This is a genomic window from Gordonia crocea (assembly GCF_009932435.1).
Lineage (GTDB): Bacteria > Actinomycetota > Actinomycetes > Mycobacteriales > Mycobacteriaceae > Gordonia > Gordonia crocea.
This window is the reverse complement of the sequence record NZ_BJOU01000011.1, coordinates 54,198-108,620: the sequence shown is the minus strand read 5'-3', so window position 1 is coordinate 108,620 and position 54,423 is coordinate 54,198. Positions and strand designations below refer to the sequence as shown.

63 protein-coding genes, 2 tRNA genes, 1 other RNA gene and 2 pseudogenes (2 of these 68 running past the window's edge) are annotated in these 54,423 nt (G+C 67.3%); 49 read left to right on the top strand and 19 right to left on the bottom strand.

Annotated elements, in window-relative coordinates:
• The 3 genes in view from nbrcactino_RS14760 to nbrcactino_RS14750 are tightly spaced (at most 43 nt apart) and all read left to right on the top strand, a layout consistent with a single transcriptional unit that may run on beyond the window.
• On the top strand, positions 1 to 137 hold the 3' portion of the coding sequence (locus nbrcactino_RS14760; protein WP_371864586.1) for a hypothetical protein. It extends 7 nt beyond the left edge of the window; 137 of the gene's 144 nt are visible here — the last part of the coding sequence; its start codon lies beyond the left edge, outside the window; its stop codon occupies positions 135 to 137.
• Between the two features lie 29 nt (positions 138 to 166).
• Entirely contained in the window at positions 167 to 952 is a 786-nt protein-coding gene (locus tag nbrcactino_RS14755) for an SGNH/GDSL hydrolase family protein (protein WP_161928269.1), read from the top strand.
• 43 nt (positions 953 to 995) lie between these two features.
• On the top strand, positions 996 to 1,724 hold the full coding sequence (locus tag nbrcactino_RS14750) for a hypothetical protein (RefSeq protein WP_161928268.1): 729 nt from the start codon (positions 996 to 998) through the stop codon (positions 1,722 to 1,724).
• A 105-nt stretch (positions 1,725 to 1,829) separates the two neighbouring features.
• Here nbrcactino_RS14750 and nbrcactino_RS14745 read toward each other — a convergent pair.
• Positions 1,830 to 1,903: transfer RNA gene (locus nbrcactino_RS14745), tRNA-Met, on the bottom strand.
• Between the two features lie 130 nt (positions 1,904 to 2,033).
• The gene (locus nbrcactino_RS14740; protein ID WP_161928267.1) at positions 2,034 to 2,501 is read right to left on the bottom strand and encodes an SRPBCC family protein; all 468 of its coding nucleotides are present in this window, start codon (positions 2,499 to 2,501) and stop codon (positions 2,034 to 2,036) included.
• A 121-nt stretch (positions 2,502 to 2,622) separates the two neighbouring features.
• Between nbrcactino_RS14740 and nbrcactino_RS14735 the strand changes: the two genes are divergently transcribed.
• Positions 2,623 to 3,279, top strand: coding sequence for a hypothetical protein (locus nbrcactino_RS14735; RefSeq protein WP_161928266.1), 657 nt, complete (start codon positions 2,623 to 2,625; stop codon positions 3,277 to 3,279).
• A 106-nt stretch (positions 3,280 to 3,385) separates the two neighbouring features.
• Here the strand turns inward: nbrcactino_RS14735 and nbrcactino_RS14730 are convergent, their stop codons facing one another.
• Complete coding sequence (locus nbrcactino_RS14730; protein WP_161928265.1) at positions 3,386 to 4,603, bottom strand: acyl-CoA dehydrogenase family protein; 1,218 nt, start codon at positions 4,601 to 4,603, stop codon at positions 3,386 to 3,388.
• A gap of 32 nt (positions 4,604 to 4,635) precedes the next feature.
• Complete coding sequence (locus nbrcactino_RS14725; protein WP_161928264.1) at positions 4,636 to 6,000, bottom strand: acyl-CoA dehydrogenase family protein; 1,365 nt, start codon at positions 5,998 to 6,000, stop codon at positions 4,636 to 4,638.
• Between the two features lie 146 nt (positions 6,001 to 6,146).
• Here nbrcactino_RS14725 and nbrcactino_RS14720 point away from each other — a divergent pair, with 146 nt between their 5' ends.
• A complete protein-coding gene (locus nbrcactino_RS14720; RefSeq protein ID WP_161928263.1) occupies positions 6,147 to 6,626 on the top strand; it encodes a DUF2752 domain-containing protein in 480 nt (159 codons plus the stop codon).
• Positions 6,627 to 6,647: 21 nt separating this feature from the next.
• Here the strand turns inward: nbrcactino_RS14720 and nbrcactino_RS14715 are convergent, their stop codons facing one another.
• The gene (locus nbrcactino_RS14715) at positions 6,648 to 7,334 is read right to left on the bottom strand and encodes a DUF6319 family protein (protein ID WP_161928262.1); all 687 of its coding nucleotides are present in this window, start codon (positions 7,332 to 7,334) and stop codon (positions 6,648 to 6,650) included.
• 111 nt (positions 7,335 to 7,445) lie between these two features.
• Between nbrcactino_RS14715 and nbrcactino_RS14710 the strand changes: the two genes are divergently transcribed.
• Positions 7,446 to 8,108, top strand: a complete 663-nt coding sequence (locus nbrcactino_RS14710; protein ID WP_161928261.1) for an MBL fold metallo-hydrolase — start codon at positions 7,446 to 7,448, stop codon at positions 8,106 to 8,108.
• Between the two features lie 17 nt (positions 8,109 to 8,125).
• Here the strand turns inward: nbrcactino_RS14710 and nbrcactino_RS14705 are convergent, their stop codons facing one another.
• From nbrcactino_RS14705 to hisN, 6 genes and pseudogenes are all read right to left on the bottom strand, one after another.
• Positions 8,126 to 9,706 (bottom strand): HNH endonuclease signature motif containing protein, encoded by a 1,581-nt coding sequence (locus tag nbrcactino_RS14705; protein WP_161928260.1) that lies wholly within the window; start codon positions 9,704 to 9,706, stop codon positions 8,126 to 8,128.
• A gap of 66 nt (positions 9,707 to 9,772) precedes the next feature.
• Positions 9,773 to 10,303: a hypothetical protein gene (locus nbrcactino_RS18270; protein WP_228460936.1), complete on the bottom strand. Its 531-nt coding sequence runs from the start codon at positions 10,301 to 10,303 to the stop codon at positions 9,773 to 9,775.
• Positions 10,304 to 10,417: 114 nt separating this feature from the next.
• Positions 10,418 to 10,498: pseudogene (locus nbrcactino_RS18530) on the bottom strand (hypothetical protein); the annotation flags it as partial.
• A complete protein-coding gene (locus nbrcactino_RS18265; RefSeq protein ID WP_228460934.1) occupies positions 10,483 to 10,782 on the bottom strand; it encodes a hypothetical protein in 300 nt (99 codons plus the stop codon). The gene nbrcactino_RS18265 and the pseudogene nbrcactino_RS18530, both read right to left, overlap by 16 nt.
• A 73-nt stretch (positions 10,783 to 10,855) precedes the next feature.
• Entirely contained in the window at positions 10,856 to 11,635 is a 780-nt protein-coding gene (locus tag nbrcactino_RS14695; protein WP_161928258.1) for an SIR2 family NAD-dependent protein deacylase, read from the bottom strand.
• Positions 11,636 to 11,676: 41 nt separating this feature from the next.
• Positions 11,677 to 12,456, bottom strand: a complete 780-nt coding sequence (hisN, locus tag nbrcactino_RS14690) for a histidinol-phosphatase (protein WP_161928257.1) — start codon at positions 12,454 to 12,456, stop codon at positions 11,677 to 11,679.
• Positions 12,457 to 12,476: 20 nt separating this feature from the next.
• Here hisN and nbrcactino_RS14685 point away from each other — a divergent pair, with 20 nt between their 5' ends.
• The 9 genes from nbrcactino_RS14685 (at position 12,477) to ssrA (ending at position 18,463) form a co-directional block, all read left to right on the top strand.
• On the top strand, positions 12,477 to 12,851 hold the full coding sequence (locus nbrcactino_RS14685; RefSeq protein WP_161928256.1) for a hypothetical protein: 375 nt from the start codon (positions 12,477 to 12,479) through the stop codon (positions 12,849 to 12,851).
• Positions 12,852 to 12,884: 33 nt separating this feature from the next.
• A complete protein-coding gene (gene prfB / locus nbrcactino_RS14680) occupies positions 12,885 to 14,009 on the top strand; it encodes a peptide chain release factor 2 (protein ID WP_161928255.1) in 1,125 nt (374 codons plus the stop codon).
• A 16-nt stretch (positions 14,010 to 14,025) separates the two neighbouring features.
• Positions 14,026 to 14,895, top strand: a complete 870-nt coding sequence (locus nbrcactino_RS14675; protein WP_228460933.1) for a mechanosensitive ion channel family protein — start codon at positions 14,026 to 14,028, stop codon at positions 14,893 to 14,895.
• A 5-nt stretch (positions 14,896 to 14,900) separates the two neighbouring features.
• A complete protein-coding gene (locus tag nbrcactino_RS14670; protein WP_161928254.1) occupies positions 14,901 to 15,053 on the top strand; it encodes a hypothetical protein in 153 nt (50 codons plus the stop codon).
• Between the two features lie 79 nt (positions 15,054 to 15,132).
• Positions 15,133 to 15,819 (top strand): cell division ATP-binding protein FtsE, encoded by a 687-nt coding sequence (gene ftsE / locus nbrcactino_RS14665; protein ID WP_161928253.1) that lies wholly within the window; start codon positions 15,133 to 15,135, stop codon positions 15,817 to 15,819.
• 26 nt (positions 15,820 to 15,845) lie between these two features.
• A complete protein-coding gene (gene ftsX / locus nbrcactino_RS14660) occupies positions 15,846 to 16,751 on the top strand; it encodes a permease-like cell division protein FtsX (protein ID WP_161928252.1) in 906 nt (301 codons plus the stop codon).
• A 37-nt stretch (positions 16,752 to 16,788) separates the two neighbouring features.
• On the top strand, positions 16,789 to 17,259 hold the full coding sequence (gene smpB / locus nbrcactino_RS14655; protein WP_161928251.1) for an SsrA-binding protein SmpB: 471 nt from the start codon (positions 16,789 to 16,791) through the stop codon (positions 17,257 to 17,259).
• Positions 17,260 to 17,266: 7 nt separating this feature from the next.
• A complete protein-coding gene (locus nbrcactino_RS14650) occupies positions 17,267 to 17,992 on the top strand; it encodes a hypothetical protein (protein ID WP_161928250.1) in 726 nt (241 codons plus the stop codon).
• A gap of 97 nt (positions 17,993 to 18,089) precedes the next feature.
• Positions 18,090 to 18,463, top strand: a transfer-messenger RNA (tmRNA) gene (ssrA, locus tag nbrcactino_RS14645).
• Positions 18,464 to 18,615: 152 nt separating this feature from the next.
• On the opposite strand, the gene nbrcactino_RS14640 is transcribed toward ssrA, so the two are convergent.
• The gene (locus nbrcactino_RS14640) at positions 18,616 to 19,626 is read right to left on the bottom strand and encodes an AraC family transcriptional regulator (protein WP_161928249.1); all 1,011 of its coding nucleotides are present in this window, start codon (positions 19,624 to 19,626) and stop codon (positions 18,616 to 18,618) included.
• 95 nt (positions 19,627 to 19,721) lie between these two features.
• On the opposite strand from nbrcactino_RS14640, the gene nbrcactino_RS14635 reads away from it, so the two are divergent.
• From nbrcactino_RS14635 to nbrcactino_RS18050, 12 genes are all read left to right on the top strand, one after another.
• Positions 19,722 to 22,061: an arylsulfatase gene (locus tag nbrcactino_RS14635; RefSeq protein ID WP_228460931.1), complete on the top strand. Its 2,340-nt coding sequence runs from the start codon at positions 19,722 to 19,724 to the stop codon at positions 22,059 to 22,061.
• Positions 22,062 to 22,113: 52 nt separating this feature from the next.
• Complete coding sequence (locus nbrcactino_RS14630; protein WP_161928248.1) at positions 22,114 to 23,073, top strand: MFS transporter; 960 nt, start codon at positions 22,114 to 22,116, stop codon at positions 23,071 to 23,073.
• Positions 23,070 to 23,459, top strand: a complete 390-nt coding sequence (locus nbrcactino_RS14625) for a YidH family protein (protein ID WP_161928247.1) — start codon at positions 23,070 to 23,072, stop codon at positions 23,457 to 23,459. The genes nbrcactino_RS14630 and nbrcactino_RS14625 overlap by 4 nt, the downstream gene beginning before the upstream one ends.
• Before the next feature lie 259 nt (positions 23,460 to 23,718).
• Positions 23,719 to 24,045, top strand: a complete 327-nt coding sequence (locus nbrcactino_RS14620) for a transglycosylase family protein (RefSeq protein ID WP_161928246.1) — start codon at positions 23,719 to 23,721, stop codon at positions 24,043 to 24,045.
• A 123-nt stretch (positions 24,046 to 24,168) separates the two neighbouring features.
• A complete protein-coding gene (locus nbrcactino_RS14615; RefSeq protein ID WP_161928245.1) occupies positions 24,169 to 25,269 on the top strand; it encodes a 3-hydroxyisobutyryl-CoA hydrolase in 1,101 nt (366 codons plus the stop codon).
• Positions 25,266 to 26,048, top strand: coding sequence for an enoyl-CoA hydratase-related protein (locus tag nbrcactino_RS14610; RefSeq protein ID WP_161928244.1), 783 nt, complete (start codon positions 25,266 to 25,268; stop codon positions 26,046 to 26,048). Before nbrcactino_RS14615 ends, nbrcactino_RS14610 begins: the two co-directional genes overlap by 4 nt.
• A gap of 184 nt (positions 26,049 to 26,232) precedes the next feature.
• A complete protein-coding gene (locus nbrcactino_RS14605) occupies positions 26,233 to 27,750 on the top strand; it encodes a CoA-acylating methylmalonate-semialdehyde dehydrogenase (protein ID WP_161928243.1) in 1,518 nt (505 codons plus the stop codon).
• Between the two features lie 10 nt (positions 27,751 to 27,760).
• A complete protein-coding gene (locus nbrcactino_RS14600) occupies positions 27,761 to 28,921 on the top strand; it encodes an acyl-CoA dehydrogenase family protein (RefSeq protein ID WP_161928242.1) in 1,161 nt (386 codons plus the stop codon).
• Between the two features lie 12 nt (positions 28,922 to 28,933).
• The gene (mmsB, locus tag nbrcactino_RS14595) at positions 28,934 to 29,803 is read left to right on the top strand and encodes a 3-hydroxyisobutyrate dehydrogenase (RefSeq protein ID WP_161928241.1); all 870 of its coding nucleotides are present in this window, start codon (positions 28,934 to 28,936) and stop codon (positions 29,801 to 29,803) included.
• 491 nt (positions 29,804 to 30,294) lie between these two features.
• Positions 30,295 to 30,927 carry an MspA family porin gene (locus nbrcactino_RS14590; RefSeq protein WP_161928240.1) on the top strand — a complete coding sequence of 211 codons (633 nt, stop codon included), beginning with the start codon at positions 30,295 to 30,297 and terminating at the stop codon, positions 30,925 to 30,927.
• Between the two features lie 20 nt (positions 30,928 to 30,947).
• Complete coding sequence (locus tag nbrcactino_RS14585; RefSeq protein WP_161928239.1) at positions 30,948 to 31,217, top strand: hypothetical protein; 270 nt, start codon at positions 30,948 to 30,950, stop codon at positions 31,215 to 31,217.
• Positions 31,214 to 31,777: a hypothetical protein gene (locus nbrcactino_RS18050; RefSeq protein ID WP_186343402.1), complete on the top strand. Its 564-nt coding sequence runs from the start codon at positions 31,214 to 31,216 to the stop codon at positions 31,775 to 31,777. Before nbrcactino_RS14585 ends, nbrcactino_RS18050 begins: the two co-directional genes overlap by 4 nt.
• A 43-nt stretch (positions 31,778 to 31,820) precedes the next feature.
• On the opposite strand, the gene nbrcactino_RS14580 is transcribed toward nbrcactino_RS18050, so the two are convergent.
• A complete protein-coding gene (locus tag nbrcactino_RS14580; protein ID WP_267130401.1) occupies positions 31,821 to 32,684 on the bottom strand; it encodes an IS3 family transposase in 864 nt (287 codons plus the stop codon).
• Positions 32,685 to 32,698: 14 nt separating this feature from the next.
• Positions 32,699 to 32,983 carry a transposase gene (locus tag nbrcactino_RS14575; RefSeq protein WP_161926047.1) on the bottom strand — a complete coding sequence of 95 codons (285 nt, stop codon included), beginning with the start codon at positions 32,981 to 32,983 and terminating at the stop codon, positions 32,699 to 32,701.
• Between the two features lie 570 nt (positions 32,984 to 33,553).
• Between nbrcactino_RS14575 and nbrcactino_RS14570 the strand changes: the two genes are divergently transcribed.
• Positions 33,554 to 33,814, top strand: coding sequence for a hypothetical protein (locus nbrcactino_RS14570; RefSeq protein WP_161928238.1), 261 nt, complete (start codon positions 33,554 to 33,556; stop codon positions 33,812 to 33,814).
• 2 nt (positions 33,815 to 33,816) lie between these two features.
• On the opposite strand, the gene nbrcactino_RS14565 is transcribed toward nbrcactino_RS14570, so the two are convergent.
• Positions 33,817 to 34,680 (bottom strand): IS3 family transposase, encoded by an 864-nt coding sequence (locus nbrcactino_RS14565; protein WP_267130401.1) that lies wholly within the window; start codon positions 34,678 to 34,680, stop codon positions 33,817 to 33,819.
• Positions 34,681 to 34,694: 14 nt separating this feature from the next.
• Entirely contained in the window at positions 34,695 to 34,979 is a 285-nt protein-coding gene (locus tag nbrcactino_RS14560; protein ID WP_161926047.1) for a transposase, read from the bottom strand.
• A gap of 203 nt (positions 34,980 to 35,182) precedes the next feature.
• On the opposite strand from nbrcactino_RS14560, the gene nbrcactino_RS14555 reads away from it, so the two are divergent.
• From nbrcactino_RS14555 to nbrcactino_RS14535, 5 genes are all read left to right on the top strand, one after another.
• Positions 35,183 to 36,106 carry a hypothetical protein gene (locus tag nbrcactino_RS14555; protein ID WP_161928237.1) on the top strand — a complete coding sequence of 308 codons (924 nt, stop codon included), beginning with the start codon at positions 35,183 to 35,185 and terminating at the stop codon, positions 36,104 to 36,106.
• A gap of 10 nt (positions 36,107 to 36,116) precedes the next feature.
• A complete protein-coding gene (locus nbrcactino_RS14550) occupies positions 36,117 to 36,917 on the top strand; it encodes a hypothetical protein (protein ID WP_161928236.1) in 801 nt (266 codons plus the stop codon).
• Entirely contained in the window at positions 36,914 to 37,468 is a 555-nt protein-coding gene (locus nbrcactino_RS14545) for a hypothetical protein (protein WP_161928235.1), read from the top strand. The genes nbrcactino_RS14550 and nbrcactino_RS14545 overlap by 4 nt, the downstream gene beginning before the upstream one ends.
• Before the next feature lie 213 nt (positions 37,469 to 37,681).
• Entirely contained in the window at positions 37,682 to 38,632 is a 951-nt protein-coding gene (locus nbrcactino_RS14540; RefSeq protein ID WP_161928234.1) for a LysR family transcriptional regulator, read from the top strand.
• 187 nt (positions 38,633 to 38,819) lie between these two features.
• Positions 38,820 to 39,461, top strand: coding sequence for a hypothetical protein (locus nbrcactino_RS14535; protein ID WP_161928295.1), 642 nt, complete (start codon positions 38,820 to 38,822; stop codon positions 39,459 to 39,461).
• Here the strand turns inward: nbrcactino_RS14535 and nbrcactino_RS14530 are convergent, their stop codons facing one another.
• The gene (locus tag nbrcactino_RS14530) at positions 39,462 to 40,049 is read right to left on the bottom strand and encodes an alpha/beta hydrolase (RefSeq protein ID WP_161928233.1); all 588 of its coding nucleotides are present in this window, start codon (positions 40,047 to 40,049) and stop codon (positions 39,462 to 39,464) included.
• A 27-nt stretch (positions 40,050 to 40,076) separates the two neighbouring features.
• Between nbrcactino_RS14530 and pgm the strand changes: the two genes are divergently transcribed.
• The 13 genes and pseudogenes from pgm to nbrcactino_RS14470 all read left to right on the top strand — a co-directional run bounded on the left by pgm (position 40,077) and on the right by nbrcactino_RS14470 (position 50,169).
• Entirely contained in the window at positions 40,077 to 41,714 is a 1,638-nt protein-coding gene (gene pgm / locus nbrcactino_RS14525; protein WP_161928232.1) for a phosphoglucomutase (alpha-D-glucose-1,6-bisphosphate-dependent), read from the top strand.
• A gap of 79 nt (positions 41,715 to 41,793) precedes the next feature.
• Positions 41,794 to 42,543 carry a thioredoxin domain-containing protein gene (locus tag nbrcactino_RS14520; RefSeq protein ID WP_161928231.1) on the top strand — a complete coding sequence of 250 codons (750 nt, stop codon included), beginning with the start codon at positions 41,794 to 41,796 and terminating at the stop codon, positions 42,541 to 42,543.
• A gap of 110 nt (positions 42,544 to 42,653) precedes the next feature.
• Positions 42,654 to 42,726 (top strand) — tRNA-Ala (locus nbrcactino_RS14515).
• A 101-nt stretch (positions 42,727 to 42,827) separates the two neighbouring features.
• Positions 42,828 to 43,460 (top strand): LysE family translocator, encoded by a 633-nt coding sequence (locus nbrcactino_RS14510; RefSeq protein ID WP_161928230.1) that lies wholly within the window; start codon positions 42,828 to 42,830, stop codon positions 43,458 to 43,460.
• Between the two features lie 212 nt (positions 43,461 to 43,672).
• Positions 43,673 to 44,353 (top strand): annotated as a pseudogene (locus tag nbrcactino_RS18525) (MFS transporter); the annotation flags it as partial.
• Positions 44,263 to 44,619 (top strand): MFS transporter, encoded by a 357-nt coding sequence (locus nbrcactino_RS18380; protein WP_161928229.1) that lies wholly within the window; start codon positions 44,263 to 44,265, stop codon positions 44,617 to 44,619. The pseudogene nbrcactino_RS18525 and the gene nbrcactino_RS18380, both read left to right, overlap by 91 nt.
• Entirely contained in the window at positions 44,562 to 45,341 is a 780-nt protein-coding gene (locus nbrcactino_RS18375; protein WP_161928228.1) for an MFS transporter, read from the top strand. Before nbrcactino_RS18380 ends, nbrcactino_RS18375 begins: the two co-directional genes overlap by 58 nt.
• 55 nt (positions 45,342 to 45,396) lie before the next feature.
• On the top strand, positions 45,397 to 46,032 hold the full coding sequence (locus nbrcactino_RS14495) for a TetR/AcrR family transcriptional regulator (protein ID WP_161928227.1): 636 nt from the start codon (positions 45,397 to 45,399) through the stop codon (positions 46,030 to 46,032).
• Positions 46,029 to 47,684, top strand: a complete 1,656-nt coding sequence (locus nbrcactino_RS14490) for an ABC-F family ATP-binding cassette domain-containing protein (protein ID WP_161928226.1) — start codon at positions 46,029 to 46,031, stop codon at positions 47,682 to 47,684. Before nbrcactino_RS14495 ends, nbrcactino_RS14490 begins: the two co-directional genes overlap by 4 nt.
• A 9-nt stretch (positions 47,685 to 47,693) precedes the next feature.
• Positions 47,694 to 48,083, top strand: a complete 390-nt coding sequence (locus nbrcactino_RS14485) for a YbaN family protein (protein ID WP_161928225.1) — start codon at positions 47,694 to 47,696, stop codon at positions 48,081 to 48,083.
• Positions 48,084 to 48,096: 13 nt separating this feature from the next.
• Positions 48,097 to 48,999, top strand: a complete 903-nt coding sequence (gene bla, locus nbrcactino_RS14480) for a class A beta-lactamase (RefSeq protein WP_228460929.1) — start codon at positions 48,097 to 48,099, stop codon at positions 48,997 to 48,999.
• Positions 49,000 to 49,048: 49 nt separating this feature from the next.
• Complete coding sequence (locus tag nbrcactino_RS14475) at positions 49,049 to 49,702, top strand: trimeric intracellular cation channel family protein (RefSeq protein ID WP_228460928.1); 654 nt, start codon at positions 49,049 to 49,051, stop codon at positions 49,700 to 49,702.
• Positions 49,699 to 50,169, top strand: coding sequence for an HAD family hydrolase (locus tag nbrcactino_RS14470; RefSeq protein ID WP_228460926.1), 471 nt, complete (start codon positions 49,699 to 49,701; stop codon positions 50,167 to 50,169). Before nbrcactino_RS14475 ends, nbrcactino_RS14470 begins: the two co-directional genes overlap by 4 nt.
• A gap of 69 nt (positions 50,170 to 50,238) precedes the next feature.
• On the opposite strand, the gene nbrcactino_RS14465 is transcribed toward nbrcactino_RS14470, so the two are convergent.
• A complete protein-coding gene (locus tag nbrcactino_RS14465; RefSeq protein WP_161928222.1) occupies positions 50,239 to 50,562 on the bottom strand; it encodes a histone-like nucleoid-structuring protein Lsr2 in 324 nt (107 codons plus the stop codon).
• Positions 50,563 to 50,665: 103 nt separating this feature from the next.
• A complete protein-coding gene (locus nbrcactino_RS14460) occupies positions 50,666 to 51,466 on the bottom strand; it encodes a hypothetical protein (protein ID WP_161928221.1) in 801 nt (266 codons plus the stop codon).
• A gap of 1 nt (position 51,467) precedes the next feature.
• Here nbrcactino_RS14460 and trhO point away from each other — a divergent pair, with 1 nt between their 5' ends.
• The 3 genes from trhO to nbrcactino_RS14445 all read left to right on the top strand — a co-directional run.
• Complete coding sequence (trhO, locus tag nbrcactino_RS14455) at positions 51,468 to 52,316, top strand: oxygen-dependent tRNA uridine(34) hydroxylase TrhO (protein WP_161928220.1); 849 nt, start codon at positions 51,468 to 51,470, stop codon at positions 52,314 to 52,316.
• Positions 52,309 to 53,355, top strand: a complete 1,047-nt coding sequence (locus tag nbrcactino_RS14450; protein ID WP_228460924.1) for a CobW family GTP-binding protein — start codon at positions 52,309 to 52,311, stop codon at positions 53,353 to 53,355. The genes trhO and nbrcactino_RS14450 overlap by 8 nt, the downstream gene beginning before the upstream one ends.
• 137 nt (positions 53,356 to 53,492) lie before the next feature.
• Positions 53,493 to 54,423, top strand: the 5' portion of a protein-coding gene (locus nbrcactino_RS14445) for an N-acetylmuramoyl-L-alanine amidase family protein (protein WP_228460922.1). 125 nt of this gene lie beyond the right edge of the window; the window shows 931 of its 1,056 coding nt (coding positions 1–931); the start codon lies at positions 53,493 to 53,495; its stop codon lies beyond the right edge, outside the window.

Genomic DNA, 54,423 nt, shown 5'->3' with positions numbered 1-54,423 from the left:
TTCCCGACTTCGCGGCCAGTACGGGTTGTCGGGCGTTGGGGCCGCAGGTGGTCAAGGCGTATCGCGGGTACGCGGCCTACCAGCACAACACCGACCGGCAGATCCCGCTGTTGATCCTGGAGCGTCGCCCGCGCTGAACGGCCGATTCGGTTCTAGTATCGGATTCGTGCGGTACTCGCGGTTCGTCGCGATCGGCGACAGTCAGACCGAGGGGATGGGCGACCCCCATCCGCTGTACGAGTGCCGCGGCTGGGCCGACCGGCTGGCCGAACAAATGGCCGCACTCAACCCGGACCTGCGCTACGCGAATCTCGCCGTCCGCGGAAAGAATGCCCGACAGTCCCTCGACGAGCAGTTGGACGTGGCGTTGAGCCTGGAGCCCGACCTCGTCGCGGCGCCGCTGGGGATGAACGACGTGATCGGACGGGCCGATCTGCGTGTCGCGGTGCGGCCGGTACTGGACCAGATTTACGCCCGGCTGGCCGATTCCGGTGCGACGGTGGTGGTGTCTACCTTCCCCAACGTGGCGCGCACCATTCCGTTCGTCCGCGGCGTGGAGGCGCGGCTGCTGACACTGAACGACATGATGCGCGAGTTCGCCGACGAGTACGGGTTCATCCTCGTCGATCTATATGCGGCGCCGGTGCTCACCGATCTGCGGGCGTGGTCGGCCGACCGCCTGCATGCCTCGCCGATCGGCCACCAGCGTTTCGCGGCCGGTGCCGCCCATGCCCTCGGACTGCCCGGCAGTTCCGCCGACTGGGGTGCACCGCTCGACCCGCTGCCGCAGCCGCGACGCGTGGTCCGTGCGGCACGTGACGCGAACTGGGCCGTGCAGTTCTTCACCCCGTGGCTGATCCGGAAGGTCCGCGGGGTTTCGCTCGGCGACGGCCGCATGCCTAAACGCCCTGATCTGACACCGGTCGTCGTGCCCGGGCAGCGCACGGCCTAGGAGAGGACAGGTCGGGCCGATCTGCCCACGTAGGCTTCTGGCCATGGATGAACGGCTGTGGCGTGAGCACCTGAAAGCGCACCGGAGACGAATGCTCTGGATTTCGCTGGGTCTGGGTGTGCTGGGTGGTGCCCTTATTGCCGTCTCTGCCTACGACACCGACTGGGAGTTCAGCTTCTTCGGATTCGCCAGTGGCGGGCTGGTTCTCTCGATCGCGCTCATCCCGGTGGCGACCCGACTATTTCCCATCCGTCAGCCGCGGGCCGATCGGACCGAGGCGACACTGACGCTCGTGGCGCTTCCACGTGGCCGTTTCGCGGTTTCCGCTATGCCCATCGCGGTGGCTATTGCGCTCACCGCCTTTGCGGCGTTGATGCTGGATCATTGGCGGGCTCCGTTGATCGTGATCGTCGGGTTTCCGCTGTCCATAGTTCTGGTACTCGCCTCGTTCGCGGAGTCGCGGTATGAGGTGTCCGGCAGGAGCTTCGCCCACATCGTCGACTACGGCGTGCTGGTCTGGGTCCGTGAAGTCGACCAACCCACGATTGTCTGGCTGGACTCCCGCTTGATCCTCGACCTGGCCGGCGATGTCACAGTGACCCGCCGTTTTCGCCATAGCAGCAGCAGTCGAACGTTGACGGGCAGTGTCCCGTTCGGGCTCAGCCCCCTGCCTGATCAGTTGGCCACCGAGTTCGCAGCCGAGGTAGTGCGTCGAACCGGCGTCGAGATCAGTTACGGCGTGATGCCGATCGAGCTGTGGGACATGCGGTAGAGCCTCGTCTCGACCGTAGTTTACGTCGTAGTTGCAAGACCGCGGCACCCGGAAAGGAAAGAGACCCTGACCAGCATTTCTGCTGGTCAGGGTCTCTTTTTCTCGTAGCGGGGACAGGATTTGAACCTGCGACCTCTGGGTTATGAGCCCAGCGAGCTACCGAGCTGCTCCACCCCGCGTCGGTAAACACCACGTTACCGGCGAGTCGTACGTCCGTGCAAATCGGTTGCCGGTGAACACCCTCACAATCGGCGTTCGTGCTGGTAGATGCACCGATATTCGTCCGTCGGGCGTGGCTGCGCCGGCACCTCAGACGGTTTCGGCGCGAGTCTTCAGGCGCGCCAACGTGGTTCGCATATGCCCGTCGTTGGCCGCCACGCGGTCGCGGACGCCGGTGAAGAGGTGGGCGGTGGCCTTGAACGGCTCAAGGCGGCGGTCCCACATGCGTTCGGTGACCCGGCAGCCGCCGTTGTCGTCGGGCGTGACGTCATAGCGCCACCGGGCGATGGGGAAGCCGAAGTACGAGACATCAAAGGCGAAGGTCGCCCCGTCGGCGTCGGTGACCGTGCAGGTGGTCGTCCAGCGGTGCCATCCGTTGCGGTTGCGGCCGCGGAACACGTTGCCCACGGCGGCCGTTTCGCCCTTCGCCCACCGCATGTCGACGACCTCCTCGCCGAGTTCGGCAAGCGTGGGGAGATCGGTGAGGAGTCGGTAGATGGTATCGGCGGGGGCGCTGACGGTGGTGTCGACGGTGATCGTCGCGGATTCCGGTGGCATAGGTGCAGCGTATCGATCCTGTGTGTGCGATGTGTGACTCTGTGCGTCTGATGTGGATTGTGTGCACGGCCCCTGTTTGGGGGGCATTGTGGAAAGTGCACTCAACCGAGAGGAACAGCAAATGACCGACAAGCCCGAGGATTCCGCGGCCGACAACGCCGCCGCCGACGCGGCCTCGAGCGCCGCGGCCGAAACCCCGAGCGAGGCGCAGACCGGCGCGATCCCGCCGCCTCCGCCGACCGAGCCCATCGCGGACGCGCAGCCGGCCGCCGCACAGCCGACGGCCGCCCAGCCAGCAGTCGCCCAGCCAGCAGTCGCCGAGCCGGTCGCCGTCGCCGTGTCCGAGCCCAAACAGAGCTGGTGGCGCGAGCACCTGTGGACGACGGTCATTGGTGTGGGGCTGCTGACCGGTGTCCTGGGTCTCCTCGCCGGTTTCCTGATCGGGTTCTGCGGCGCCGGTGGATCCCACGACGGCGATCACCACGGGCCGCGACACCACCACGGCAAGCACTGGCACGACCACGACCGGTACGACCGCTACCACGACCGTGGCGGCGATCGGTACGACCGGTGGGATGACGATCGCCGCGGCCGCCGTGACAGCGAGTACGGCCCGCGTCGGGGCGACTCCGGTCGCGACTCGTGGCAGGGCGGCGGTCCGCACAGCCGTGGGGACTGGGGGCCGCGCGACCAGCGTCCGACCACCCCGGCCCCGGGCATACCCACTCCGGGTGTACCTGCGCCGGGCGCACCCGCGCAGCCCCAGCCGACCAGGTAAGCCGGCCGACTGGTTAACACGGCCGGTGGGATAGCACCGACAAACATCGAGGGGCCGGGAGAAATTCTCCCGGCCCCTCGTCGACCCCTCGTTTATCGGTGGATGATCACCGAAGTTCGGCGCTGCTCTTGTCGAGCACGCGGCGCGCAATGATCAACTGCTGGATCTGCTGCGTGCCCTCGAAGATGTCGAGGATCTTCGAGTCGCGGGCCCACTTCTCCAGCAGGGTGCGCTCGGAGTAGCCGTAGGTCGAGGCGAGCTCGACCGCCTTGTTGGTCACGTCGGTGACGGTGCGGCCGGCCTTGGCCTTCGACATCGACGCCTCCAGCGAGTTCGGCTCCTTGTTGTCGGCCATCCAGCCGGCCCGCATGGTCAGCAGGTACGACGCCTCGAAATCCGACTCGAGCCGGATGAACTCGGCGGCCGCGGCGTGCTGGTCGATAGCCGGACGGTCGTAGTCGATCTCGATCCCGTTCTCCTCCAGGATCGTTCGCAGCGTCTCCAGCGACGCCCGGGCGACGCCGACGGCCATCGCCGCGACCATCGGACGGGTGTTGTCGAAGGTCTGCATGACCCCGCCGAAGCCCTTCTGGACGTCGACCTCGGGCGAGCCGAGCAGGTTGGCCGCCGGGATCCGGCAGTCTTCGAATCGGATGACCGCGGTGTCCGAAGCACGGATGCCGAGCTTCTCCTCCAAGCGGACCACGGTGACGCCCGGATGCTCGCGGGGGACCACGAACGACTTGATCGCGGCGCGGCCGAGGCTGCGGTCGACCGAGGCCCAGACGACGATGTGGGTGGCGCGCGAACCGGCGGTGACGAAGATCTTCTCGCCGTTGAGGACGTACTCGTCGCCGTCGCGGGTCGCGGTGGCGGTGACCGCCGCGGAGTCCGAGCCGAAGCCGGGCTCGGTGATGGCCATGGCGGCCCACACCTTGCCGAAGCTTTCCAGCTGCTCGTCGGTGGCCACGGCGGCGATCGCCGCATTGCCAAGACCCTGGTACGGCATCGACAGCATCAGCCCGACGTCGCCGTAGGAGGCCTCCATCGAGTTGAGGATCGACGACATGTTGCCGCCGTTGACGACGGTGCCCGCCGGGCGCTCCTTCGCCTCGTCGCCGCGGCCGCCGGCTGCACCCGCACCGGCCGCACCGGCGGCCGCCAGGCCGTCGTACAGCGCGGCGAGCGTGTCCAGCTCGACGGGGTATTCGTGCTCGGCCAGGTCGTACTTGCGCGAGATCGGGCGGAAGATCTCGTGGGCGGCTTGACGCGCCTGGTCGATATTCGCGGAGAACTTCTTGGGGAGTTCGAGGTTGATGGCCATGGCTGTGCCCTCTCCTTGTCGATTCGCCGCCCTTAGAGGACGACGATCCCCTCGCCGATGCCGGCGCCGCGGAGGTCGCGGTACCAGCGCTCCACCGGGTGCTCCTTGGTGAAGCCGTGGCCGCCCAGGAGCTGCACGCCGTCCAGGCCGATCTGCAGGCCCTTGTCGATGGTCAGCTTGCGGGCCAGCGCGGCCTCGCGGCCGTACGACAGGCCCTGCTCGGCGCGGGAGGCGCCGCGGAGGGTCACCAGGCGCAGGCCGTCGAGCTCGGTGGCCATGGTGGCGACCATGAAGGCCACCGCCTGGCGGTTGGAGATCGGCTCGCCGAAGGCCTCGCGCTCGTTCACATAAGGGATCACGTAGTCGAGCATCGCCCGGCCGGTACCGGCGGCCAGCGCCGCCCAGCCCAGGCGCGACAGGCGCACGACGTCGCGGTAGGCGGCGAACGCGTCGTCGCCGTCAGTGCCGCCGATGATCGCACCGGCCGACACGGCGACGTCCTGCAGCAGCAGGCGGCCCATGCCGGCTGCGCGCAGACCCATCCCGGGATCGGCTTCGACGATCAGGCCCTTGGAGTCGGATTCGACGATGAACAGCGCCGGACGGCCGTCGAGCTCGGCACCGATGAGGAACAGCTCGGAGGAGCCGGCGGCCGGGACGAAGGCCTTCACGCCGTTGAGGCGGTATCCGCTGGGGACGCGGGTGGCCTTGGTGGTCAGCTTGAACGCGTCGAAGAGCGGCTTGGGCTCGGCGATGACGACCGCGGACTGCGGCACGTTCTCGCCGGCAAAGTCGGGCAGGTAGGTCGCCTGCTGCTCGTCGGTGCCGAAGTTGGTCAGGGTGGTGGCGACGCCGCTGGGGGCCAGCAGCGGGACGGCCAATCCCATGTCGCCGTATGCCATTGCCTCGGCGACCAGGGCGTTGGTGACCACGCCGCGCTCGGCGGCGGCGCCGTCGTACTCCTCGGGCACGTTGATCATGGTGATGCCCAGCTCGGCGGAGCGCTCAAGGATCTCGGCGGGGGCCTGGGCCTTGGCGTCGGCCTCGTAGGCGGCCGGGCGCAGGATCTCGCTGGCGAAGTCCTTGACGGTCTCCGCGATCATCTGCTGCTCGTCGTCGGGGTTCAGGTTGAACAGGCCCTTGTTGGACACGGCCGGCCGCTTCGGCTTGCCGTCGCCGGTGGCCTTGGTGAACGCGCGGTTGGCGGCGCCGAGGGTCTGGAAGCCGGTCTTGGTGCCCTGGTACGCGACGCGGTTGAGGGGCTCGCGGAGGCCGAACTTGTTGACGAGGTCAGAACCGGTGACCTTGAAGAGGGCTCGCATGGCGTAGCCGATCGGGGAGGTCTTGTCACCCGTCTTGCCGACGGCGGAGGTGTCGCGGGGTTCGGTGGTGGTCATGAAACGCTGCTACCTGTCTCGAAGGAACTGTGGACGGTCGACTGCGCGCCTGGGCGCGACCGCTTAGCGAGCTTCTTACTCGCTAGTAAGGAAAGACCTTACTCCACGGTAAGGAGTCTTGTCGATAGGGCGGTAGGCTGAGGACCATGACAGCGTTCCCCGCGCCGCCAGCCGCGGCGGTGCAATCCCCGCCGCCGGGGCCGGTGCGACGCCGGTTGCCCGCGCTCCTGACCGTGGTCGGCGGGGCCTCGGTGCTCGGCGTGGCCGCCGTGTGGTCGACGTCGGGTGTCACCAGCGGCAGCGGTACCTGCGTCTTCCGGCATCTGACCGGTCTCCCGTGCCCGGGATGCGGCTTGACCCGCAGTTTCGTCATGCTCGCCCACGGGGACGTCTCCGCCGCTTTCGGCTACAACCTGATGGGGCCGGTGCTGTTCGCGCTGACCGCGGTTGCGGTCGTGCTCGCCGTGTGGGTCCTCGTGACCGGCCGCGACGAGGCGCTGTCCAGGCTGCAGGCGGTGGTGTTCAGCAAGGCGTCGTTGGTGGTGGTCGCCGCCTGGTTCGGCTACGGGATTGCCCGGATGATCTCGACCGGCGCCGACCTCGGGTGGTTCCCGGTCATCACCTAGAAGACGGTCGGTCGAACCCGGTCAGTCTCCCGAGAGCGCGGCCAGGGTTTCTTGTGCCGCGGCGAGTTCGCGCCGCAACTCCTCGACCTTGCGGGCCGCCTCCTCGCGCGCCGCGGCGAGTACGGATTCCGCGGCGGCCAGTGCGGCCTCGTCGCCGAGCCCGCGCAGGGCGTTCTCGACCGCCCCCGGGGTCACGCTGCGGGACTGGTTCGGTTTGCGCGCACCCGTCGTGACCGCCACCGACCACTCGTTGTCGCTGGATCCGAAGATGGTCACGGTCACCGACTTCGGTTTGGCATTCTTGCGCGCACCGGAGGCGGGCCGGGCCGGGGCCGCGGGCGGTGACGGCGTGGGCGGTGACGGGGGCCGTTGTGGTGGCGGCGTCGACCGAGGGGCGGCCGGCGTGGGAGCGGGTTTGGGTTTGGCAGGCGCAGCTTTGGCGGGTGCGGGCTTGGCCGGTGCGTCCTTGGTGATCCGGAGTTCGTCGGCCTCGTAAGGCAACTCGTCGTCGACGCCGCGCGGACGGATCGTCACGGTCGAGCCGTCGATCGAGATGACCTTCGCCGAGGTGCCCGCGGCGAGGCCCAGACCCGGGATCCCGTCGCGCAGGTACACCGTCGCGCGTTTGCCCTCGGCGAGTGCGGTGGCGAGTGCCGCGAGGTTCTCGGGGGTCAACGAGTCGGCTGCCGGTCGGCGGCGCGGAGGCATGGCGGAGTCCTTCGGTTTCTGGGGGATCTGTCTTGGCTGGATCGTCGCGTCTACTGTCCCATCCGCCTCGGACACCGGTGTGTCCGGGCAGATCGTTGCATGATGGAAACCATGCGGATCACCAGCTTCGGCCACTCCAGCTTCCTCGCCGAGATCGACGGAACGCGGATCCTGTTCGATCCGGGGAACCTGTCCACGGGATTCGAGTCGCTCACTGGCCTCGATGCCATCCTGATCACCCACCAGCACCCCGACCACGCCGACACCGCCCGGCTGCCCGCCCTCGTCGCCGCGAACCCCGACGCGCAGCGGTGGGCCGATCCGGCGACCGCCGTGCTCCTCAACGACGACCCGGCGCAGGGGCAATGGCGCGACGCGCACGCCGGGCAACTGTTCGAGATCGGGCCGCTCACCGTGCGTGCCACGGGTGGACGGCACGCGATCATCCACCCCGAGCTGCCGGTGATCGACAACATCGCCTATCTGGTCGGCACTGCGGAACGACCGGGCATGCTGCTGCATCCGGGCGATTCCTTCTACATCCCCTTCGTCGCCGTCGAGGTCCTGGCGATCCCCGGTGCGGCGCCGTGGATGAAGCTGTCCGAGTCGGTGGACTATCTGCGCGCGGTGGAACCGTCGAAGGCGTTTCCCATCCACCAGGGCGTGCTGTCATCCGCGGGCGCCGGCATTCACAACGCGCGGCTGGCCGAGATGCGCAAAGCGGGAACCGAGTTCACCGTGATCAACCCCGGGGAATCGGCCGAGTTCTCGTAGCGCCCGAGAGCGACCGCTCAGTAGGGCGGGTCGCCGGGTTGGGGTGGGTGGTGTTGGCGGTTTCGGCGGTTGCGGGCTCGTTCGGCTCGACGGCGTTCATGTTTGCGCTCGGAGCGTGTCTTGATCCGGCGGGGCCGGGCGGTCTCCGCCGCGCCGGTGGCTGGGGCGTTTGCAGCCGCATCGGCCTGCTTCGTCTCGGGTGCGCGCCATCGGTAGTGGTTGAGGCCGGCGAAGAGGTCGGTGTTGTTTTCGGCGGGGCCGTCGATGAGGATGCCTTCGGGGGTTGCCCAGGTGGTGTGGGTGTGGCCGTGGGTGTCGGTGGACTGGTCGTCGACCCAGTTGCTGAAGGTTTTGAGTAGGTGGTGGAACTTGCATTTGGCGTTGAGCCAGTCGGGGTGGGTGGGTCCGCCGGCGGCGGGGTTGTGGTGGTCGTATTCGATGACGTGGTCGAGTTCGGCGCTAAAGGCGGGTCGGTTGCAGCCGGGGACGGTGCAGTAGCCGTCGCGGATGCGGATGAAGGTGTCTAGGGCGGCCGAGGGCCGGTAGGGGTTGGCGGGTTGGTATTGCGGCAGTACCGGTTCGGGGCGGGCGAGGGGTCGGGTGTGGGTGTCGGGGCGGTTGATGATGGTGCGGGCGTGGTCGGCGCTGATGATGCCGTAGCCGTTGAGGAATGCGGGGTGGTTGCCGGTTCCGGCGGCAGTGGATTCGTCGCAGACGACGTGGACGGTGATGCGGCCGGTGGTGTCTGTCGCGAGTCGGCCCGGTGTGGGTATGTCGGCGGTGCAGTCGTCGCGCCCGCAGTCGCAGGTGAAGGCCTCGCCGGCGAGGAGGCTGTAGAAGGCGTCGCTGGTGCGGGCTGTGTGGCTGCGGGTGTCGTGGGGGCAGGCGGTGGCGGCCAGGGCGGTGACGGCGGCGTGGGCGACGGCGGCGTTTTCGGCGGTCATTGAGGCGCCGATGGTGGCCATGCCGTTGGCGGTGGGGGTGGTCCAGATTGTTCGGTCGGCCAGGGAGCGTTCTCGGGCGCGGCGGACTGAGTCGGGGTCGTGGCGGAACACGATGCGGTCGGCGAGGTTGCGGATACGTGTGGTGGTCCAGGTGCCGGGTTTGGTGCGCAGGGCGTCGGCGATGGCGGTGTCGACCGGTGTGGTGTGCTCGTCGGTGAGTAGTTCGGTGCGGGTGATGATCAGTCGGGTGTGGGCGGGGGTGATGAGTCCGTCGCGAAGACAATCCGCGACGCGGGGGAGTCGGTCGCGCAGGGCCAGGGCTTGGCCGAGGAGGTTTTCGGCCCAGCCCTGGGAGATGGCCAGGGTCATGGCCAGTCGTGCCGCGGTTTGGGTGTGGGCGTCGAACAGGTCGAGTTCGTCGTCGCCGGCGGCGGCCATGTCGGCGAACACGGTGTCAAACAATTCGGTGCTGCGGGTGTAGCGCAGCCAGGCGATGAAGGATTCGGCCCGTTCACACGCCCCGACCCCGGCCAGGGTGGCGGCCGGATCACCGGCGGTGCGGTCTGCGGCGAACACCGCCATCGCCGCACTCACCTCGGCCCACCGGGCCGCTGTCGTAGCGCTGGCGGCGTCGGTGCTGGTGGCGGCTCCCATGAACCAATACTACTCGCACACGCGTGCTAATGCAACACCTGTTGTGTGGCCTGGCGGCTTCGTCGGCTACGTGTTCAGACGTTGCAATAACGGGCGTGATTCGACTGCGCGGAACCCGAGGAGATCGTTGATCGCGACCATCGGCGCATTCATGTCGGCGTTGGTGGTCGTCAGCAGACACGGGCGGTCGGTGAGTAGGGCAAATTCGCGAATGTTGGCTGTCTTCAACGCGATTCCCAAGCTGTGGCCCCGATGATCTGCCAATACCAGCGTGCCGCCCTGGTGGGCTCGCCTCCCCCCGCGGCTTGGACCGGTGATCTCGGTGTAGCCGGCGAGCCGCCCGGACCGGCGTTCGACGGCCAGTGTCGTGACGCGCAGGCTGCCGCGCTGGGTGGCATTGGCGATATCTTGTCGGTAGTCCGCCGGCGTTATCCGCATCGGCTCGAGTTCCACCGCGCCGGTGGGGGCCTCCGCCTCGAGCATTCCCATCAGCTCACAGAGCGGCTGCTGTCGTTCCTCGGGGACGGCGCCGAGGTGGGTGGAGACCGTGTACCGGTCGTCCCAACGCCGTCGGGATTCGTCGAACAGGTCGGACAACCGGTCGGTGTCGACGGGCAGTTCGAGGTGGCGTGCGACGGACGGTGCCGCGACGGTGAATCCGTGTTTGGCGGCGAACCTGAGGTAGGGGTGTTCCGGTCCGGCGTCGATCGGTGTCGCGATGGAGGTGACGACAGCTGATCGACCGGCCGTGGCGCTGACGTCCAACAGATGTCGGATCAGGGCGCCGCCCACACCTCGTCCGCGGTGTTCGGGGTGGACCGCGACGTCGATGAAGGCGGTGTCGAGATTGCTGGCGATGGGAAGCTCGACCGATCCACCGCGACCGTCGCGCCGTCGGACTCGACGAGCCACCTGCTGGCCTCGAACACCGAGTCCGTATGGCGCCAATGCAGCAGTGCGGTGTCAAAGGGCGGCGGCGAGTTCCACGGGCGCAGATGGTTGTCGCTGGCCACCTCAACGTCGTGCGCCCGGCGGCAGGATTCGGTGTCGAACACGTCGAGCGGGATGATTCTCACCACGAAGAAGTTAGCGGTCCGGTCGTGGCCTGCCGACAGGTTTCGCGGGGCAGTCGACCGCATGGATGATTGGTCAGCCGTCGATCACCCGCGCCAACAACGGCAGGGCGCTGGCGGCGGTGGAGCGGATCGAATGCGTCGCCAAGCCGCTCAACGCAGACTCGTCGGGATTGACCTCGATGATCGGTACGCCGCGGCCCGCGGCGCGATCGGGGAGTCCCGCGGCGGGGTAGACGATGCCGCTGGTACCGACGACGAGCACCAGATCGCAGGCGTCGAACGAGTCGACGGCGCTGGCCCACTCCCGCTCCGGCAGCATCTCGCCGAACCATACGACGCCCGGTCGCACGTCTCCGCCGCAGCGGGCGCAGGTCGGCGGTGCGAGGCGCAGGGAGTCCAGATCATCGCCGTCGATTTGCTCGTGGTAGGGACGGGCGACCGGGCCGTCGTAGGGCGCCCGGCACACCGAGCAGCGGGTGGCCGTCAGGCTGCCGTGCAGATGACTCACGACGGTGCTCCCGGCACGCTCATGCAAGTCGTCGACGTTCTGCGTGACCACGTCGACAACTTTGTGTTGGGCGAGATCGGCGAGCGCGCGATGCCCGGCGTTGGGAACGACGTCGCGCAACTGGCCGATGCGCCAGGCGTACCAGCCCCACACGAGGTGTGGATCGGCCTCCCAACCGTCGACCGACGCCAGCATCATCGGATCGAAGCGCCCCCACAGGCCGTCATCGCCGCTGCGGAAGGTGGCGATACCGCTCTCGGCGGACATCCCGGCACCGGTGAACACGGTGATGCGGTCGGCGCTGCTGATCATGTCGGCAACCTGCTGCACGGTATCGCTGGGCATCCCTGAACCCTAGCGCCGCCCGTTGACCAGGCCGCTGATCGTCAGGCGGGCCGCAGGGCGGCCACCACCTCGTCGTGCAGGGCGCCGTTGGTGGCGACCGCACTCCCGCCGCGCGGGCCCGCTTCGCCCTCGAGGTTGGTGAACACCCCGCCGGCCTCGCGCACGAGGACGTCGACGGCGGCGAGGTCCCACAGCGAGACCTCGGGTTCGGCGGCGATGTCGACGGCGCCCTCCGCGACGAGGCAATAGTTCCAGAAGTCGCCGAAGCCGCGGACCCGCCAGACGGCATCGGTGAGGTCGACGAAGCGGTCGCGGATGCCGCGCTCGGCCCATCCCGACAGGCTCGAGAAGGCCAGGCTCGCGTCGGACAGGCCGCTCACCGAGGACACCGCGATCCGGCGCGGGGAGGTGTCGCCGGGGCCGGTGGTGAATGCGCCCTGCCCGGCGGCGGCCCACCAGCGCCGGCCCAGGGCGGGGGCCGACACGACGCCGACGATGGGCACGCCGTCGTCGATCAACGCGATCAGGGTGGCCCACACCGGTACCCCGCGCACGAAGTTCTTGGTGCCGTCGATCGGGTCGATGACCCACTGCCGTCCGACGGCCAGTGCGTCGCCGCCGAACTCTTCGCCCATGATCCGATCGCCGGGCAGCGCCGCGCCGATCCGTTCGCGCAGCATCGTCTCGCAGGCGAGGTCGGCGTCGGAGACCGGCGTGAGGTCGGGCTTCGTATCGACCTGCAGGTCGAGGGCGCCGAACCGCGGCAGCGTGAGGGCGTCGGCGGCATCGGCGAGTTCGAGAGCAGTGGCTAGGTCGGCCATGAGGAAATAGGGTATCGGGCATGTTGTTGAGCGTCTTGATCGCCATCGCGCTGGCCGCTGTCGCCATCGCACTCATCATCAACCTGCGCGGAGGGCGCAAGCCATCGGCGGAGAAACTCGCGGCGATGAGTCAGGGCACCGTCACGGTGACCGGGGTCAGTCCACGACCGGACCGCGGCGATGCCAACGACTCGGCCTATGTGACGATCTCCGGCACGGTCATCGGCGCCGACATCACCCCCACCGAGGTCTACGGCTCGTACGCGTGGTCGCTCAACTCGCCGTGGCCGCAGGTCGGGCAGGACATCTCGGTGCGCTACGACCCGCGCAAGGTGGAGTCGTCTTGGCTGATCGTCTCCGGCGACGACCCGTGGGAACCGGGACAGACCGGTTAATCGACTTGAGGTGAGCCGGTAGGCTGGTGCCCTGTGCAGCCTGACGTGACCACCGATCTGGAATCCCTCGACGCCACCTTGACGACCGTCGAGAAGGTTCTCGACCTCGACGAACTGCGTCGCCGGATCGACGAACTGGAGATGCAGGCGTCCGATCCCGAGCTGTGGAACGACCAGGAGCACGCGCAACAGGTCACCAGCGACCTGTCCCACGCCCAGGCCGAGATGCGCCGCGTCACCGAGCTGCGCCAGCGGCTCGACGACTTGCCGGTGCACTACGAGCTCGCCGAGGCCGAGGAGGGCGACGACCGTGCCGCGGCTCTCGCCGATGCCGATGCCGAGCGGGCCTCGCTGCGGTCGGATATCGAGGCGATGGAAGTCAAGACGATGCTCGCCGGGGAGTACGACCAGCGCGACGCCTTGGTCAACATCCGGTCGGGAGCGGGTGGCGTCGACGCCGCCGACTGGGCCCAGATGCTGATGCGGATGTACATCCGCTGGGCCGAGGGCCACGGCTACGGCGTCGAGGTCTACGACACCTCCTACGCCGAAGAGGCGGGGATCAAGAGCGCGACCTTCGCGGTCAAGGCGCCCTACATGTACGGCACGCTCTCCATCGAGCAGGGCACCCACCGATTGGTCCGCATCAGCCCGTTCGACAACCAGGGCCGTCGTCAAACCTCGTTCGCCGAGGTCGAGGTGTTGCCGGTCGTCGAGACCACCGACCATATCGACATCGACGAGAACGACGTGAAGGTCGACGTCTACCGCTCGTCGGGTCCGGGCGGCCAGTCGGTCAACACCACCGACTCCGCGGTGCGCCTTACCCACATCCCGACCGGGATCGTCGTCACCTGTCAGAACGAGAAGAGCCAGCTGCAGAACAAGGCCTCGGCCATGCGGGTCCTGCAGGCCAAGCTGCTCGAGCGCAAGCGTGCCGAGGAGCGTGCCGAGATGGATGCGTTGAAGAGCGACGGCGGATCGAGCTGGGGGAACCAGATGCGGTCCTACGTGCTGCACCCGTACCAGATGGTGAAGGATCTGCGGACCAACCTGGAGAACAACAACCCGGCCGGCGTGCTCGACGGCGAGATCGACGACTTCATCGAGGCCGGGATCCGCTGGCGGATGGCCGATCACGACGGAGACGAGGGCTGATCGCTTGGGTGATGCGGTGACCCGCGCGCTCGAGCGCGCCTGGGATTGGCTGTCGGTGACCGGACTCGCCATCGCCCTGTGGGTGATCGGCGCGATCCTGGTCGCGCGCCTGATCGGATCGGTCCTCGAGTGGTTTGAGCACCGCGTGACCCGACAACGCCACGACGAGGACGCGATTGTCCTGGCCGAGGACGCCAAGCACCGGCGGGCCGTGCTCCAGGTGATCCGCTGGGTCGCCATCTCGCTCATCGCCTTCATCGCCGGTCTCCGGGTGCTGGCGCTGCTCGGCGTCCCCGTCTCCGGGTTGATCGGCCCGGGCGCGGTGATCGGTGCGGCCCTCGGCTTCGGTGCCCAGCGCGTCGTCCAAGACGTGCTGGCCGGGTTCTTCGTCGTCACCGAGAAGCAATACGGCTACGGCGACCGGGTGCGGCTGGTGCTGAGCGGCGGCGCGATCGCGGAGGGGCTGGTCGAGGACATCACGCTGCGTGCCACCCGGTTGCGGTCGGCCGACGGCGAGCTGATCACCGTGCCCAACGGCCAGGTGCTCGAGGCGGTCAACCGGTCGCGGGATTGGGCGCGCGCGGTCGTCGACATCACCGTCGGCGACGACGCCGATCTGGCCGCGGTCAACGACCAACTGACCAAGTCCGGTGAGGCGTTCTTCGCCGACAAGCGCTACGCGCCACTGCTGCTCGATGCGCCGGTGCCCCTCGGGGTGACCGAGATGGGGACCGACACGTACACGGTGCGTGTCGTGGCCCGCACCCAACCGGGCCGCCAGTTCGACGTGAGCTCCGCGCTGCGCGGCTACCTCATGGCCGATCTCCGGCGCGCCGACCTGGGGTGGCAACACGACCAACCGCCGGCTGGTCGAGAAGTAGAGTGACCGCCATGGGGAGCACTCGCCGTCGTCGCCTGGTGACCGCGGTCCTCGCCGTCGTCTTCGTCGTACTGTTTGCGCTCTACTTGTACTCCAGCGCGGAGGAGCCGACCGCGCCATCGACGCCGACCAGCACAGTCGCGCCAGCGGTACCGGGGCGGTAGCGCTCCGGCGGTGCCGGGGAGGCGCCGCAGCGGCGCGCCTGAGAGGTCCGCTCAGGTCCCGTCGCTACACTGGCAACCCGTGATCAAGCTGGAAAAAGTCACCAAACAGTACAAGGCCTCGACGCGGCCGGCGCTGTCCAACGTGAGCCTCGAAGTGGGCAAGGGCGAGTTCGCCTTCCTCATCGGTCCGTCGGGTTCGGGCAAGTCCACGTTCTTCCGGATGCTGCTCAAGGAGGACAAGCCCACCTCGGGCGACATCTGGGTCGGTGACTTCCACGTCAACACGTTGCGGGCGCGCCAGGTGCCCAAGCTGCGCCAGTCGATCGGGTGCGTGTTCCAGGACTTCCGGCTGCTGCAGCAGAAGTCGGTCGCCGAGAACGTCGCCTTCGCCCTCGAGGTCATCGGCAAGCCGGCGAACACCATCAACCAGATCGTGCCCGACGTGCTCGAGTACGTCGGTCTCGGCGGCAAGGCCGACCGCATGCCCGGCGAGTTGTCCGGCGGTGAGATGCAGCGCGTCGCCATCGCCCGGGCCATCGTCAACCGGCCGCTGGTGCTGCTGGCCGACGAGCCGACGGGCAACCTGGATCCGATCACGAGTCAGGAGATCGTCGAGGTGCTCGACCGGGTGAACCGGCGCGGCACGACCGTCGTCATGGCCACCCACGACCGGCAGATCGTCGACGCCATGCGCCGCCGGGTGCTGGAATTCGACAACGGGCATCTCGTTCGCGACGACAAGCACGGCGTGTACGGCATCGGCTGACGCACCGGATCGAGGAGAGCAAGCACATGCGCGCCAATTTCATCATCAGCGAGGTCCTCAACGGCCTCCGTCGCAACGTCACGATGACCGTCGCGATGATCATCACCACCGCGATCACCCTGGGCATGCTGGGGGCCGGTCTGCTGGTCATGCAGATGGCCAACAAGAGCCAGCAGATCTTCTTCAACCGCGTCGAGCTGCAGATCTTCGTCAACGAGGAGGTCGCGCGGGCCGACCCGGATTGTACGAAGGCGCCGTGTACCCAGCTGCGCGAGGAGCTGAAGCAGGCCGGCGCCACCAACGTCACCTGGGTCAATCTCGACGACGCCTACAAGGCTGCCAAGGAGGCGTTCAAGAACACCCCGGAGATGGCCGACGCGGTCACCCCGGACACGATGCCGGCGTCGTTCCGCGTGCGGGTCGACGATCCGGACAAATATGGCGAACTGATCGACAAATTTGCCGACCGCAAAGACCTGGGCGTCGACGGCGTTCAAGACCAGCGGGTACTCGTCAACCGGCTGTTCAGCGTCCTCAACGGTGCACGCAATGCGGCCTTCGTGTTGTCGTTGATCCTGGGGGTGGCGGCGGTGTTATTGATCGCCAACACCGTCCAGATGGCCGCGTATACGCGGCGGACCGAGGTGTCGATCATGCGCCTGGTCGGTGCGACGAGGTGGTACACCCAGCTGCCATTCCTCATCGAGGCCGTGGTCGCCGCGGTGATCGGCACGGTGCTCGCCGTCGCGGGCCTGCTCATCGGCAAGAAGTTCTTCTTCGACGCCGCGCTCAACGACCTGTACGGCGTCAACATCCTCGCCCGGGTGACCACGTCGGACGTCCTCTTTGTGTCACCGTGGCTGCTGCTGACCGGAATTGTGTTGGCGAGCGCGACGTCTTATGTCACCCTGCGGTGGTACGTGCGCGAGTGAATCGATTCGCCGCACAAACCGCTGGAAGGGAAACGCAGTGAAAGAGAAGGGTCGCAAAGCCATCGCGACCAACCGCAAGGCGCGCCACAACTACACCATCCTCGACACCTACGAGGCCGGGGTTGCGTTGTTGGGCACCGAGGTGAAAAGCCTGCGCGACGGCAAGGCGTCGTTGGTGGACGCCTTCGCGACCGTCGACGACGGCGAGGTGTGGCTGCGCGGGCTGCACATCGCCGAGTACGGCTCGGGGTCGTGGACCAACCACGCGCCGCTGCGCAACCGGAAGCTCTTGCTGCACCGGCGTGAGATCGACAACCTCGTCGGCAAGATCCGCGACGGGAACCTGACCCTGGTCCCGCTGTCGCTGTACTTCAGCGACGGCCGGGTGAAGGTGGAGCTGGCGTTGGCCCGCGGCAAGCAGGCGCACGACAAGCGCCAGGACATCGCCAAGCGCACCGCGCAGCGCGAAGTCGAGCGCGAAGTCGGCCGCCGCGTCAAGGGGATGTAGGAGACCGATGTGCCCCGTCCGATTGCTGGCCGCGGTTCTGGTGGCCGGCGTCTGCGGGGGATGTGCGGTGCCCGACCCGGATCCGGTGGTCCCGCAGCCGCACTGGGTGAGTTCGGCGGCGGTCTGCTCGGTACCCGCCGTCGTCGCGGAGGCCGACGGCCTGGTCGGATCGGGGTTGCGCGATGCGGGCTACCGTCGGCTGGTGGTGGCGCCCTGTGCGGATTCGCCTCATCGCTTCGCGGTTGCGGCGGCATTGGCCGGGCGCGGGATCGAACTCGTGACGGCGATACCGGCCGGGGCCGTGGTGAACTCCGTGGCCGCCGATACCTCGGAGGCCGCCCTGCGCACGGAGCTGACCGCTGATCTGATGGCCGCGCGGCCGTGGATGGTGCGCGGTGTGGCGGGGGCGTTGTCGCCGGGAGTGCGCGGCGTCGTCGCCAATGCCGACGTGCTGGCGTTGGCCGGTGATCAGCGCGGAGCCGTCGGGGGTGTGGTGCGCGACGACGCCGGGGTGTTCATCGCCTCGCGGGCCGTCGGCCTGAAGGGGCTGGTCGTGGCACTGACCAACCGGGGCGATCAGCCGACTGGCGTCGTCGTGGCCACCGCCGCCCTCAGCCTGGCCGGGACGATCCGCGCGATCGACGCGTGGAGTGGTCGAGAGTTCACCTCGCGCAGCGGGTTGCTCGGCGGGGTGGTCGGGCCGGGGGATTCGCTACTGCTGGAAATCGTTTGACGGTCGGGTGCGTGGGGCCCCGAAATAAACGGGATGATTTGCGACGCGCGGACGGTTACACTGAATAGTCCGCTGCGAAAGCAGTGGATCCCTACTCGGGGCTGATCGGTTTCGACTCTGTGCGTCGAGTTGGGGGAAGCGTGTCGGTGCAGGCTAGAGACCACCGTGAGCGTCGTAGCAACCAATTAAGCGCCGATTCCAATCAGCGCGACTACGCCCTCGCTGCTTAATCAGCGACGGCTAGTCTGTCGGCCCGGGTGGTGTCCTCACACCCGGATGCCGGCATCAGCTTCGGGGACTTACCGACACCGCCGGTCGCGGGCGGGGTCGGGAAATCACACAGCGACTGGGATTGTCCTCTCGGCTTGTTCGCGTGACCGAGAGATCCGAGTAACGACATAGCGGACTGCACACGGAGAAGCCCCAGTGAAGCGGCGGAGGACCCGGGTTCAATTCCCGGCAGCTCCACCAACGAAGGTCCCCCTGGCGTAGCTGGCCAGGGGGATTTTTCATGCGCCGGGCACGATCCGCGGGTGGCGCGGTTCCCGCTCCCTCACCGTGATCGCGCTCCTCCGGCCGGTGGAGCGGGACCGCAATGGGGGAGCGGGAGGAGCCGGGACCTTTCATGCGCCGTTCGTTGATCGGGTACGACGGATGTCGCGCGGTGTCATTCCGAACCAGCGCTTGCACGAGCGGGTCAAGACGCTTTGCTCGGCATAGCCGATCTGGCGGCTCACTTGATCGAATCCGATGGTGGTGTCGACGAGGAGGTGCCGTGCGGTCTCGCGACGGACGTCGTCGACGAGGTCGCCGAACACGGCGTCTTCGGCGGCGAGTCGTCGTTGCAGGGTTTTGGGGTGTAGACCCAGTTGTCCGGCGACGCCGGGCAGTCCGCATTCGCCGAGTGGGAGTGCTTGGCGTACGAGGGTGCGGACGAGGATCGTGGTGCTCGGGCTCACGTCGCCCAGCGTGGTGGTGAGGTAGTCGACGGCCGTTTGTCGGGCGAGGTGGTCGGTTGGCAGTGGACGCGCCAGATCCTCGACGCGAAGACTGAAGCCCGCCACGGGGGCCTGGAATTGCGCGGGGCACCGGAAGTATCCGGCGTAGTCCTCCTCCGAGGTCATCGGCGCATGGGGGAGATGTACGGCTACGGGGCGATAGTCGGCGCCCAGGAATCGTCGGAGCAGTTGGAGGACGACGCCCAGCGACAGCTCGATGGCCTGGGCCTGGTCAGGCTGGGGGTCGAGCCAATAGGAGAATCCGAACCGGCGCAGGTCGGTCTTGCGGTGCGGCACCATCCGGGTGTGGATGGCCGGACTGTAGGAGGCCATGAACGTTTCGAATACCGCGAAGGCGTCGCCGACGGTGGCCGCGTTGCGGCCGGCGAGCCCGACGGCGCCGAGGATCTCGATTCCCTGCCGCTTCGCGAGGCGGCGTCCGAAGTCGGGCACCCGCAGTCCGGCGGCGACGTCCTCCAGCAGCCGGATGCCGTTGCGCAGCGGGATGTAGCGGTCGTGGCAGCCGATGTCGTCAAACGGGACCCGCGCGGCGTCGGCGTAGGCCCGGGCATTCCCGCCGATGGCGTGCACCTGGTCGGTGTATCCGGTCAGCGCAGACCCGCGGATGATCGACATGTCTTGAACTGTCAATTATTGGTCCTCAACTGTCAAGACCCGGACTCGGCCGGAGTCCTACAGTGATCGCATCCTGCGGAGTAGAGGAGTCGACGGTGGCCGCACAAAATGGGGAAACGATCACCAAGCCGAGGTTGCCCGACGGGGGCGTATTGCCCTTTCCGCCGGTGCCCTCGGCGAGTATCGCCGGTCGGACGCTGCAAGAGTCGACCTACCAAGAGCGGTCCATTCCGCAACGGCTGCACGAAGATTCGCCGAATGTCGTCGTCGTCCTCATCGACGATGCCGGCCCCGGGCTGCCCACCACCTTCGGCGGCGAGGTCACCACGTCGACGCTGGATCGGATCTGCGCCGAGGGCGTGACCTACAACAGGTTTCACACGACGGCGATGTGCTCGCCGACCCGGGCGTCGCTGTTGACCGGGCGCAACCACCACGAGATCGGGAACGGGCAGATTGCCGAGTTGGCCAACGATTGGGACGGCTACGCCGGCAAGATCCCGCGGTCGAGTGCCACGGTTGCCGAGGTGCTGAAGCAATACGGTTATGCCACAGCGGCATTCGGCAAGTGGCACAACACCCCGGCGGAAGAGACGACGGCGGCGGGGCCCTTCGACAACTGGCCGACCGGACTGGGCTTCGAGTACTTCTACGGCTTCCTCGCCGGAGAGGCGTCCCAGTACGAACCCAACCTGGTCCGCAATACGACGCAGGTACTTCCTCCCCGGACGCCGGAGGAGGGCTATCACCTCTCCGAAGACCTTGCCGACGATGCCATTTCGTGGCTGCGGCGCCACCGCTCATTCAACGCCGACAAACCGTTCTTCCTGTACTGGGCGAGTGGGTGCCTCCACGGACCGCATCACATCATGAAGCCGTGGGCCGACAAGTACGCGGGGAAATTCGACGATGGCTGGGACGCCTATCGTGAACGGGTGTTCGCGCGGGCCAAAGCCAAGGGCTGGATCCCGGATGATGCTGAGCTGACCGAACGCGACGAGCAACTCGCCGGATGGGACGACGTCCCCGACGATGAGAAGCCGTTCCAGCGCCGCCTGATGGAGGTCGCGGCCGGCTACGGCGAACACGTCGACGTCCAGGTCGGCCGCTTGGTCGACGAGCTCGAAGCGCTGGGGTATGCCGACAACACCGTCTTCGTCTACATCTGGGGCGACAACGGGTCTTCCGGCGAGGGGCAGAACGGCACGATCTCGGAACTCCTGGCGCAGAACGGGATTCCGACAACGGTCCGGCAGCACATCGATGCGCTGGACGAACTCGGCGGACTCGACGTGTTGGGGTCGCCCTTGGTGGACAACCAGTATCACGCCGCCTGGGCATGGGCGGGGAGCACTCCCTACAAGGGGATGAAGCTGATGGCCTCGCACCTCGGGGGTACCCGCAACCCGATGGCCGTGCGATGGCCCAAGGTGATCGCCCCCGACGCCGAACCGCGCGACGTATTCCTCCACTGCAACGACCTGGTTCCGACGATCTACGACATCCTCGGCATTGATCCGCCGCTCGTCGTCAACGGCGAGCCACAGATGCCACTGGCCGGCGCAAGCTTCGCACAGACCCTCGTCGACCGGGATGCACCGGGGGGCAAGTCCACGCAGTATTTCGAGATCATGGGCAGCCGGGCGATCTATCACGAGGGTTGGATGGCGTCGGCCCGCGGCCCGCGGCTCCCGTGGGTGCCCGGCACGCCCGAGGGGATGGCGACCTGGACGCCTGACAACGACGAGTGGGAGCTGTACCACCTCGACGAAGACTGGTCGCAGGCCAACGATCTGGCCGCCGAAGAGCCCGAACGTCTCGCCCAGATGAAGGAAATCTTCATGGTGGAGGCGGCGCGCAACGCGGTTCTCCCCGTCGGCGGTGGACTGTGGGTGCCGGTCTACCACCCCGAATTGCGGATCGCGCCGCCCTATCGCGAGTGGCGGTTCCCCGGGGACATGGTCCGGATGCCGGAGTTCTGTGCGCCCGCGTTGGGCACGAAGAACAACGTCGTCACGATCGATGCCGAGTTCCCGGCCGACGCCAACGGTGTGCTGTATGCGCTTGGTTCGGGGGCCGGTGGGCTGACCTGCTACCTCGACGGCGGCTACCTGGTGTACGAGTACAACCTGTTCCTCATGCAGCGGACCACGATTCGGTCCGAGGAGAAGGTGCCCGCCGGGCATGCCCGCATCGTCATCACGACCGTGCACACCGACGCCTCACCGGCGGGGCCGCTGACGGTGACCATCACCCGCGACGACCAGCCGCTGGCCGGCGGCACGGTTCCGGTGAGCGTGCCGTTGCTGTTCACCGCGAACGACTGCCTCGACATCGGCCGCTGCCTCGGGTCGCCGGTGTCGTTGGCCTACCGGGATCGGGCGCCCTTCCCGTTCACGGGCGAAATCTCCGGCGTGCATGTCGCCTACACCTAGGCGGCACCACCCGCTGACCGCCTCGCGGTGGGGGAGTCGATGGTCGTTGGCGGTGGGATTCCTGATCGAGGCTGTCGCGCTGGGGGTAATGGTTGCCGCCGACGACCTAGTCCTGTTCGTCGGTGCCGCGCTGGTCTACGGCATCGGTCTGGGCTCGGTGGACGCCGCGTGCAACATGCAGGGGGCGCTTGCCGAGGCCAAGGCGTCGCGGCCGGTCTTCGGACGGCTCTACGCCGCCTACACCGCGGCGGCGATTCTCGGTGCGGTGGCGACCGCGGCCGTCCTGTGGCTCCGGCTCCCGGCGCTCTCGGCGATTGCCGGAGCCGCTGTGTTCGGTGTGGTGGTGGCCGGGTTGTCGGTGACGTTCGGCGACCCCTACATCACGGTGCGGACCGGGGCGGACCAGGACAAGCGGCGGCACCGCGAATGCCTCCCGGTGCGCGGCATCGTTCTCACCGGATCGCTGGTGTTCGCCGCATTTGTGGTCGACTCCGCCGTGGCCAGTTGGAGCACGCTCTACCTGCGGGACGGGTTGGCTTCGTCGCCGACGGTGGCCCCGTTCGGGTATGCGGCCTATCTCGCCGTCGTCCTCCTGGGGCGGTTGGCCGCCGATCCCATGGTGCTTGGCTGGGGCCGGAAGACGACCGGCGTCGTCGGCGTCGGGATGGCCCTCGCCGGGTGCCTCATCGTCGCGGCGGTCGCGGCGCCGGCAGCGGCCGTCGCCGGATTCGCATTGGCGGGTGCCGTGGCGGGATTGCTGGTTCCGGTGGCGTTCAGCTGGGCGGGTGAGCTGTCGCCGGCCCGCAGCGACGAGGTGATCGCGCGGGTCAACCTCTTCAATTATGGCGGTGCTATCGTCGGAGCCGTCGCACTCGGCGTCCTCGCCGGCAATGCGGCAAACCTCGGATACGGGTTCGTGCTGCCGGGGTTGGCGCTGGTGGCGGCGATCGGCGTACTGCGGATGATCACGCAGGGAGCCGGTCCCGACAGTGTAGGAGTGGAAGCCTCATGACCGATCCCACGCCGACGGGCCCCGAGCGTCCCGACGCGAATACCCAGCTCGCCGTGGTGCGCACCAATCTCGCGCTGGAGCGGACGATGATGGCGTGGATCCGGACCAGTACGTCGCTGATCGCCTTTGGGTTCACGATCTTCCAATTCTTCGAGTATCGCCGGGCCGAGCACCACGAGACGATTGCGAGTCCGCAAGTGGTGGGGATGATCATGATCGTCGTCGGACTGGTGGCGCTGATCCTGGCCTGGATCCAGCACGAGCGGCAACGGCGCGCCCTGCGAACATACGATTCGGTGCTGGCCTCGTCGCTGGCGGGATTGATGGCCGCGCTGATCACCCTGTTCGGGTTGGTCGCCCTGGTCATCGTCGTGTGGCGCGTATAGCCGGGGAGCCCGTGAATTTCCTGCCCTAAAAGTGGGATTGGCCACAATGCATCTGTCGCCACCGAGGCCTTTGGTAACGGAACGATAACGGCTGCGACCTGCGGTGATGTGCCGGTTCACCGCTTGCTGGAGCAAGCGTTCTGCGGTTTTGTCGATGTGACCTTTGCTTTTCCGGTCAGTAGCTTCTTCACCGATTCGTCAACCGCCGAGATGGCGCTAACCAATCGCGCCCGGCGTGACGTGGAGGAGAAGCATCGAGATGGGCATCAACAAGCTCGCCGTCCGTGCGGCCGTCACGGCCGCGCTGATCATCACCCCGGCGGTCGCCACCGCCACCGCCGCCCACGCCGACGGGCACAACTGGGACGCCGTCGCGCAGTGCGAGAGCGGCGGCAACTGGGCCATCAACACCGGCAACGGCTATTACGGCGGTCTCCAGTTCAGCCTCGGCACGTGGCAGGCGAACGGTGGTGCCGGGATGCCGCACCAGGCCTCGCGCGAGCAGCAGATCTCCGTTGCCGAGCGCGTCCTGGCCAGCCAGGGCGTCGGCGCTTGGCCGAACTGCGGCGGGCGTCTCTACAGCTAGGCCCCTCACCCCGCCCGGTGGGGCGGGCGGCGATCTGCACCCCCACGGGTGCACAAATGCCGCTTGATCGACCGGCCGCTCCGTCGCGACGATGAGTCGCGACGGGTAGGCGAGGGAGATTGAATGGCTGAGACGGCGGTATCCGCACCGGAACTGGTGACGAGTGTTGACGGTCGGGTCGGGCGGATCGTGTTGAACCGGCCCCGCGTCATCAACGCGTTGAACCATCCGATGGTCACCCAGATGGCCGCCGTGCTCGATGAGTGGAAGCGCGACCCGGAGGTAAGCGCGGTGGTCATCACCGGCGCCGGCGAGCGCGGTCTGTGCGCCGGCGGCGATATCGCGGCGATCCACCGCGACGCCGCCGCGATGGCCGGGTCCACCGACGACGTCGCTGCGGCGAACACCCCGTCGGCCGCGTTCTGGCGCGACGAGTACCACCTCAACGCGGCGATCGGCGACTATCCGAAGCCGGTCGTGGCGGTGATGGACGGCATCGTGATGGGCGGCGGCGTCGGCGTCTCGGGTCACGCATCGATCCGCGTCGCCACCGATCGGACGCGACTGGCCATGCCCGAGGTCGGCATCGGCCTGGTGCCCGACGTCGGCGGGACCTGGTTGCTGTCGCACTTGTCCGACGAACTGGGCACCTATGCCGCACTGACGACGACCAGCCTCGACGGCGCCGATGCCGTCGCGGTCGGGCTGGCGACGCACTATGTGCCGGCCGACGCGCTGGAGCCGTTCCTGCTCGCGCTGGCCGACCAGACTCCAGAGGAGGCGCTGGCGGCGCACGCCGTCACCGCCCCCGAGTCGGCGTTGGCCGCCCAGCGGGAGTGGATCGCCGAGGCATTCGCCGGTGACTCGGTGTCGCAGATCCTGGCGCGCTGCGCGGCCGGGGCCCAGTCGGCGGTCAAAGCCGGCGCCAAGATCGCGGCCATGTCGCCGATGGCCCTGACGGTCACTTTGGGCGCGTTGCGCGCCGCGGCGTCGGATGCGACCCTGCGCGACACCTTGAAGCGCGAGTACCGGACTTCGCTGCGCTGCCTGCAATACCCCGACCTCGCCGAGGGGATCCATGCGAAAGTCATTGAGAAGGGCCGCGATCCGGTGTGGGCGATAGCCGAGCTCGACGACATCGACCCGTCGCGCGCGGCCGGCTTCACCGCACCGCTGCCCGATGGCTGTGAACTCACCTTCGACGAGACAGGAACCCACCGATGACCGACGCCGACTATGCCACCATCCTCGTCGAGGTCCGGGACCGGACCGGACTGATCCGGCTCAACCGGCCCAAGGCTCTCAACGCGTTGAACACCGAGCTGATGACCGAAGTCGTCGCGGCGGCCAAGGCCTTCGACGCGGACCCGGGAATCGGGGCGATCGTGCTCGCCGGCTCCCCGCGGGCCTTCGCGGCCGGCGCCGATATCAAGGAGATGGCCGGGAAGGGCTTCAGCGAGATGGTCGCCGAACAGTTCTTCGGCGAGTGGGACTCGTTGTCGCGGCTGCGCACCCCGACGATCGCCGCGGTCACCGGTTACGCGCTCGGCGGTGGCTGCGAGCTGGCGATGCTGTGCGACATGATCGTGGCGGGTGAGTCGGCGAAGTTCGGGCAACCCGAGATCAACCTCGGCGTCATCCCCGGCATCGGCGGGTCACAGCGCCTGACCCGGGCGATCGGCAAGGCCAAGGCGATGGACCTGATCCTCACCGGCCGGTCGATCGGCGCCGCCGAGGCCGACGCGCTGGGCCTGGTGTCGCGCGTCGTCGCCGACGAGGAGGCCGAGGCGACCGCGTTCGAGATGGCGGCGCAGATCGCGGCCAAGTCGTCGATCGCGACGGCGGTGGCCAAGGAGGCGGTGAACCTGGTTTTCGAGACCGGGCTGGCCGAGGGGGTGCGCGCCGAGCGGGCGCTGTTCTACTCGACCTTTGCCACCGAGGACCAGACCGAGGGAATGGCTGCCTTCGTGGAGAAGCGCGACCCGCACTTCACCCACCGATAGATGCATCTACGCACAGCGAAGGCCGCTGGGTCGTGCAAATCTGCACTGGCGTCCTGCAGCTTTGTCCGTTGACCCTGCCAGCCGATCCGGCTGATAGTGAGACGGTCACCACATCGATCATCACGAGATCGATCACCACACCGATCACCACCGACCACGAAGACGCCACCGGGAGGGCGAGACGATGACCAAGACCATTGACCAGTACATCGACGGCAAGCGAGTGCCGGGAGCCGGTGCGTCCTACGACGTCTACGACCCGAGCACCGGAAAGGTGCAGTCGCAGCTGCTGTTCAGCACCCCCGACCAGATCGACGCGGCCGTGCGCTCGGCTGTCGCCGGGCAGCGCGAGTGGGCCGCGATGAACCCGCAGCGGCGCGCTCGCGTCCTGATGAAGTTCATCGAGCTGGTGAACGCCAACATGGACGAGCTCGCCTCCACGCTTTCGGCCGAACACGGCAAGACCCTGGCCGACGCCCGCGGCGACGTCCAGCGCGGCCTGGAGGTCATCGAGTTCTCCGTCGGCATTCCGCACCTGCTCAAGGGCGAGTACACCGAAGGTGCCGGCACCGGCATCGATGTCTACTCGATGCGCCAGCCGCTCGGCGTCGTCGCCGGAATCACCCCGTTCAACTTCCCCGCGATGATTCCGCTGTGGAAGGCCGGGCCCGCCCTCGCCTGTGGCAACGCCTTCGTGCTGAAGCCGTCCGAGCGCGACCCGTCGGTGCCGGTGCGCCTGGCCGAGCTGTTCACCGAGGCAGGCCTGCCCGACGGTGTCTTCCAGGTGGTGCACGGCGACAAGTCCGCCGTCGACGCACTGCTCACCCACTCCGACATCAAGGCCGTCGGCTTCGTCGGCAGCTCCGAGATCGCGCACTACATCTACACGAACGCCGCCGAGAACGGGAAGCGCTGCCAGGCCTTCGGTGCGGCCAAGAACCACATGATCGTCATGCCCGACGCCGATATCGAGCAGGCCGCCGATGCGCTCATCGGCGCCGGCTACGGCTCGGCCGGCGAGCGCTGCATGGCCATTTCGGTGGCCGTGCCGGTGGGGGAGAAGACCGCCGAGGCACTGCGCACCAGGCTCGTCGAGAAGATCGCCGACCTGCGGGTGGGCCACAGCCACGACGAGAAGGCCGACTACGGCCCGCTGGTCAGCGCCGCCGCGCGCGAACGGGTGCTCGGCTACATCACCAAGGGCGTCGACGAGGGCGCCGAGCTCGTCGTCGACGGCAGCGGCCAGGGCAGCACCGACTCGGAGTTCGACGGCAACGACCTGTCCGGCGGCTTCTACCTCGGCCCCACCCTGTTCGACAAGGTGACCACCGACATGTCGATCTACACCGACGAGATCTTCGGCCCGGTGCTGACGATCGCCCGCGTCGACACCTACGAAGAAGCCCTCGCGCTGCCCACCGAGCACGAATACGGCAACGGGGTGGCGATCTACACCCGCGACGGCGGCACCGCCCGCGACTTCGTCTCCCGCGTCGAGGTCGGCATGGTTGGCGTCAACGTGCCGATCCCGGTGCCGGTGGCCTACCACACCTTCGGCGGCTGGAAGAAGTCCGGCTTCGGCGACCTGAACCAGCACGGCCCATCGTCGATCATGTTCTACACCCGCACCAAGACGGTGACGTCGCGGTGGCCCGACCACATCACAGGCGGGGCTGAATTCTCCATCCCGACGATGAAGTAGGCGGACGACGATGCCCTACCCCCGGTTGGACGACGACGATCGGCTCATCGTCGACGCCGCGCGCGGCTTTGCCCAGAAGCGGTTGGCGCCGAACTCCCTGAAATGGGATGCCGACCACCACTTTCCGGTAGCGGAGATGAAGGAGGCGGCGGAGCTCGGCATGGCCGCCATCTACACGCGCGAGGACGTCGGCGGTGCCGGTCTGCGGCGCCTCGACGGCGTCCGGATCTTCGAGGAACTCGCCAAGGGCGACCCGGTGACCGCCGCGTTCCTATCGATCCACAACATGTGCACGTGGATGGTCGACTGCTACGGGACCGCCGAGCAGCGCGAGCGCTGGGTGCCGGGGCTGGCGACGATGGAGTCGATGGCCTCCTACTGCCTCACCGAGCCGTCTGTTGGGTCGGACGCGGCGGCGCTGGCGACCAGTGCCCGGGCCGACGGCGACGGCTACGTCCTGCGCGGGACCAAACAGTTCATCTCCGGCGGCGGCGTCTCCGACGTCTACGTCGTGATGGCGCGCACCGGGGACACCGGGGCGCGCGGCATCTCGGCCTTCATCGTCGAGAAGGATGCGCCGGGGCTGTCCTTCGGGCCGCCGGAGGAAAAGATGGGCTGGCACAACCAGCCCACCGCCCAGGTGATCTTCGACGACGTGCGGGTCTCCGCCGACGCGCTGATCGGCGGTCCCGACGGTGTCGGCGCCGGCTTCTCGATGGCGATGAACGGGCTCAACGGCGGGCGCATCAACATCGCGGCGTGCTCGCTGGGCGGCGCCCAGGCCGCCTATGACGCGGCGCTGGCCTACACCGCCGACCGGGAGGCATTCGGCACGCCGCTGATCGGGGAGCCGACCATCCGGGCGACACTCGCCGACATGGCGACCTCGCTGGAGGTGTCGCGGCTGATGCTGTGGCGCGCGGCCGAGGCCCTCGACAACGGGGACCCGGACAAGGTCGAACTGTGCGCGATGGCGAAGCGGTTCGTCACCGACACTTGCTTCACCGTCGCCGACCAGGCGCTGCAATTGCACGGCGGGTACGGCTACCTGCACGAGACCGGGGTCGAGAAGATCGTTCGCGACCTGCGCGTCAACCGGATCCTCGAGGGGACCAATGAAATCATGCGGATGGTGATCGGCCGCGCCGAGGCCGCCCGTCTCAAGAACTGAACGGAGCAGATCATGAGTGTCATCGCGTTTGTGGGGCTGGGCAACATGGGGTTGCCGATGGCGGTCAACCTCGTCAAAGCCGGTCACCGGGTCGCCGGATTCGACGCGTCGCAGGTGGCAGTCGCGGCCGCGGCCGAGGCCGGTGTCGACACCGTCGAGACCGCCGAGGCGGCCGTCGACGGTGCCGATGTCGTCATCACGATGCTGCCCAGCGGGGCGATCGTGAAGTCGGTCTACGACTCGGTGCTGCCGAAGGCCAAGCCGGGCACCCTGTTCATCGACTCGTCCACGATCGCCGTCGGTGATGCGCGCGAAATCAACACGCAGGCCACCGAGGCCGGCATGCTGCAGATCGATGCGCCGGTGTCCGGCGGTGTCAAGGGCGCCACGGCGGGGACACTGGCCTTCATGGTCGGCGGCGAGGAGCAGGCGGTGGCCGCCGCCGCGCCGATCCTCGAGCCGATGGCCGGCAAAGTCGTGCCGTGCGGCGACAGCGGCAACGGCCAGGCGGCCAAACTGTGCAACAACATGATCCTGGCCGTCCAGCAGATCGCCGTCGGGGAGGCATTCGTCCTTGCCGAGAAGCTGGGCCTCACCCCGCAGGCGCTCTACGACGTCGTGACCGGGGCGACTGGGAACTGTTGGGCGCTGCACACGAATTGCCCGGTGCCGGGGCCGGTGCCGACCGCCCCGTCGGGCAACGAGTTCCGACCCGGATTCGCCACCGCGCTCATGAACAAGGATCTGACGCTCGCGATGGACGCGGTGACCCAGACCGGGAGCTCGGCGCCGCTCGGGTCGGCCGCGGCAAAGCTCTACTCGGATTTCGCCGCCGACAATGCGCACTTGGACTTCAGCGCGATCATCCAAACCCTGCGCTGAATACGCGCGGGTCGGGTCCCGCCGCGTTGGGTGAAATTGGGACCGACCGTCGGTCGACGGTGACCTCACCCCAGTCCAGGATCGAGGACGGTCACCCGTTCCGTTCCGGTATTGCACCCGGTTGTTCACCAATCGACTCAAGGCGGCGAAGCTTCCAGTGATCACCGTTGCGTAACCTTCAGCGTGCCTCCAGTCATCGCGTTCACCGACTCGACCGGCGGCGATGCGTTCACGCCTTCCTCGGCGCATGGCCCCGGCTCGCGCGCGACGACAACCCTCTGCGCCTTATGGCGCGCTAACGCCTGGCAAGGCCTATTCCGTAACTGCCTTCACCTTGCTGATCACGGAAGGGACTAAAGTCCCTCCCGTGCTCTGACTTGCACATAGTTGACGTGTTACTCCGGTTTACATCGAACATATGCTGCGTGATAGCAAACTTCGTGTGATGGTTGCTCCTGATAGGGGCTCATCAACGAGGGGGAACGAATCTGATGCGGGGGAAACTCGGTGCCGCACTGTGCTGCGCCGCACTGACCACCACTGCCTTGTTCGTCGGTCCGGGCACCGCGACCGCGGCCCACCCGTTCGCTGATCGGTCGATTGTGCGGGTGACCGATGACGGGTGGCGGATCACCCTGTCGAAGAAGCGTGAACGGGTCCGTAGCGTGCCACCACTGGACCAATCCCCGTGGACGCGTGAGGGGTTCTTGACGTTGCGGGGCACCGTGTCGATCACCGGGGCCGCCAAGATTCCGGTGAACTCGGGGTCGATGAGTTCAGGCTTTCATATCGCCTGCAACACCGACATCTCCTCCGGCGTCTCGTTGGGCATCCTGGCCGGGCCGACAGCGCAGATGTCGATCTCCTATCCGCCCGCGGCCATCATCGGCGTCCAAGCCCTGGGCAACATTTCCACCACCGTGCGTCCTGGTGCGATCTACGACATTCCCTTCGGATCTAAAGCCCTCACCGGCCCCACAGCGGGGATCGGTTTGGAAGGGGTGCACGCCAAAGTCGCCGGCTGCCTGGGCCCGGTCTCGGTGCGCGCCTACGTACGCATCGGGCTGTCGACCCCGACCAACGACGACACCTTCCACCTCTACGGCAAACCCCACTACCTCTAAACCGGCAAGGACCATCCCCGATGCCCGCACCCCACGCCACGAGCACGCCGACTGATACGGCACCCGACACCACCGGCCGCACTATCCCCTTGAGCGCACTGATCCAACTGATTGTCGGCACCGCTCTCCTGGTTGCTGCGGCCGCGGCCCTGCCGCGCCTGTCAGGCTGGGCCGACGATCACGGCACGATCGTGGTGTTCCTCGCCTTCTTCCTGCTCATGTCCCTGGCCGGGCGCTGGTTCTGGGCCGGCATCGACACCCTCATCGCCGCGGTCAAAGGACACCGGTGACCAGTACACCCCGCGGGCGCAGGTACCGGTGGCGTTGGATCGCTGCCCTGACCGCAGTCCTGGCAACAGGGTTGACCGGGATCGCGATCCTGCTCGCGGTCACCGCCCATCCCGGCACCGCCCATGCTGATCCGTTGTGTGATCAGATGCGCCGCGAACACGGGCCCTACTGGCCGTGCATCAACGTGCCCACCTACACCCCGCTACCCACCCAATACACCGCACCACCCACACCCACCACCGGAAACAACAGCAACGGCCCCAACGTCGGCGGCGAACCAGGCACCGGCCCCGGAACAAGCAACGCCACCCCCATCATCCCCGTCCCCGGCTACCGCGCGCCCGGACTACCCGGCCAACAACCACCCGCGCCGCCGCAGCAGACCCGGCAACAGCAGGCTCCGCCGGCACAGACCGGCCAACCGACACCGCCGCAGTCACCTCGGCCCGCTCCGCAGCCACCGACCCCACCACAGGTGCAGCAACCAGCGCCGCAGACTCCCGCTGTTGCCCCCGGGCAACGGGTGCCCGATGTCAGTGACACCACCACGCCTGATTGAGGTGCCCGGCGTTTCCTGGACAGCTAATTGTCAGAAATTAGTGTCACGCCGATACCGATCGACTGAACCAGTCAGATTCTACCCGATTAGGCGTCGAATAGTCCAGTGCCGAATGACGCCGGCTACTATTGTAGCGTAGTTCGATGTATCGCGTGATGTCCTTCTTTGCGCGTTCTCGCGTCGGATATTGTTTTCGGTTCACGCACTCATTCTTCAGGGTTCCGTTGAACGACTCGGCCCAAGCGTTATCGTAGCAAACCCCAGTGCGACCAACAGATCTTAGGACACCGTGATCGGTGGCGCAGGATGCAAATGCTGTTGACATGTATTGGCTTCCGCGGTCGCTGTGAAATATTGTGACACCCGCAGTGAAAGGAACATTTTCAGCAGCCTTATCGAGAGCGGCTACAACCAAATCTGATGTCATCCGATCACTCATCGCATAGCCGACCACCTTTTTGCTGAAACAATCCAGTACCGTCGCCAAAAACAGCCAGCCTTCCCACGTTCTGATGTAGGTGATGTCGCCGCACAGCTTACGGCCGGGAGCCTGGGCAGTGAAGTCACGGCACACCAGGTCGGGCAGGCCGCCGGCATCGGCAGCTATGGTCGTCACCAGTCGCTTCGGCCCTGGCTGGCAGGGCCTCAGGCCGCGCTCACGCATGATCTTTCGGACGGTGTCATCGTCGATGTCGATCCCGCTGTCGAGCAAGTCGGCATGGATCCGGCGGTAGCCGTACGTCTGCTCGGAGGCTTCGAAGAACACTTCGATCATGTCGCCGATCCGCTGACGCCACTTGGCGTGCGCGGACTCGGCCCGGTGCTTCCATTCATAAAAACCGGACCGAGAAACACGCAGGACCGCACACATCAGAGACACAGAGTGATTGCCTTCCTCGTCAAGAATGAAACCGAACCGATCTACGGTTGAGACTTCTTGGCGAAGAAGGCAGTCGCTTTTCCCAAAATCTCGACCTCCTCCTTCAACCGCGCATTCTGTCGACGCAGACGAATCAATTCATCGCGTTCGGACTCATTGAGTTGATCTTCCAACTCCGGATGCTCCTTCCGATAAATCTGAACCCACCGAGACACAGACTGCTCCGAGACGCTGTTCTCTTTCGCGACCGCCGAGATCGGCCGCGAATGCTCGATCACCTCCAACGCGATGGAGGACTTAAACTCAGCAGAATACTTCCGTGGCATACGAATGCTCCCATTCCAGCTCAACCCGACAATAGTCGGGAGACTGTCCAGGAACCGCCGGGCGGGTCAGACATTCCGATATGGGCGTGGCTACTGGCCGGTGCAGCCGCTGCCGTTGGCGCAGCACGCCCGTCGACACGCGCACGGCGTCAAGTCGCAGCAGTCGTCGCGCCACCGCCGCCAGCCCATGACCAAACACTCATTCCCCCAGCGCCGGGACCCTCCGACGGTGAGAATTACCAGCTGGCCAACCCGCCGACCCACCACGGCGACACCGGCCCCGGCAGCGGCACGGGTTCAGGGCCAACTAGCACCGGGCCCGAGCGGTCGCAACGGACGCCGCCCACAAACTCTGGCCCGGGTGGGCAAGGCTCGTCACCATCTCTGCTGCCCGCGGGCCTGGGGGCACTTTTGCGGATCCCCAGGATGCTGAGAATCCCACTACCGGTGCCGGCTGTCCCTGACAGTAGGGGGGCGAAGCCGTCCGCACCGCCGGCCGATGCACCCGTACCTCCCAACGTGCAACGGATACTGCGCGAACTAGAGGACGAACTACGCCGAGCACAAGGCATGTTCGAAGAGTTCCGCAAAGGCTCCTACCGGGAGTTCCGCGAGGCGTGGCGCATCAACGAGGGATGGCTCCGCTCCTTCGAGGAGCAAATTCCCAGCGACATCGACCCAAAGCTGCGAGAGCGTATTGAGGACTTGATCTCCAAGTCCCGCCAATTCTTCAACGACGTCGACAAATGGTTCCGCGACAACCACTACAACACCCTGCCCGAACCACTGAGGTGCCCGGCGTTTCCTGGACAGCTAATTGTCAGAAATTAGTGTCACGCCGATACCGATCGACTGAACCAGTCAGATTCTACCCGATTAGGCGTCGAATAGTCCAGTGCCGAATGACGCCGGCTACTATTGTAGCGTAGTTCGATGTATCGCGTGATGTCCTTCTTTGCGCGTTCTCGCGTCGGATATTGTTTTCGGTTCACGCACTCATTCTTCAGGGTTCCGTTGAACGACTCGGCCCAAGCGTTATCGTAGCAAACCCCAGTGCGACCAACAGATCTTAGGACACCGTGATCGGTGGCGCAGGATGCAAATGCTGTTGACATGTATTGGCTTCCGCGGTCGCTGTGAAATATTGTGACACCCGCAGTGAAAGGAACATTTTCAGCAGCCTTATCGAGAGCGGCTACAACCAAATCTGATGTCATCCGATCACTCATCGCATAGCCGACCACCTTTTTGCTGAAACAATCCAGTACCGTCGCCAAAAACAGCCAGCCTTCCCACGTTCTGATGTAGGTGATGTCGCCGCACAGCTTACGGCCGGGAGCCTGGGCAGTGAAGTCACGGCACACCAGGTCGGGCAGGCCGCCGGCATCGGCAGCTATGGTCGTCACCAGTCGCTTCGGCCCTGGCTGGCAGGGCCTCAGGCCGCGCTCACGCATGATCTTTCGGACGGTGTCATCGTCGATGTCGATCCCGCTGTCGAGCAAGTCGGCATGGATCCGGCGGTAGCCGTACGTCTGCTCGGAGGCTTCGAAGAACACTTCGATCATGTCGCCGATCCGCTGACGCCACTTGGCGTGCGCGGACTCGGCCCGGTGCTTCCATTCATAAAAACCGGACCGAGAAACACGCAGGACCGCACACATCAGAGACACAGAGTGATTGCCTTCCTCGTCAAGAATGAAACCGAACCGATCTACGGTTGAGACTTCTTGGCGAAGAAGGCAGTCGCTTTTCCCAAAATCTCGACCTCCTCCTTCAACCGCGCATTCTGTCGACGCAGACGAATCAATTCATCGCGTTCGGACTCATTGAGTTGATCTTCCAACTCCGGATGCTCCTTCCGATAAATCTGAACCCACCGAGACACAGACTGCTCCGAGACGCTGTTCTCTTTCGCGACCGCCGAGATCGGCCGCGAATGCTCGATCACCTCCAACGCGATGGAGGACTTAAACTCAGCAGAATACTTCCGTGGCATACGAATGCTCCCATTCCAGCTCAACCCGACAATAGTCGGGAGACTGTCCAGGAACCGCCGGGCGGGTCACACCAGCTCCGTCCGCGCCCCCACAACCCGGCGACACCGAGCCCACACCCCAACCAGGCGACGACCCGTCGACGTCGCAACCTGGCGATAACGAACCGTTGCCTCAGGCTCCCGGCGACGACCCCGCACCACCGATGGGTGATCCGCCGCCAGAGGCTCCCGGTGAACCTGACACCGCACCAGAAGGCGACCCGCAGCGACCACCCGAGATCCCGGACCGCACCGAACCCGACGATGGCGGACCGGCCGACGAGGAACAACCAGATCCAGATCCACGCACGTACGATCCCCTGCACCGCACCCCCGAAGGCGGCAGAGAGGCACCCGGGGCGCCCGAGGACGACCGCCCCCAGGCGCCATCCGTCATCCCACCCGAATCACCCGAAGGCCCCGAACCCCTACCGTTCGCACCGCCACGGGGAGCACCGAATGACTGGCTGCGCGACATCATCGCCAAAGCAGTCGACGAATTCGCCGACGAACTCGAGAAGTTCGGCGACCAACTCGTACCGCCTGGACCACCCGAGGCGCCCGACACGGGTTACGGCGAGGACGATATCGTCGACCGCATTCGTGAGCTACTCGGGCATGCCGCGAACTATGCGTTGGTGCTGGCACTCGAATGGCTCGCTATCCGCGCCAGGTACTTCGTCGACTGGTTGCAGCGAGCACTGCTGGGAACCATCGCCCATAACTTCTTCGAATACCTAGTCGACAACTTCATCGTTCCCGAGTTAGACGCGTGGTTCGGCCCAGACATCGCACTGCGCCTGGAGATGTCCTTCAAACGCGGTCAGCCGCCAAAAGACAATCGAAGGCGCCTCGAAGAGGATCGGGCTCCTCGCGGAAGCAAAGGCAGTATCCGTCCAGATGTGATCTTGACGACCATCCGCGACGGGGTCGAGGAGGTGCTGCGTGTGTTTGATCTGAAGACCGGGAAGGCCGGTATCGATTCCAACTGGCGCCAAGCGCTTGCTATCACGCTCGGTATCGCCGAAGACCTGATCGAGGAACTACGACCTGCCGGGCCGATCGTTGACCCGGCGCCGGCGACTTAGGATGCGACCTATGGGAATGAGTGCACGTGAGTGGAAGACCGTGGCCGAGGACACGGTCACGATCCTCGGTGAACCTTGGCGCACGGTCGGCAAAGGACGCCGGTTGCGGATCATCCGTCAACCGGTTGGGTGGTGGCTGCAAGGTATCGACTACGAGAACACCAGTGTGGGGAAGTGGGAAGCGTACGGCTACTTCTTCGGCCAAACCGTCTACGACCGGCCCGGCGGCGATCATGGTGACGACGCCAGACGTGTCTTCCTTCGAGACCCAGCAAAGCCTAATCGCGTAGTCACCCGGGTCACACCCGAGAACACTGCAGCCTGGACTCGTCTCGTCGATGAGCAAGTCTTCCTTCGCTATCGGGGTGCCGCCGAGATTAACCGATGGCCAGAGTTGGTGGCCGATGCTCTCTGGCGCGAGCCTGGCTGGCGCAACGCCCCTGACGTTGACTACTCGTCTCATGAAGATCAACTGAGTAGGGCCGGGATGATCCAGTCGTTGTGCGGGGCCAAGCCACGGTTCGAGTTGGTGGAGACACTGGACTGGTTGATCGCTCTTGCCGGCGACGGGGACCCCGAGATGCGTTTGTCACCGCGTCCGGCGTCGGAGTACCTCGCCGATATCCGAGAGGCGATCGCCGCGCGCGACCGTGCTGGTTTTGAGAACGTGATCAACACCCACCGCATTGAAAGCCTCACAGCCGTCGCCGTACCGGAATCGATGATCGGACCGGTCGTCTTCCCTCAATCGAAGTACCGGTGGTGGGAGGACGATCAAATCAACGAAGAATACAAGGAGACCCCAACGTGAGTTCTTATGGTGTGGCTGTGATCGCCGACGTCCCCGATACCGAGGCTGCTGAACAAACCATTGCCCAGCTCAAAGCGGCCACCGAGCCGATCTTCGGGGACGTCCTCGATGACGTCGATATCGCCGTCGAGGAAACCGACGATGGGGCTCGTCTCAGCTTCTACGCACCCTTCATGATCCTTGAAGTCTTCGCCGAACCAGGCTTCGACGGTGTCGGCCCCGGACGGGCGGTCGTCGCCGACGATGCCGACGAACACGGAGTCACCCTGGCCGTGTGGGAACTGACCACCGGCCCCGCACGGTTGGTGTACCAAACCCACATCGACTACCCCGACGCCGAACCAGCCCCCACCGCCGACGGCTCATCGCGTCGACTGATTCAAGGCCAAACGGCCGCCGAGCAAGCCGCGGCCCTGTTCGGCGGTGACCCGCAACCCTTCCTCGACATCGAAGACGACCCTAGCCCCGTCGTCGACAACCTCGGCACCATCGGCACCCCCTTCGACCCCTGGCTCACCGCACTCGGCCTCAACTGGCCCGTTGGCGACTAAGGCAACACCGCGCCATCCCTGCCTCGCTGGTGTCGAGTGGCCATCAGCCTCTCGCCGTCGATGTCCACGACGTCCTCGGCGACCCGAAGATGAAGATGCTCGGTCGGTCTGGGACGTCCCGATACAGCAGCGGGAACTCGCGACGCTCAAGGCCATACGCACCGCTCACCTACGGGAGCACGTGGCGGCAGGGTGATGTGGTAGTAATCCGCTATGGCGCAGCAGCACCCCGGCCCCGGCGACTCGTCCACCGGATCGGTGTCGGCCGAGGACATTAGGGCCGATGACCTGCGCTTCCTGCACGCCGTCGCCCAGACCGGCAGTCGTTCGGTGGCGGCCGCCAATCTCGGCGTCGACACCAGCACGGTGACCCGGCGCATCCGTGCGCTGGAGAAGGCGCTGGGTGTCCGCCTCGTCGAGAACGGGGTGTCGGGCTGGGTGTTGACCGAGACCGGTCGGACCGTCGCCGCGGCGGCCGGGGCGATCGAGGCGGCGGTCGGGGATGCCGTCGCGGCGGTGGCGGGAAGCAGTGCGTCGGCGCTGCGCGGCCACGCCCGGGTGACCGCGCCCGACGGATTCGGCGCGTACTTCATCGCCCCGGCATTGGTGCGGCTGCGGGAACGGCATCCCGATCTGACCGTCGAACTCATCACCACCACCCGGCAGCTGAATCTGTTCCAGTCCGGCTTCGACGTCGCCGTCTCGGTGGGCGAGGCCATGAGTAGGCAGCTCGTCAGCGAGCAGATCGCCGTTTACGAATTGGGGCTGTACGCCACCGACGGGTACCTCGACGCGCACGGCGTGCCGGCCACGGTGGCCGAACTGCGCGGACATCCGCTGATCTGGTACGTCGACTCGCTGCTGCGGGTGGAGGACCTCGATCTGGACAAGCACATCCCCGGGATGGTCGCCCAGTTCGGCTCGACGAGCATCTTCGGGCAGGTCGAGGCGACCCGGGCCGGGGGCGGTATCGGGTTGCTGCCGGTGTTCGTCGCGCGGCGGCACCCGGAGCTGCGACGCGTCCTCGCCGACGAGGTGGCGGTGCGGTTGGGCTTCACCCTCGCCGCCCGGCGGGAACGCATCTCCAATCCGGTGGTCGAGGCGATCCGGGCCGCCATCCACGAGGAGTTGCGCGACCGCGCCCACGAGTTGGTGTCGGGCTAGCCGGTTCGTCGGATCGAGTGGCGCCCTCATTCCCCGTCGCCTACCGTGGTCGGTGGGCAATTGGCGCCGTGCCGATGGCCATCTCCTGCGATGACGGGACACCGGTATGGGCGGGTACACGCGCGAGACAGTTGGCCAGGGCGAGACCGGCGACGAGGGTGAGACCGGCGTCTTGGCGGCGCCCAAGATGCTCACCGCACCGCGCATGGCGGCGGTGGCCGGCATCGTCTTCGCCGTCCTGTTCGCGATCGTCTTGGTCCTGTTGCACGGCACGCTCGAGCACGACTTCGCTTCGGGTGCACCGCTTTCCGACGAGCGGCGCACCCGGCTGACAATCGCGATGAAGCTGATGCCCTTCGCCGGCATCGCCTTCCTCTGGTTCATCGCGGTGATCCGCGACGGCTTGGGCCGGGCCGAGGACCGCTTCTACGCCACGGTGTTCCTCGCGAGCGGGATCGTCTTCTTGACGATGATGTTCGTCGCCACGGCGATCGCCGCGGGTCTGGTGACGGGGACCGCGCACGGCGATCCGCACCTCCCGCCCGGCGTGGTGAGCTTCGGGGCCGCAGCGGCGGCCACCGCGAGCAAGACGTTCGCCCTGCGGATGGCCGCGGTCTTCATGATCTCGCTGGCGACGATCTGGTGGAAGACCCGGCTGATGCCGAAGTGGCTCGCACTGGTCACCTACGCGGGTGCGCTGACGCTGCTGGTGATCGGCGACCTGTCGCAGTGGGTGACGCTGTCCTTCCCGACCTGGGTGCTGGTCGTCAGCCTCGTCATGGTGTCCCGGGCGGGCCGGACCGACCCCGGTCTGCGCCCGGCGGGCTGATCAGCGCAGGTCGCGCAGCAGGCCGTCGATGAAGCCGATGGCCGACCCCTGCCAGGTGCCGAGGTGGTCGAGCATGGCGTGCCCGCCACCGGGAACCTCGACGTAGGTCGCGTCGACCCCGCGCTCGCGCAGTTCGTCGACGCCCTTGGCCGTCCGGTGGGCGAAGGTGGTCCGGTCCGCCGAGCCGTGCACGGCGAGAACCCTGGCCCCGCCGTGGATTTCGCGCCAATCGGCGAACTGCCACCACGGTGCGAGCCCGAGGATGCCGAGGACCCGGCGGTCGGCCCCGAGTTGAGCGGCCACGCGCCCGCCCATCGAATGGCCGATGACCGCGACGGGCATCCCCGGATTGCGGCGGGTCATCGTCTCCAACGCGGCGCGGGCGTGCCACATGGGGCTGGCCTGGCCGCCGTTCCAGCCGTAGACGCGGTAGCGCACCTGCTCGACGTCGACGGCACCGCGGAAGCGCGCCTGCAGCGACCAGGTGAACGGATACATGCGCATCGCCGAGCCCTGGAGTGGCGAAAACGGCTTGTAGGAGAAGTCGGTACCGCCGGGCAGAACGAGAACGCCGAGTCGAGGAGCCATACCGGCAATGGTGGCAGACTGGGCACCATGGCTGCCCATCCGCGTGCCGGCACACCGGCCACCGCCGAGGACCTCATCGACGTCGCCGCCGTTGAGCGGGCCTACTACGAACTGGCGCCCGATCCGCACGACCCCGGCCAACAGGTGGTTTTCGGGACCTCGGGGCACCGCGGGTCCAGTCTCGACGGGGCATTCAACGAGCCGCACATCCTGGCGACGACCCAGGCCATCGTCGAATACCGCTCTCAGGCCGGGATCACCGGTCCGCTGTTCATCGGGTTCGACACCCACGCCCTGTCGATCCCGGCGTGGCGGACCGCGCTGGAGGTGCTCGTGGCCGGCGGCGTCGACGTGCGCACCGCGACCGGCGACGCGGTGACGCCCACCCCCGCGATCAGCCGCGCCATCCTCGAATTCAACGAGAACAACGAGGCGCGCGCCGACGGGATCGTCGTCACGCCCAGCCACAACCCGCCGCGCGACGGCGGGTTCAAGTACAACCCGCCGTCGGGCGGGCCGGCCGATTCGGCGGTCACCGCCACCATTGCCAGCCGCGCCAACCAGATCCTCGCCGAAGGGATGCGGTCGGTGCACCGGGTGCCGTTCGAGAAGGCGCGCGCGGCGGCGGCGGACTACTCGTTTCTCGACCACTACCTCGACGCACTCGGGTCGGTGGTCGACCTGGCCGCCATCGCCGACGCCGGGGTCAAGATCGGTGCCGACCCCCTCGGCGGCGCCTCGGTGGACTATTGGGCGGCAATCGGCGAGCGGTTCCTGCCGTCGTTGACGGTGGTCAACCCGGCCACCGATCCGACGTTTCGCTTCATGACCCTCGACACCGACGGCAAGATCCGGATGGACTGCAGTTCGCCCAACGCGATGGCATCGCTGATCGGCGCGAAGGACCGCTACGACATCGCCACCGGCAACGATGCCGACTCCGACCGGCACGGGATCGTGACCCCCGACGGCGGGTTGATGAACCCCAACCACTATCTGGCCGTCGTCATCGACTACCTGTTCACCCACCGCGACGGGTGGGGTGCTGACGCGGCCGTCGGGAAGACGATCGTCTCGTCGTCGTTGATCGACCGGGTGGTCGCCGGGATCGGGCGCCGCCTCGTCGAGGTGCCGGTCGGCTTCAAATGGTTCGTCGACGGGTTGTTGAGCGGGGACATCGCCTTCGGCGGCGAGGAGAGCGCCGGGGCGTCGTTCCTGCGGTTCGACGGCCGACCGTGGTCGACCGACAAAGACGGGATCATCTTGGCGCTGTTGGCGGCGGAGATCCTGGCCGTCACCGGGCGCAGCCCCAGCGAGCGGTTCGCCGAGCTGGCCCAGCGCTACGGCACCTCGTCGTATGCGCGCGTCGACGCCCCGGCCGACCGCGAGCAGAAGGCGGTGCTCGCGGCACTGACCCCCGACCGCGTCACCGCGCGCGAACTCGCCGGCGAGGAGATCACCGCGGTCCTCACCCGCGCGCCGGGCAACGACGCCCCGATCGGCGGGCTGAAGGTGACCACGGCCAACGCCTGGTTCGCGGCCCGGCCGTCGGGAACCGAAGACGTGTACAAGATCTATGCCGAATCCTTCCGCGGCGACGACCACCTGCGCGCGGTGCAGCAGCAGGCGCAGGAACTGGTCGACGCGGTGCTGGCCCAGCGGTGAGAGTCTCAGACGGGTCTCAGTGCCGCTCGGGTAGCGTTCTTGCCCAGGTAAACCCTTTCCGGATACAAGGAGCCATCACGTGAGTGCCAAATCGGGCCCCGCGATTCCCAATGTGCGGGGCGGCTACAAGCCCCAGTCGACGTCGAACGTGCTGACCTACGTTCTCGTGACCATTTCGGTGATCGTGCTGGCCGCACTGATCATCGGCGGTGTCGTGCTGACCGCGAACCGCGAGAAGGACTCCGGTCTGGATCCCAACGGGACCGTCACCTCGGGAAACACGGATCTGACCGTCGGCTCGGCGACCGCGCCGGTGACGATCGACCTATTCGAGGACGCGCTGTGCCCGGCTTGCGGCATGTTCGAGAAGTCCCAGGGCGAAGAGGTTGCCGACGCGGTCCGCGGCGGCAAGCTCCGCGTGCGGTTCCACATGCTGAACTTCCTCAACGAGAGCTCGCCGTCGCGGGACTACTCCACCCGAGCCGCCGCCGCAATGCAGTGTGTGGCGGGGGAGAAGAACCAGGAACTGTTCCTCAAGTTCCACAGCGCGCTGTTCCAGCAGCAGCCGATGGAGGGCGGCAGCAGCGACCACAGCAACGACGATCTGGCGAAGATTGCGCGTGAGGCCGGCGCCAACGAGGCCACCCAGCGCTGCATCGCCAACGGCACCCAGGTCGATGCCGCGGCCAAGGCCGCCCAGGAGTCGGTGAACCAGCTGTCGAAGGCCGTTGGCGGCAATGTCAGCACGCCGTCGGTGCTGCTGGAGGGCAAGAAGGTCGACCACTCCAACCCGGACTGGTTGAAGAACATCTTGAAGGACCAGCAGTAGTCGCGGTGACCGCCTCCGCGATTTGGAGGCGGTCATCGCCATGGTGTAGTTTCGCTAATGCGCTTGCGACGCCCGAAGGGGTCCGCGAGCGCGAGTGAAAACTACACAACGGGGCTATGGCGCAGCTGGTAGCGCACCACACTGGCAGTGTGGGGGTCAGGGGTTCGAGTCCCCTTAGCTCCACCGTAGAAACCCAGGTCGGAGTAGATTTCTGACCTGGGTTTCGTCATTTCCAGAACCGCGAGTGGCGAGGTAGGCGGATCGCCCGGTGTTAGGTTGACGGCGTGACTGTCGCAAGTGCTCTGGTCGGCTTCGCCGCGGTGGCGGTGTTGTTGACCATCGTGCCCGGGTTGGATTCGGCGCTTATCCTTCGCAGCGCGCTGACTCGTTCCAAGACGTACGCATTCTCAACCGCTCTCGGCATCCAGGCGGGAACCCTGGTGTGGGGAGCGGCCGCCGGTGTCGGGGCCACCGCGGTGCTCGCTACCTCCGAGACCGCGTACCGGATTCTGTCCCTGCTCGGCGCCTGCTATCTCGTGTGGATGGGCGTATCCCTTCTGGTGTCCAGCGTCCGTCGACACACGGTGACAGAGCAGAAGCCACCGGTTCCGAAAGGCGGCGTATGGCGCGGCGCGTCAGCGGGCCTGTTGACCAACCTGCTGAATCCGAAGGTCGGCGTCTTCTACCTCGCCACGATTCCGCAGTTCATGGTCTCGGGAATCCCACCACTGGTCATGGGTGTTCTGTTGGCGCTCGTGCATTGCGCGTTGGGCATGGTGTGGTCGACGTTCCTGGTGCTCGGCGGCTCTGCCCTGCGGGCACGCCTGCGGTCGGCGTCGTTCGTGCGATGGGTGGATCGTGTCACCGGCGGCGTGCTGATTGCTTTCGGAGCCCGGCTCGCACTCAACGCCCGATAGCAGCCACATCGAGAACAACCTGGGACCACCGTGGTGAAGCTGGCACAGTTCATCCACTGGAGCGGGCCAACCCGACCCGGACCACGCGGTCGCCGCCGGGGCCCGATGCGTCGGGTACTCCGAGGACTACCTGGCCCTGACGGTCGACGACGACCGGACGGGGATCGTCCTGCTACCCCTGCGCAGCGGCGTGCCGGCACAACGCCTACCCGATGCCACCGGATTCGTCGCGGGCAGACCGATTGCGGTGTCGGCCGAGTCGTCGACGCTCACGGTGTTTCCGCCGGTTCGAGGATGAGCCGAGGGCCCACTCGGCGAAAACAAGGGCCCACTCGGCGAAAACAAGGGCCCACTCGACGGAGATGAGGGCCCAGTCGGCGAGAAAGAGGGCCCAGTCGGCGGAGATGAGGGCCCAGTCGGCGAATGGGGGCGATTGTAAGCTACATAGTGTAACTTGTGGGATCCCCGACGCGGTGGTCTCCGCCTCTCCAACAGCGGGACTCGCGTCCAGCGAGCTCGAGGAGCGCCATGACCCAGCGGGACGTCGTCCAACCGGCCACCGGTCAGCTCGGGGCCAGAACCCACAAGCCTGGCGGATCCTGCTGCTCCTGGCGGCCGCCAACGTGATGAACTTCTACGACCGTGCCCTGCCCGCGATCGTGATCGAGCCGATCAAGGACGAGTTCGGACTCAGCGACGCACAGATCGGTTTTCTCAGCGCGTCGTTCATCGTGGTCTACGCGGTCGCCGGCATCTGGCTCGGTCGACTCGCCGACACCGGCCGCCGACGCCGGATCATGGGGTGGGGCCTGGTCGTCTGGAGCATCTTCACCGCACTGTCCGCCGGTGCCTGGAGCTTCCTGTCGATCTTGCTCATCCGCTTCGGCGTGGGTATCGGCGAGGCCTCCCACGGCCGGCCGCCAACTCCCTCATCGCCGACCTCTTCCCGCCGGTCCGGCGCTCGCGCGCAGTGGCCGTCCTGCAGTTCGGCATCCCGGTCGGCACCATCTTGGCCTTCTTCACCACCGGGCTCATCACCGACGCCTTTGACAGCTGGCGCGCCCCGTTCCTCGTGGCAGCCGTCCGGGTCTCATCCTGGCTGTGCTCCTGCTGCGTATCGACGAACCCGCGCGCGGTGCCGCCGACGACGTGTCCGTGACGGTCGACCCGGGGACCGACGACAGGGGGATCCTCGGCGTGTGGCGCACCGTGTTCGCGGCGCCGACCATGCGCTGGTTGGTCGTCAGCGGTATCGGCCTGCAGGTTGCCGCCTACAGCCTGACCACCTTCCTGGTCCCGCTGCTGCAGCGCTACTACGGCCTCAGTCTGACCGTCGCGGGCCTGCATGCCGGCGTCGTGCTCGGTCTGGCCTCGCTGCTCGGACTCGTCGTCGGGGGTGTGATCTCGGATCGACTCAGTCGGCGGTCAGCCGGCCACCGCGTCTTCCTGGGCGGCTTCACGTTGCTCCTGGCGGCGCCGATCGCCTGGCTCGCCTTCCGGATCGGACCCGACCACCTCACCCTGTTCGTGGCGACCATCTCGCTGGTGTCGTTCCTCCAGTTCTTCTTCCACACCTCAGCCCTGCCGGCCATTGCCGACGTCAACCCGCCGCACCTGCGGTCACAGGCGACGGCCATGTTCTTCGCCGGCTGCTACCTGTTCGGCGGAGCGCTGGGACCCATCGCCACCGGAATGATCTCCGACGCGCTGGCCGTCGCCGGTCACGGCGTGAGCGCCGAGGCCTACGGCCTCAACCAGGCGCTGCTGATCATGATGCCGATCGCGTTGTTGCTGGCCGGTGTCGGATTGGTGGGCGCGGCCGCGCACCGCCAACCGGGACCGCGACCGGCTGGGCCGCGGCACCGGTCGGTGAGGGCCTGACCGGGCGGCCGTGGGCCGGATCTCCGGTACCCGCCGACGCGTATCGTGGGTACCTATGACCTCGGATGCCACGGAGGCTGCGCCGCCGCAGCGACGGCTCTCCCGGCAGCAGCGGCACGACCAGTTGCTCGACGTCGCCGAGGACCTGTTCATCCACCGGCCCTACGCCGAGGTATCGATGGAGGACATCGCCCGCGGCGCGCAGGTGTCGCGGCCGATCGTCTACCGCCACTTCGAGACCAAAGAGGGCGTCTACGTCGCCTGCATCCGACGAATCTACGAGAGCTACAACGCCGTCATCGCGAAGGTCGTCGACGCGGTGGACGGCGGTCCCGTCGACCGACTGCGGGCCGCCGGTGACCTGTATTTCGCCACACTCGAATCGGACCGGGGCCGCTGGATGCTGCTCGCGGCGAGTTCGTCGGTGATCGCCGGGGAGGAGGCCGACGAACTGCGGGCCGTGCAACTCGAGCACGTGGCGGCCATCGCGGCTCTGATCCGCCGCGGCGCACCCGAGGTTGCGGTGGACCTGGTCGAAGCCCAGGCCCATGCCATCTCGGGGGTGGGGGAGGCCCTGGGCCGCTGGTGGCTCACCCGGCCCGACCTCGACCGGCAGACCGTGGTCGACCACTACGTCCGCATTCTGGTCGACGGTATGGCACCGCTGATCCCCGAGACCACGCAGGCATGACCGCCACGCTCGTCGCCAAGGACGTCGCCGGCGGATACGCCCACCGCGTGCTCTTCGACCACCTCGACCTGACCGTTGTCGCCGGGGACGTGGTCGGCGTCGTCGGGGCCAACGGGGCCGGCAAGTCGACGCTCCTGCGCATCTTGGCCGGCGACCTGGCGCCGCTGGCGGGAACCGTGTCGCGCGCACCGGCCGACGCCTTCGTCGGCTGGTTGCCCCAAGAGCACGAGCGGGTGCCCGGGGAGACCATCGGGCAGTACGTGGCTCGGCGCACCGGCTGTGCGGCCGCCACGGCGGCGATGGACGCCGCCGCGGTCGCGCTGTCCGACCCCGACGCGCCCGCGGCGGCGGCCGAGACTTACTCCGCCGCACTGGACCACTGGTTGGCGACCGGGGCATCCGACCTCGACGAGCGCTTGCCGGCGACGCTGGTCGATCTTGGGTTGGCCGTGGGCGACGGGCCGTCGCAGGATGCCCTGATGACCGGGTTGTCCGGTGGGCAGGCCGCGCGGGTCGGGTTGGCCGCCCTGTTGTGTTCCCGCTTCGACGTCGTGCTGCTCGACGAGCCGACCAACGATCTCGACCTCGACGGACTGGCCCGGCTCGAGGAGTTGGTCGCCGGGATGCGCGGCGGGGTCGTCCTGGTCTCGCATGATCGGGAGTTCCTCTCCCGCTGCGTGACCCGCGTTCTCGAACTCGACCTGGCCCAGCACACCAACACCGTCTTCGGCGGCGGTTATGACAGCTACCTTCAGGAGCGGGAGGTGGCCCGGCGGCATCGGCGCGAAGAGTATGAGGAGTTCGCCGAGCGCAAGGCCGATCTCGTCGCGCGGGCCCGGACCCAGCGCGAATGGTCCTCCCAAGGCGTGCGGAACGCGATTCGCAAGGCCCCCGACAACGACAAGATCCGACGCCGGGCGGCCAGTGAGTCTAGCGAGAAGCAGGCGCAGAAGGTGCGCCAGATGGAAAGCCGGATCGCGCGGTTGAAAGAGGTCGTCGAACCCCGCAAGGAGTGGGTCCTCGAGTTCACCATCGGCTCCGCGCCCCGGGCGAGTTCGGTGGTGGCCACCCTGAACGAGGCAGTGGTGCATCAGGGCGACTTCACCCTCGGCCCGGTGTCGAACCAGGTCAACGCGGGCGAGCGCATCGCCATCACCGGACCGAACGGTGCGGGGAAGTCCACCCTGCTGCGACTGCTGCTGGGCCGGATCGCACCGGATGCGGGAACGGCGCAACTCGGCGCGAATGTGGCGATCGGCGAAGTCGATCAGGCGCGCACGTTGTTCACCGGGCCGACGCCGCTCGCCGAGCGGTTCGAGACGCTGATGCCGGACCTCGGCTCGGCCGAAGTCCGCACCCTGCTGGCGAAGTTCGGGTTGCGCGCCGACCACGTCGGGCGGCCGGTCGACGAGTTGTCGCCGGGGGAACGCACCCGGGCCGCCATGGCCCTGCTGCAGGCGCGCGGCACCAACGTGCTGGTGCTGGACGAGCCGACCAACCACTTGGACCTGCCGGCCATCGAACAGCTCGAGTCGGCGCTGGAGACGTACACCGGTGCGCTGCTGTTGGTCACCCATGACCGGCGGATGGCCGACACCGTGCGGGTCGACCGACGCTGGCATGTCGACGGCGGGCGCGTGGTCGAAATCTAGACTTGCAGGATGAGCCAACGGGTGCGGTGGGCGTGGTGGGCGTTGGCCTATGTGCTCCTCGGACTGGGGTTCGTGGGCATCGTGGTGCCGTTCCTCCCGACGGTGCCGTTCATCCTGGCGGCCGCCTACGCGGCGGCCCGCGGTTCGGATCGCCTGCACCGCTGGTTGCTGCAGCACCCGCGGTTCGGCCCGATGATCACCGACTGGCAGGAGCAGGGGGCGATCAGCAGGCGCGGCAAATGGGCCGCCGCCATCAGCATGGCGGTGTGCGCCGCGGTCCTACTCGCCGTCGCACCCGTCCGGTGGGCGGCCTATGCCGGGGTGGCCGTCATGGTCGGTATGGGAACGTGGATCTGGACACGCCCGGAGCCCGGTCCGGCGCAACCGCCGGAAATGTGATTCGTTGGTAGGCGTGCAGTCGCAATGGAATCGCCGCGAACTCTTCGCCCTTCTCGGGGTCGGCGCGCTGGTGAGCGCCTGTGGAACGGGAGCGTCGCGATCACGGGCGACCCAGGTCCACGACGAGTTCGCCCGCCTCGAAGATCGGTACGGCGCCCGCATCGGTGTGCACGCGGTCGACGTGGGAACCTCAGCGGTCGTCGCACATCGTCCCGGCGAGACGTTCGCGATGTGTTCAACGTTCAAGACCTACGCCGCGGCACGAGTGCTCCAACTGGTCGACGCCGGTGAGGCGGACCTGAACCGCGAGATCCCCATCGTTCCCGACGACATCGTGGTCAATTCGCCGGTCACGTCGCAAGCGGTGGGTCAGACGATGAGTCTGCGCGACGTCTGTGCCGCTGCGCTGGAGCGCAGCGACAACACCGCCGGGAACCTGATGCTCCGGCTGATCGGCGGACCGGCAGCGGTGACGTGCTTCGCGCGGGGGATCGGCGACGACGCGTCTCGGTTGGACCGGTGGGAACCGGAGCTGAACACCGCCGAGCCGATGGACCACCGCGACACGACGACCCCGCGGGCCCTGGGGGCGGGCTATCGCCGGCTGCTCGTCGGCGATGTGCTGCCACCGGCACAGCGCACCCAACTGCTCGACTGGATGCGTGCGAACACCACCTCCGCCAAGCGTTTTCGCGCCGGGCTCCCGGCCGGATGGACGAGTGCGGACAAATCCGGGGCCGGGGATTACGGCTCGACCAACGATGCGGGCCTGTTGATCGGGCCGACCGGGCAGCGGGTACTGGCGGTGGTGCTGGTGCGATCCCGCGGCGACGTGCCCGATGCGGCACCCTTCAATGAGGCGATCGCCGAATCGACCCGTCTGGTCCTGACCCACCTCGGCCACCGGGCCCCGTGAGGGGCGCGTGTGCGGGCCGCGGCGCCCCCGCGGCACTTACAATCCGGGTGTGCTGACCGCGCTGAACTACCTCGGCATCGCCGCCTTTGCGGCCAGTGGCGCGTTGATGGGGGTGCGCAAGCGGCTGGACGCCTTCGCCATCTGGACGCTGGCCGTCCTCACCGGCCTCGGCGGCGGGATCGCGCGCGACGTGATGCTGGGCGTCACGCCGCCGCTGTCGTTCAAGGGGTGGGAAAACCTGACCGTCGCCACGGCGACCGCCGCGGTCGTCTTCTTCTTCCACCCCCAGTTCGGCGCGGTCCGGCGGACGGTCGATGTCCTCGACGCCTTCGGTGTCGCGCTGTTCACCTCCACCGGGGCGCTGGTCGCGCTGCATTCGGGCACCAGTCTGTTCGCCGCCGCGCTGATCGGGGTCACCACCGGGCTGGGCGGCGGAATCCTGCGCGACGTTCTGGTCAACGAGGTGCCGCTGCTGATCCAGAGTGGGGAGATGGTGGCGATCCCGGCCTTGGCCGGAGCCGGACTGACCGTGGCCATCGACGATCTGGGCGGCGGCCAGGACTGGGCGCTGGTCGTCGGCACCGCGGTGGCGTTCGGGTTCCGCATGCTCGTCATGTGGCGCGGATGGAGTGCCCCGCAGGCGCCGAGCGACCTGTGGGGCACGGTGGCCGCCCGGGTGCGGCGCGGGGGACGGCGCCGGTGACCGGCATCAGGCTCGTCGTCTGCGACATGGATGGCACGCTGTTGCTCGACGACGGTGCCATCCCGGACGCGTTTTGGCCGCTGCTGGCGCAGATGACCGCGCGGACCTCGGCGTGGTGGTCTGCCGGGCCGACGGGGCGGTGGTCGAGCGGACCGACGGGGCGGTGGTCGAGCGGACCTTGGATCGACATCATGAGCCGACAGGCGGACAAAGGCGTCGGAGTACGGGTGCTGCAACGCAATCTTGCCGTGGGCCCCGAGCAGACCGCGGCATTCGGCGACTACCTCAACGACCTGGAAATGCTCGCCGCCGCGCAGCACTCATTTGCCGTCGCCAATGCCCATCCGGCGGTGGCAGCCGCCGCCGGGGTGCAGATCCCGAGCAACGTCGAGCAGGGAGTGATCACGACCCTGCGTGAACTACTCGCCGACGGGGAAGGACCGACGAGTCCCGTCCCGGATCAGTGAGTCGCCCCATCACAGAACAGCGCCCCGAAGGCAGAGGCCTTCGTGGCGCTGGGCTGTTGTTCGGGGAAGTCAGTTCGCCGCTTCGTAGGCTTCGACGATGTGTCCGGGGATCCGGCCCCGGTCGCTCACGGTGTAACCGTTGGCGTTGGCCCAATCGCGGATCTTCTGGGTCTCGAACTTGCCGCGACCGCCGGACTGACGGCGACCGCCGGCCCGCACCGGACGCGCGGCCGCGATGTACTTGGCCAGCGAATCGCGGAATGCGGCGGCGTTCTTGGGCGAGGTGTCGAATTCATACGACCGGCCGTCGATGCTGAATCGGACGGTCTCGTGCTCGTCGAGCTGCTTGCCGTCAAGATCATCGAAAATCTGGATTACTGCCTTGCGTGCCATTGTATAACCCCTCGTGTTTGTCGGCGCTTCTCGTTAGTGAACACCATTGGCTAAAGAGACGATAACAGGAATTCCTTAACGGACGCTGGCAATTGTACGCGAATTAAGAGGTGGGCCGCGATGACGGTCGGCTACGCGTCGGTCGATCCTCATCAGGGGCGGGGCCGCGCAATGATTTCGGGGCGCGTTGATCGGCGCGAATCTCGCGGAATCCATTGGTGGTGATGGCGAATCCGGTGCCGGTGGACTGGATACAGAACATTCCCTCGACCGAATTGAGGCATTTGAATCGGCCGACGGCGAGCATCTCGCCGAACGGAAGGATCGTCGATCGAGTCATTACCGGATAGAGATCGGAACAGGCGCCCGCCGCCGGTCCGGCCGGGCCGAGGGTGACCGCCGTCGGATTCCATTTGCAGGTGCTCGGAGTTCCGGTGGGCGCGTTCGGTGGACCCGCCACCCGCCGGGACACGCAGGACAGTGTCCCGGTTCCATTCGCCCCGGTCGAACATTGCACTGCCCGGTCCGGGGTGCTGAAGTGAAATCCGCTCGTCGTCGTCAGTGGGGACCGCGATGACTTCGCGGCGCGGTGATACCGCTGGGCATCGGCGCGCGGCGCGACGTTGATGACGTGGCCGTAGGAGTAGTCGTCCCACCGGCCCGTCTCCGAGTCGGTGTCTTCGGACGGGTCGGTCGACGCGGTCGCGGCGACCGAGGATTCCGTGGTGAGCGCATCGGTCCCGGGGATGATGATCGTGCGGGACTCGTCGGGGGTGGCGAGGTCGGAGACGATCGAGCAGCCGTTCACCGACAGCGCCGCCGTCGCGACCATGAGTGCGGCGGCCCCGGCCCAGGCCACCCGCACCCGGCGCCGCGCGCGCCGTCGATATCCGTAACCTTGCACTGTGGCGACTCCCAAGATTGTGCTGTTCTACGTGTTCACGCCGCTGTCCGACCCGGAGGCCATCCGGCTGTGGCAACTCGCGCTGGCGTCGACGTCGGGGCTGACCGGTCGAATCATCGTGTCGCCCCACGGTATCAACGCCACCGTCGGAGGTGACCTCCCCGACGTCAAACGGTACGTCAGAGCGACCCGGCAATACCCCGCGTTCGCCGATGCCGATATCAAGTGGTCGGAGGGCGGGGGAGCCGATTTTCCGCGGCTCTCGGTGAAGGTCCGCCCCGAGATCGTGACCTTCGGCGACCCGTCGCGGGTGCGTGTGGACGCCGACGGGGTGGTCGGGACAGGCGTCCACTTGAGTCCGACACAGGTAAACGCATTGGTTCAGCGGCGTGGTGACGAGGTCGTCTTCATCGACGGGCGAAATGCCATCGAGGGCCAGATCGGGCGATTCCGCAATGCCGTCATACCCCCCGCGCAGACCACGCGCGACCTTCTCGACTTTGTCGACGGCGGTCGTTTCGACGAGTATCGCGATCGTCCAGTCATCACCTATTGCACCGGTGGAGTCCGGTGCGAGGTCCTTAGCGCCTTGCTGGTCGAACGGGGATTCTCCGAGGTCTATCAGATCGACGGTGGAATCGTCCGCTATGGCGAGCAGTATGGCGATGACGGGTTGTGGGAGGGCTCGATGTACGTCTTCGACGATCGAATGAGCGTCGACTTCTCCGATCATGCCGCGGTCATCGGCCGATGCAGTCGGTGTGGCAACGCGACCAAGAACGTGGCGAACTTTCCCGATGCGGAGGGGAGAGATCTCGTCGTGGTGTGCGAAGGGTGTCTCGGTGCCTAGTCCCACGCCGGTGATCATTCTCGGCGGATTCCTGGGAGCGGGGAAGACGACCGTGCTCAACCATCTGTTGCGCCATGCCGACGGCCGGCGGCTGGGGGTTTGTGTCAATGATTTCGGTGCGGTCAACGTCGACGCCCTGATGGTCGCCAGCCAAGTCGACGGGGTCGTGGGATTCGGCAACGGGTGCCTGTGTTGCGCAACCGATTCCGACGGCTTCGACGACGCGTTGGCCCGCTTGGTGCGCACCGACGTCGACGCGGTGGTGGTGGAGACGTCGGGGATCGCCGACCCGGTCAGCATGATCCGCCGCGTGGTGGGGATGGCCGACCCGCAGGTGGCCTACGGCGGGATGGTCTATGTCGTCGACGCCGCGGCGGCCGCCGCCGGCGATCTTCCTGCCGAGGCGCTGCGGCACACCCGGGTTGCCGACCTGGTGGTGGTCAACAAGGCCGACTTGGTTGACGGTGCAACGCTGGCGTCGGTGGGGGCGGAGCTGGATACGGTCAACCCGACCGCGGCGCGCGTCGTCACGGCCGAGGGGGCGGTCGACCCCGCGATCCTCGTCGACGCGGGTCCGCGGCCGGAGCGCGTCGGTGCGGAGCAACTGACGCTGGACGACCTGCTGCGGGCGCAGGACGGGCCGGATGACGGTGCGCATGCCGGTCACCACCACCTGCACGAGGACTACCAGCAATTCACGTGGGAGGGCGACGGGCCGGTCAATCCACGTGCGGTGGCCCGGCTGGTGGAGCGGCCACCGGCGGGCTGCTACCGGATCAAGGGCTGGGTCGAGGTCGAGTCGGAGTTCTTCCGCGGGACGCTCGAGCTGTCCGCGGTGGGTGGACGCGTCCGCGCCGCACGGGCGGCACGGCGGGGCGAGGGGGCGTCGCGCAACACCATCGTGTTGATCGGTGCGGGACTGGATGTGGCGTCGGCCCGGGTGGCCTGCGCGGACCTGACCGCGGTGGACGCGGACGACGAGTTCGGTCCGCTGAGCCTGCTCCGCTACGACCCGGACACCGCGCAGGGGGCGGGGTAACGGCGGTCACGGGGTACGTCACAGCCTGCTAACAACTCCGTCGGCGAACTGGCCGGGGCGTGGTGCGCGATGGTTCACTTGTTAAAGAAGTGACTAGTGTGACTAGTGGTGTTTGGCACCCGGAGGGGCTTTCAGAAATGCGCAAGACCATGACCAGCGTTGCGTTGTTCGTTGCCGCGTCGGCATCGATCGCGGTGTCGGCGCCGACGCACGCCGCGCCGCGTCCGGCGGCCCCGGCCCCGGCGGCACCCGCCCCGGCGGCACCGGCTCCGGCGGTGCCGGGGGCCAAACAGTTGTCGGGCAAGACCGTCTTCCTCGACCCCGGGCACCAGGGGTCGGCGGCCGGACACTCGCTGAACAAGCAGGTACCCGACGGGCGGGGCGGGCGCAAGCCCTGCCAGACCTCGGGCGCGACCGGGGTCAACGGGGTCAAGGAACACACGGTGAACTGGCAGGTGGCCCAGCTGGTCAAGGGGGCGCTGGAAAGCCAAGGCGCCCGCGTGGTGCTCAGCCGCAACGATGACACCGGGTGGGGCGGGTGCATCGACGAGCGGGCCGCGGCGGCCAACCGCTCCGGCGCCAACCTCGCCATCAGCATCCACGCCGACTCGTCGAGCCAGGGCTCCGACCCGGGCAAGCGCGGCTTTCACCTGATCGTGCCGAAGCTGCCGGTGCCCGACAAGAAGGCCGACGCCGTCCAGCGCGGCGAAGGGCGCAAGGCCTCGACCGTGATGCGCGATGCGTTCAAGAAGGCCGGCTTCACCCCGTCCAACTATGTCGGGGCGAATGACGGGATCCAAGAGCGGTCCGACATCGCCGGTCCGAACACGACCCACGTGCCGCTGGTATTCGTCGAGATGGGCAACCTGTCCAACCCGACTGAGGCACAGGCGCTCGCGGCCCACGACAGCCAGATCAAGTACGCGACCGCGGTGACCGACGGCGCACTGAACTACCTGACCGGGTCGAGCGCCGGAACGGGGCTGCTGGGCAAGGTCGGCGACGGACCGGCGGCGCCGGACGGGTCGGGTCTGGCGGGCCTGCTCCCCGGGGTCCAGCAGATGATGC

What these genes read in the sequence shown, in the direction of transcription:
- nbrcactino_RS14750 (WP_161928268.1), top strand. Translation starts at nt 996, where the DNA reads ATGGATGAACGGCTGTGGCGTGAGCACCTGAAAGCGCACCGGAGACGA.
- nbrcactino_RS14740 (WP_161928267.1), bottom strand. Translation starts at nt 2,501, where the DNA reads ATGCCACCGGAATCCGCGACGATCACCGTCGACACCACCGTCAGCGCC.
- nbrcactino_RS14735 (WP_161928266.1), top strand. Translation starts at nt 2,623, where the DNA reads ATGACCGACAAGCCCGAGGATTCCGCGGCCGACAACGCCGCCGCCGAC.
- nbrcactino_RS14730 (WP_161928265.1), bottom strand. Translation starts at nt 4,603, where the DNA reads ATGGCCATCAACCTCGAACTCCCCAAGAAGTTCTCCGCGAATATCGAC.
- nbrcactino_RS14725 (WP_161928264.1), bottom strand. Translation starts at nt 6,000, where the DNA reads ATGACCACCACCGAACCCCGCGACACCTCCGCCGTCGGCAAGACGGGT.
- nbrcactino_RS14720 (WP_161928263.1), top strand. Translation starts at nt 6,147, where the DNA reads ATGACAGCGTTCCCCGCGCCGCCAGCCGCGGCGGTGCAATCCCCGCCG.
- nbrcactino_RS14715 (WP_161928262.1), bottom strand. Translation starts at nt 7,334, where the DNA reads ATGCCTCCGCGCCGCCGACCGGCAGCCGACTCGTTGACCCCCGAGAAC.
- nbrcactino_RS14710 (WP_161928261.1), top strand. Translation starts at nt 7,446, where the DNA reads ATGCGGATCACCAGCTTCGGCCACTCCAGCTTCCTCGCCGAGATCGAC.
- nbrcactino_RS14705 (WP_161928260.1), bottom strand. Translation starts at nt 9,706, where the DNA reads ATGGGAGCCGCCACCAGCACCGACGCCGCCAGCGCTACGACAGCGGCC.
- nbrcactino_RS14695 (WP_161928258.1), bottom strand. Translation starts at nt 11,635, where the DNA reads ATGCCCAGCGATACCGTGCAGCAGGTTGCCGACATGATCAGCAGCGCC.
- hisN (WP_161928257.1), bottom strand. Translation starts at nt 12,456, where the DNA reads ATGGCCGACCTAGCCACTGCTCTCGAACTCGCCGATGCCGCCGACGCC.
- nbrcactino_RS14685 (WP_161928256.1), top strand. Translation starts at nt 12,477, where the DNA reads ATGTTGTTGAGCGTCTTGATCGCCATCGCGCTGGCCGCTGTCGCCATC.
- nbrcactino_RS14670 (WP_161928254.1), top strand. Translation starts at nt 14,901, where the DNA reads ATGGGGAGCACTCGCCGTCGTCGCCTGGTGACCGCGGTCCTCGCCGTC.
- ftsX (WP_161928252.1), top strand. Translation starts at nt 15,846, where the DNA reads ATGCGCGCCAATTTCATCATCAGCGAGGTCCTCAACGGCCTCCGTCGC.
- nbrcactino_RS14650 (WP_161928250.1), top strand. Translation starts at nt 17,267, where the DNA reads ATGTGCCCCGTCCGATTGCTGGCCGCGGTTCTGGTGGCCGGCGTCTGC.
- nbrcactino_RS14640 (WP_161928249.1), bottom strand. Translation starts at nt 19,626, where the DNA reads ATGTCGATCATCCGCGGGTCTGCGCTGACCGGATACACCGACCAGGTG.
- nbrcactino_RS14625 (WP_161928247.1), top strand. Translation starts at nt 23,070, where the DNA reads ATGACCGATCCCACGCCGACGGGCCCCGAGCGTCCCGACGCGAATACC.
- nbrcactino_RS14620 (WP_161928246.1), top strand. Translation starts at nt 23,719, where the DNA reads ATGGGCATCAACAAGCTCGCCGTCCGTGCGGCCGTCACGGCCGCGCTG.
- nbrcactino_RS14615 (WP_161928245.1), top strand. Translation starts at nt 24,169, where the DNA reads ATGGCTGAGACGGCGGTATCCGCACCGGAACTGGTGACGAGTGTTGAC.
- nbrcactino_RS14610 (WP_161928244.1), top strand. Translation starts at nt 25,266, where the DNA reads ATGACCGACGCCGACTATGCCACCATCCTCGTCGAGGTCCGGGACCGG.
- nbrcactino_RS14605 (WP_161928243.1), top strand. Translation starts at nt 26,233, where the DNA reads ATGACCAAGACCATTGACCAGTACATCGACGGCAAGCGAGTGCCGGGA.
- nbrcactino_RS14600 (WP_161928242.1), top strand. Translation starts at nt 27,761, where the DNA reads ATGCCCTACCCCCGGTTGGACGACGACGATCGGCTCATCGTCGACGCC.
- mmsB (WP_161928241.1), top strand. Translation starts at nt 28,934, where the DNA reads ATGAGTGTCATCGCGTTTGTGGGGCTGGGCAACATGGGGTTGCCGATG.
- nbrcactino_RS14590 (WP_161928240.1), top strand. Translation starts at nt 30,295, where the DNA reads ATGCGGGGGAAACTCGGTGCCGCACTGTGCTGCGCCGCACTGACCACC.
- nbrcactino_RS14585 (WP_161928239.1), top strand. Translation starts at nt 30,948, where the DNA reads ATGCCCGCACCCCACGCCACGAGCACGCCGACTGATACGGCACCCGAC.
- nbrcactino_RS14575 (WP_161926047.1), bottom strand. Translation starts at nt 32,983, where the DNA reads ATGCCACGGAAGTATTCTGCTGAGTTTAAGTCCTCCATCGCGTTGGAG.
- nbrcactino_RS14570 (WP_161928238.1), top strand. Translation starts at nt 33,554, where the DNA reads ATGTTCGAAGAGTTCCGCAAAGGCTCCTACCGGGAGTTCCGCGAGGCG.
- nbrcactino_RS14560 (WP_161926047.1), bottom strand. Translation starts at nt 34,979, where the DNA reads ATGCCACGGAAGTATTCTGCTGAGTTTAAGTCCTCCATCGCGTTGGAG.
- nbrcactino_RS14555 (WP_161928237.1), top strand. Translation starts at nt 35,183, where the DNA reads ATGGGTGATCCGCCGCCAGAGGCTCCCGGTGAACCTGACACCGCACCA.
- nbrcactino_RS14550 (WP_161928236.1), top strand. Translation starts at nt 36,117, where the DNA reads ATGGGAATGAGTGCACGTGAGTGGAAGACCGTGGCCGAGGACACGGTC.
- nbrcactino_RS14540 (WP_161928234.1), top strand. Translation starts at nt 37,682, where the DNA reads ATGGCGCAGCAGCACCCCGGCCCCGGCGACTCGTCCACCGGATCGGTG.
- nbrcactino_RS14535 (WP_161928295.1), top strand. Translation starts at nt 38,820, where the DNA reads ATGCTCACCGCACCGCGCATGGCGGCGGTGGCCGGCATCGTCTTCGCC.
- nbrcactino_RS14530 (WP_161928233.1), bottom strand. Translation starts at nt 40,049, where the DNA reads ATGGCTCCTCGACTCGGCGTTCTCGTTCTGCCCGGCGGTACCGACTTC.
- pgm (WP_161928232.1), top strand. Translation starts at nt 40,077, where the DNA reads ATGGCTGCCCATCCGCGTGCCGGCACACCGGCCACCGCCGAGGACCTC.
- nbrcactino_RS14495 (WP_161928227.1), top strand. Translation starts at nt 45,397, where the DNA reads ATGACCTCGGATGCCACGGAGGCTGCGCCGCCGCAGCGACGGCTCTCC.
- nbrcactino_RS14490 (WP_161928226.1), top strand. Translation starts at nt 46,029, where the DNA reads ATGACCGCCACGCTCGTCGCCAAGGACGTCGCCGGCGGATACGCCCAC.
- nbrcactino_RS14485 (WP_161928225.1), top strand. Translation starts at nt 47,694, where the DNA reads ATGAGCCAACGGGTGCGGTGGGCGTGGTGGGCGTTGGCCTATGTGCTC.
- nbrcactino_RS14465 (WP_161928222.1), bottom strand. Translation starts at nt 50,562, where the DNA reads ATGGCACGCAAGGCAGTAATCCAGATTTTCGATGATCTTGACGGCAAG.